The following is a 57168-nucleotide window of genomic DNA, read 5'->3' as shown; positions in this document are numbered from 1 at the left end:
CGGCACCGCGAGCAGGCTGTACTTGTTGCCGCGCTTGGCATCGAAGGTGACCGCACCGACGTCGAGCGAACCGGTCGATGTCTTCACCGACCAGGTCGCGTCGCCGGAATCGACGTCGAAGTACTTCGATGCGAACAGGTAGGGCACATCGGTCGCATCGGACTGTGCGTTGGCGCCGCGGAACAGCGTGACGTCCGGGCCGGCCGGAATGGCGTGGACGAATCGAACCTTCGGGTCGGCGATGTCGAGCCGGTCGTCGAGGTCGTCGTCGCCACCACCGCAGGCGGCGAGCAGGGCGATGGGCGCGAGCGCCAGCAGGAACTTCATGGAATGCTTCATCGGTCTTGCCTCTCGAAGGGTTGCTGAGTGATCGCCCGGGCCTGGCGGCCGGTGAGGCGAGTCCGTCTTGCGAACCCTTGAAAGGTAGGAGTGAAGCCTGCGGGCTTCTGTCGGCCGATGCGGCGCCTGCACGTAGGGCGCACCGCAAGAGAGTGTCGGACAACGCGCTTTGTCTTTTGACATGCTCCGCCAGCCCGCACGGCCGACGCAACGCTCGCGGTCAGGCGGCGGACACCGCGCCCTCAGTCGAGGAACACACTGCGCACGACACGCCACTCCTGGGGTCCCGTGCTGCTGCGGGAACACCCCAGGGCTTCGGGCTCGCCGGCGGGTGCGAGATCGCTGCGCGAGCGGTCGCCGGTCCCGGTGCCCATGTGGTATCGGTCCAGCCACACGCGCAGCCGGCGCGTGGGATGCGTGTTCCTGACGAGAATCTGCACACCGTTGCGCGCGACGCACTGCGCGGTGAAGTCCTCGACGAAGGCCACGTAGGCCCTCGCGTCTTCCTCCGCGCCCGCCGTGCCGGGCAGCACGGTGCCGCACAGCGCCAGCACGATGGCCCATCCTGCGGTGAGTCGCTGACGTCGCACGTTGCTGCTCCTGTATGGATGACCGGCCTTGATGTCGACCGCTGCAAATGATGACACGCGCCGCGCACTCAAGCGGACGCAGCGGATCAACGCTTCAGCTTGCGGTAGGCGCGGTCCGCTTCCGGCCCGCGATCGGTGTCCTTCAAACCGCGAGCCAGATCGCGATGGGCCTGCCGCATGCTCTCGCTGGGCTCGCCGCCGGTCATGTCGCTGGATTCGTCGCGTTCGTGTGGCAGCGATGGACGCGGGCTCGGCTTCGGCGCGGGCGGCCGGGACCGGGAGGAGGATGCGGCGCGTGTGCTCATGGGACTCTCCTTGCTCAAGGGGACGCCTTGCGCTCAGCCTGGCGCACGGCGATAGCGACGCGTCAGCTCGGTGCTGACGACGCAGACGGTCAGCCAGGCCAGGCCGGAAGCGAAGCCGGCCAGCACGTCGCTGGCGAAATGCACCTGCAGGAAGATGCGGCTGCATCCGGTGGTGAAGGCGATCGCGGTGGCCAGCAGCAGCGCCGGCAGATGCCACGCCGGCGGCAGGCGCCGCATCGCGATGTAGGCGAGCATGCCGTAAGCGACTACCGCACCGGAGCTGTGGCCACTGGGGAAGCTCCACCCCAGTTCGTGCACCAGGCCGTGTTCGTGCAGTGGCCGCACGCGCTCGAAGATGCCCTTCAGGGTGGTGTTCAGGACGCCGTTGCCGGCGATCGCGATCACCCAGGCCAGCGCCAGCCAGCGTTTGCGGACGACCCACAGCCACACCGCCACCACGGTGCAGAGCACGGTGAGCGTCGCCGTGTCGCCGAAGCGGGTCAGCAGCGAGAAGACCCGCAGGGTCGCGAGCGAGACGCTGTCCCGCAGCGTGTCGGAAAAGGCTGTGTCGAGCACCCCCAGTTCCTCGTCGATGCCGATCTCGTCAGCCGTGCCGGCGAAGATGGCGGCGGACACCACGACGATCACGAAGCCCAGGCCGAGGTTCAGCGCCAGGAAGCCGCTCGGCGGCAGCGGGCTCACCAGCCGCGGCAGCACATGGCGCCGTGTCAGCCACCAGGCCGAGGCGACGAACAACAGCAGGCAAGCCAGCGCAAGCACGAAGCTGGGGACGGCCCGCTCGCCCACCGCGGTGACCAGTGCGAGAACGCGGGCCTCATCCATCGCTGCCAACCTCGAAGCCGAGGCGGTGCATCGACACCGGTTCGAAACGCTGCGACGCCGCGCGGTAATCCCAGCGCTCGACCAGCGCCTCGCGACGCGGCCCCACACGGCCTCGCGAACGGACCAGGTTGACCGAGTTGCCGGCCTCGTCACGCACCCGCCGCGACACCGCAGTGCCTGCCTGCACCGCCCACAGCGGGCGCGCCAGCGCGTCGAAGCGTTCGTGCAGCGGCAGCACGAAGGGCAGATGGATGTGGCCGCCGAGCACCAGGTCCGCCCCGGCCCGCGACCAGGCGCGCGCCGCCTCGGCGCCGCGGTGCAACCGGTTCGGTTCGTCCTCCTCGCGCGTCACCGCCAGCGGCTGGTGCACGACCACCACCCGCACCTGGCCCGGTTGCGCGGCGTGCAGCTGCGCCGCCACGCGCGCCACCTGCGCGTCCGACACCTCGCCGTCCTTGTGGCGCCAGGGCCGGGTGGTGTTGACGGCGAGCAGCAGCAGGTCGGGCCAGGCCGCCATCGGCTCGAGCTCGGCACCGAAGGCCTGGCGGTGGTTGGCATACGGCGCGAACAGCCGGGCGACCGGGTTGAACAGCGGGATGTCGTGGTTGCCGGGGATCACCAGCGTGACCGGGGTGCCCAGGCGATCGACGAAGGCCCGCGCCGCACGGAACTGCGCGCGGCTGGCCCGCTGGGTGATGTCGCCCGACAGCACGGCCACGTCGGGCGCCTGCTCGCGCACCAGCTGCAGCAGCGCCTCGACCACCGCGGGCTGCTCGGTGCCGAAGTGCGGGTCGGAGATCTGAATCGCCAGGGTCATTGCGGCTCCGGCTTGAGCAACCACAGCGGCTGCGGAGCGACTCGGAACACCAGCGGCGTGGTCAGCCAGGCGATCTCGCCGTCGGTCGCCACCTTGATGCGCCGCCCCGCGCGCCCCCGCAGCGCCGGCTGCACCGTGATCCGTGCGAACGGGAAGCTCGACACCTTGTCGGCGTCCCCGAGCTGACCGAACGCCCCCCGCAGCAGCAGCCACAGCATCTCGAGCCGGCCCACCGGCCGCAGCGCGATCGCCGCGAGCCGGCCCTGTTCGAGCAGCGGCGCCTCGCGGATGCCGATCTGCTCGAGCTGCAGGCGGTTGTTGCCAATGAACAGCGTCGACGTTCGCAGCTCGCAGGCCTGCAGATCGCCGTCCTGCTCGAGATGCAGGCGCAACCGCCGGTGCCCGCGCAGCAGCGTCATGACGCCCGACCACAGCGCCACCAGGCGGCTGCGTCCGTACTGCTGCTTGTAGGCCTCGCGATCCTCGAGCAGCTTCGGGTAGAGCCCGAGGCTGGCGTTCACGAGAAACACGCGGTCGTTGACCAGTCCCACCTGCACCGGCTGCGCCTCAGCCGTCAGCAGCAGCCGGGTGCCCTCTTCCGTCGTGGCCGGCAGCCCGTGGGTGCGACTGAAGTAGTTGAAGGTGCCCTGCGGCAGCACCCCGAACGCGCAGCCGCTGCCCAGAACCGCCTGTGCCACCGCATTGATCGTGCCGTCGCCGCCGGCGGCGACCACGATGCCGCCGCGCGCCCGCGCGCGACCGACCACATTGCGCGCGATGTCGTGCAGCCGCGCCGGCTCGTCGACCACCGTCAGTTCGTGCTCCCGCCCCGCCTCGCTCAGCACACGCTCGATCGTCGCGCGCGTGGCGTTCGCGTCGTCGCTGCCGGAACCGACGTTGAGCACCACGAAGATCGGCGCGTCGGAGTCGGGCTCGGAAGGGTCGGTAGGCATGGTCGGTGGGCGTGCGGCACGAAGACCGCATCAGACCATGCCCCCCGGCCGCAAGCCATAGTCCGCGGACCGACCGCACGGTAGGAACTTGCCTACGCCCGCGCCCCGGACATCCACTCGGCGAGGCGGGCGCGCCGACGCCGGCGCGCAGGCCCTAGCGCCGGGCCTTGCCGGAACCGAACAGGCCGCGCAGCAGGCCGGGCTCCGAACGGGCGGCCGGGTTGGTGCGAGTGACCATCAGGCTGGAGGTCAGGTAGAGCGCATTGAGCAGGCGCGCGGCCCGCTCGACGTTCATGCCGGGGAAGCGCGCCACGTCGCGCATTGAGACCGACTCCTTGCGCAGTCGCTCGATGGCCGAGCCGAGGGCGCCCGGCGCATTCAGGTTCTCGATCGCCGAGCGATCGACCACGCGGTAGGCCGCCGTGCCGCCGATCTCGCTGAGCAGGGTGCGTCGCGGACCGTTCAGGGCCATGGTCCAGAGCAGCGGAGCCAGGGGGCGGTAGCAATCCGCCTGACCCACCCGCTCATGCATCCAGTGACCCGGTGGCCTCACGCCCGGCGGCTCGACGGTCAGCACGCGCAGCTCCGCCAAGCCTTCCGCAGACGCGCCGGTCATGTCGCGCGGCGAGTGGTAGAGGCGCTCGTCGGGAAACACGGTGATGGGCCACACCAGCTGCTCGTGCTGCAGGCAGAGCAATGCCGGCTCCCGGTGCCGTATGCAGGCGGCGATCACCTCGAGGATGTCGCCCTCCTGCAGGTCCTCCTCGATCTGCCGCAGGTCAGCCATCAGCGTGCTGGGCAGCAGCGTCGGCCCGCCCGCCAGACGCATGAAGCCGCTGGTGCCGGTTTCCGCCCGCACGCGCTCGAACGCACTGATGCGCCACAACGTGGACGCCGCAAAGTCACGCATCATTTCCCGCATCACTCTCTCCCTGAACTGCTGGCCGGTGGCCTATGGATACATCATGAACGACGATGGCGACAAGTCCTCGCTGCGGCAGACCCCGCGATCGAGGGGAATTGCGGTCCGGGGCAGCCCCACCGGCGGGCTCACGCCAACGCCTCGTCGGCGTCCTCTGCCTCTTCGCCCAGGAAGCCCCCACTCTGGTGCGCCCACAACCGCGCGTACAGCCCACCCCGCGCGAGCAGGCTGCGGTGGTCGCCCTGCTCGACGATGCGGCCGCGGTCCAGCACGACCAGCCGGTCCATCGCCGCGATCGTGCTGAGCCGGTGGGCGATGGCCACGACCGTCTTGCCCTCCATCAGCCGGTACAGGCTGGCCTGGATGGCCGCCTCGACCTCCGAATCGAGCGCGCTGGTGGCCTCGTCGAGCAGCAGGATCGGTGCGTCCTTCAGCATCACGCGCGCGATCGCGATGCGCTGCCGCTGACCGCCCGAGAGCTTGACGCCGCGTTCGCCCACGTGGGCGTCGTACCCGATTCGCTGCTTCGGGTCGGTCAGGCCCTGGATGAACTCGTGTGCCTCGGCCCGTCGGGCGGCGAGCACCATGTCGGCGTCGGTCGCGTCGGGCCGGCCGTAGAGGATGTTGTCCCGCACCGAGCGGTGCAGCAGCGAGGTGTCCTGCGTGACCATGCCGACCTGCTCGCGCAGGCTGTTCTGTGTCACCCCGGCGATGTCCTGGCCGTCGATCAGCACGCGGCCTCGTTCGATGTCGTAGAAGCGCAGCAGCAGGTTGATGAGGGTGGACTTGCCGGCACCGGACCGGCCGACGAGGCCGATCTTCTCGCCCGCCCGGATGTCCAGCGACAGGTTCTCCACCACCATCCGCTCGCCGCCGTAGCCGAAGCTCACGTCCTCGAAACGGATCTCGCCGCGGCTTACCTGCAGTGGCCGTGCGTCCGGCCGGTCGACCACCGCATGGGGTCGCGACAACGTGTTCATGCCGTCCTGAACCGTGCCGATGTGCTCGAACAGCGCCGCCATCTCCCACATCACCCAGTGCGAGATGCCGTTGAGCCGCAGCGACATCGCGGTCGCCGCCGCCAGCGCGCCCACCCCCACCTGCCCTTGCGTCCACAACCACAGCGTCGCACCGGCCGTGCTCAGGATCAGCAGCATGCTCAGTGCGTGGTTGACGATCTCGAAGCCGGTGACCAGCCGCATCTGCGCCTGCACGGTCTGCAGGAACTCCTGCATCGCGCCGCGTGCGTAGCCGGCCTCCCGCCCGGCATGCGAGAACAGCTTGACGGTAGCGATGTTCGTGTAGGCATCGGTGATGCGTCCGGTCATCAGCGAGCGCGCATCGGCCTGCGACTGCGCCACACGCGCCAGCCGGGGCACGAAATGCCGCAGGGCCAACGTGTAGAGCACCACCCAGCCCAGGAAGGGCAGCAGCAGCCACGCGTCGAAGCCGCCCAGCACCAGCAGCAGCGTGACGAAGTAGATCACCACGAACACCAGCAGCTCGGCCAGGATCATCCAGGTGTCGCGCACCGCCAGCGCCGTCTGCATCACCTTGGTGGCCACCCGGCCGGCGAACTCGTCCTGGTAGAAGCCCATGCTCTGGCCGAGCATCAGGCGGTGGAAGTTCCAGCGCAGCAGCATCGGGAAGTTGCCGGCCAGCGCCTGCTGCTTGATCAGCGACTGCAGCGCGATCAGCAGCGTGCTGCCCATCAGCACCGCCGCCAACAGCATCAGCGTGCCGCCCTGCTCGGCCCAAAGGCGCGCGGGCGCCACCGCGGCCAGCCAGTCGACGATGCGGCCGAGCATGCTGAACAGCAGCGCCTCGAATGCTCCGATGCCAGCCGTCAGCAAGGTCATCGCCAGCAGCCAGGGCCGCAGCCCGCGCGTGCCGTGCCACAGGAAAGGCAGCAGCCCCTTGGGCGGCGGCGTGGGCGCCGCGTCTGGGTAGGGATGGAGCAGCTTCTCGAACGCGCCGAACACGCAGGGTCTCCGTGGTGGATGGGGCCCGCACCGGAGCCAGGCGGCGAGATTAGCCGATGGCAATGGCCCTGCCCCCACGCCAGCGTCGACAGGCCCTAGCATGCGCGCTTCGCCCGCACGGCTCACCGCTTCGCCCACCGCCCCCGATGGATTCACTGACTCAGCTCGCACTCGGCGCCGCCGTCGGCATCGCCGTCATGGGCCGACGCACCGCCGCCTGGAAGGCCGCGCTGTGGGGCGGCGTGTGCGGCACCCTGCCCGACCTCGACGCCTTCATCGACCACGGTGACGCGATCAGCAACATGACGCTGCACCGCGCCGAGAGCCACGCGCTGTTCTTCCTGACGCTGGCGGCGCCGCTGCTCGCCGCAGCCATCGCTTGGCTGCACCGCGACCGCGTGCACTTCGGCCGCTGGTGGCTGGCTGTCTGGCTCGCCCTCGTCACCCACCCGCTGCTCGACCTGATGACGGTCTATGGCACGCAGTTGGCCCGGCCGTTCAGCGACTTTCCGTTCGCCGTCGGCAGCATCTTCATCATCGACCCGCTCTACACGCTGCCGCTGCTGGCAGGGGTGATCCTGGCGCTCGTTGCGTGGCCCGCCCGCGGCTTGCGCTGGAACGCCGCGGGCCTGCTGCTGAGCACCGGCTATCTCGTCTGGAGCGTGATCGCGCAGCAGCACGTGACGAGCCTCGCTCAGGCCTCGCTGCAGGCTCAGGGACTGGCCGCGCGCGACTTGCTGGTGACGCCAGCCCCGTTCAACACCGTGCTGTGGCGCGTGCTCGCTCTCACGCCGGACGGCCACGCCGAGGGCTTCTATTCGCTGCTGGACGACACCCCCCGCATCAGCTTCGAGCGCTTCCCTCACGACACCGGGCTCCTGCCCCGGCTTGCCGACAATCTTCCCGCGCAGCGCATCGCCGCGTTCAGCCACGGCTTCTTCAAGCTCGAGCAGCGCGACGGTCAGGTGCGCATCACCGACCTGCGCATGGGGCTCGAACCGAGCTACTTCTTCAGCTTCGTCGTCGCCGAGCAACGCGACGGGCGGTTCGAGGCGCGACCGCCACGGCCGGTCGGCGTGCGGCCGGACCTGCAGCGCACCGGCCCGTGGCTCTGGCGCCGCCTGCTCGGCGAACCGCTGCCATCGCCACGCTGACCAGCGCGACCTATTGCACCAGATCGAGCACTTCGATCTGCTCCTGCACGGTCTGGAAGGTACCGGCCCCCGAAGGCATCTGCATCAGCGGCCTCAAGTCGGCATCGAACAGCCAGACCGTCGGGTAGACCAGCAAGCGCGAGCGCTCGTCGCCGATGGAGCGCTGGAATTCTCCATAAGGCCAGACACTCCCTCCAACGCGGAAGTACAGGCGGCTGGCCGGCACCGACAGCGAACTCCGCAGGTCGACCACGATGTACTTCGCCGCGAAGCGCGGCACCAGCTCCCGCGCGTTCTTTTCCAGAAAGGCCTCGTACTGACGGCAATAGCGACAATCGCTGGCACCGAGGTAGACATAGAGCCTCTTGTTCTCCTGACGCGCCCGATCGCGCACGGTAGTCAGGTCGAACTCGGTCCGTTCCGGCCCGCCGCCGGGCGGCAACACCACCGCGCCATAGGCCGATGGCAGGCCGGCCGCGGAACTGAGGGACGCCAACGACGAGCCCAGCGCCAGCATCAGCACCCACGCGCCGGAGCGCCAGCGGTGCAGCCAGGGTGTCATGCGGGTCGACTCACTGCACGGCCAGGCGACCCGAGAACCGCCCGTCCTTCGAATCCTCGACCTCGGCCGACAGCTCGCCCCGGGCGTGCGGCACGAAGTTGAAGCGGAAGGTCGGGTTCTCGCTGACCGAGAAATCGAGCTCGGCGTCGAACAGCTTTCGCTGGTCGTAGCTCACCTTGATCGAGCGCACGAAGTGCGGCGGTATGAACATCACCGTCTGGTTGTTGAGCTCGAAGCCGGTGTCGTTGGGGTGCAGCACCGTCACGTCGGCCGACGTCACGGCGTTCATGCGGGCCGGCTCGGGCAGCTTGAACACCGTCTTGCCGACCAGATGCAGCGCGTCGCGGTTCGGCGGCGCCGAGCAGCCGCCGGAGGTCTTCACGTAGCGGGAATCCATGTGCAGCGAGCCGTCGGACAGTTCGCTGATGACCCGCACGTGGCTGTACTCGTCGACCCGCAACCGGGTCTCGAAATCGGCCTGGCCGAGTTCGGTCGTGAGGTCGAGCACCGCCGCCACGGGCGAGGGGTTCTTGTCCACCAGCACATACATCTTGCGGACATAGAGCTCGGCCGTCTGCGGCAGCTTCGAGACGATCTTCACCGGCACCGAGGCGCCGTAGGCGGCCCGCAGCGGCACGATCAGCTGCACCTTGCCGGAGTCGGTTTCGATGCGACGCGACGCGAACAGCCGTTGCCGCAGGTTCTCCCACTCGGGCGACGAGTCGGTGTGCGCCACGTTCGTCGGCAGGCCGCCGGGCGCGGCATGCACCGGCCACGCCACTGCCCATGCAGCGGCGAACAACAGTGCCACCAGCCACCCCGCAACGCCGCTCGACGGTCTCGACCGCTTGCTTTCCAGCATCGTGATCCTCCGGATGCCTGCCTCTTACCTGACCAACAGATCGCGCTCCATGCGCACGAAGACGATCGATGCGTTCCGCCGGTGGATCGTCTGATACTGATCCCAGTCCTTGAACTCGGGCAAACCCGCCGCATCCGGCACCTCGCTCAGCGCCGCGTCGGCCCGGGTCAGCTCGATCAGCCGGGATTCGAGTTGCGTCAGGTAGCGGTCCACGCCGTCGATCAGCGCGGCCGACGCGACCGGACCGTGCCCGGGAACCACCTGGCGGATCGGCAGCCCCCGCAGTGCCTGCAGGGCCTGGCGCCAGCCGTCGATCTCTCCGTCCTGCACGTCGGGGATGCGGCGCTGGTCGAGCAGGCCGCCGGCGAACAGCACGCCCGTGCGCCCGTCCAGCACCGCGATGTCGCCCGGCCCGCTCGAATGGCCGTAGTACAGCACCCGGACCGGCCGGCCGATCAGCCCGGACTCGTAGGACGCATCGAACTCGGTGTCCGGCTTGAACATCACGGTGCCTCGCATCGCCTCCTCGCCGAGCACGCGATTGAGCGTCTTCAGGCAGCCCTCGCAGCGCGCCGTCATCAGCCGCGAGGCCTTGCGCTGCATCTGCACCGGAATGCCACGCTCTCGGAAAGCCGCAGCGCCGAAGATGAACTCCTGGCGCGCATGCGTCAGCAGGAGCAGCTTCACGGGCTTGTCGGTCACCCTCGCGATCTCGGCCAGCAGCGCCTGGCCATGCCGGTAGGACGTGCCGCTGTCGATCGCGATGACACCGGCGTCCCCGACGATGAAGCCGGCGTTGCCCAGCCGGCCCTGGTTGGCCAGGTCCACCTCGCCGGAGCTTCCCTGCACCATGTACACGCCGGACGCCACTTCGATGGCCCTCGGCGCCGTCGGGTCCGCGTCGGGGGCCGCACGCGTGGCACAGCCGCTCGCCGCGGCCAGGCCGAGGGCGCCGACGAGCGACAGCAGGATCCTTCTGATGGCGAACTGCACCTTCTTCTTCCAGGGCTCGGGGCTGGAGCGATGCCGGCCCGCGGCCCGCTGCGCTCCCGTCTTGTCTCCCGCCGTCACTGTAGCGGGCCCACGGCACCGACTGCCGCGTGGGGTCGGTCTTCCTCGGCTCACGACCGACCTCGAAGGGCGCGGGCCGGCCGGCTCCCGACCCCGGCGCCGTCAGTGTCGAACGGCGCCGGTCCGGCCAGATGCCCCCCGATTCCCGACAATCGAGACCTTCCTCGATGCGGCCTTGCCGGCCCTCAGCCCATGCAACTCTCGGTCCTCGACCAGTCCATCGCACTCGCGGGTGTCGGCGAGGACGCCGCGATCCGCGACACCGTCGATCTCGCCGTGCACTGCGAGGCGCTCGGCTACCGACGCTTCTGGTTGAGCGAGCACCACAGCCTGCCGACCATCGTGGGCACCGCACCCGAGGTGCTGATGGCCGCGGTGGCCGCACGCACCCGCCGCATCCGCATCGGCAGTGCGGGCGTGATGCTGCCGCACTACGCGGCGCTGAAGGTGGCCGAACAGTTCCGCGTGCTCGACGCGCTGGCGCCCGGGCGCATCGACCTGGGCGTGGGCCGCGCGCCGGGCGGCGACATGCGCACCGCGCTCGCCCTCAACCCCCATGCCCACGGCGCGGCCGACCAGTTCCCGGAACAGATCCGCGACCTGCAGGCCTGGACCGCAGGACGGCAGCACCGCGGCATCGTGGCGCACCCCCGGCCGCCGGCGGACGCGCGCGACTTCGAGCGGGTACCCGCGCTCTGGGTGCTCGGCAGCTCCGACTACGGCGCCCGGCTCGCGGCGCACTTCGGCCTGCCCTATGCCTTCGCCTACTTCTTCATGGACGGCCAGGGCGTCGAGCAGGCCCTGTCGCTGTATCGCGCGCTGTACCAGCCGAGCGAACGGCACCCGACGCCGCAGGCCACGATCTGCGTCTGGGCACTCGCCGCCGACAGCGAGGCCGAGGCCCGGCACCACGCGCTGAGCCGCGACCGCTGGCGGATCGACCGCGCTCGCGGCCGTCTCGGCCCGCTGCTGTCGCCCGACGCAGTTGCCGAACGCGGCTTCAGCGCCGAGGAAGGAGCGGCCCTGGAGGCCCAGCAACGCAAGGCCTTCGTCGGCAGCGCCCCGCAGGTCGCCGCGCAGTTGAGGGAGCTGGCGACCGCGCTGGGGCTCGATGAACTGGTGGTCAACACCTGGGCGCACGACCCGGCCGTGCGCCGCCGCTCCTATGCGCTGCTGGCGCGCGAGTTCGGCCTGGCGCCGGGCCTTGCGACGACGCCCCTGGAGAACGCCGCATGAGCTTTCGCGCACTCGCACTGCCGCCCGGGGTCGCCGGTCGGGTGTGGCTGTCGCCGATGCCGGGCCGGCTGCAACCCTGGGAGCGGTTCGTCACCGAGGCGCGCGATGCCGGGCTGACGCGCATCGTCTGCTTGACACCCCCCGAGGAGATCGCCGAGCTGTCGCCCGACTACGCGGCGGCCATCGAATCGCACACCCTGCCGTGCCAGTGGCAGGCGCTGCCGATGCGCAACTACGGTGTCGCGCCGGACCTGCCGGCCTTCCAGGCCGGCGTGGAGGAGATGGCGCTCGCGCTGGGCCGCGGCGAGGCTCTGCTGCTGCATTGCGCGGCAGGCATCGGCCGCACCGGCACCGCCGCCGCCTGCCTGCTCAAGCGCCTGGGGCTGAGCACCGATGCGGCACTGCAGCAGGTGCGCGAAGCGGGGTCGAACCCCGAATCGGCGCGGCAGTCGGGCTGGATCGACACCTTCTGAGCGCAGGTGCCGACGACGTTCGGAACCAATTTGTCAGCTTTACGTCATACTTCCGTCAGGCGCCCCTCCACCGGTCGGCCGCCTGCAGACTCTGACAAGGAACCAGGACATGAAGCGTTGGTGGCTCGGTGTAGTGATGGCGGCGTCGCTGGCAGTGGGGCTCGCCCCGACGCTCGTGGAGGCCAAGCGCCTCGGCGGTGGCGGTTCGGCCGGCATGAAGCGCAGCCTGCCGCCGCGCAGCACCCCGGACGCGCCGCCGGCCAAGCCGGCCGCCACGCCGAACCAGGCCGCGCCGACGGCGCCGGCCGCGGCCGGCACGGCCGCCGCCGCAGCAGCGCCCAAGCGCTCCTGGATGGGGCCGATCGCCGGCCTGGCCGCCGGCCTGGGCATCGCGGCGCTGATGAGCCACCTGGGCCTGGGCGAGGCCTTCGGTAATTTCCTGATGCTCGCACTGCTGGCCGTTGCGGCGGTGTTCCTGATCCGCTTCGTGATGCGGCGCATGGCCGGCGGCTCGGGCGGCGCGCGACCGGCGCTGGCCGGTGCGGGAGCCGGCGGTCACGGCGGTGCCTCGCAACCTGCCTGGCCCGCGCCGGCCGAGCCGCTGCAGCGCCGCGTGGAGCCCTCGCCCGTCGCGGCGGTGACGCCGGCGGCCGCGGTGTCCGCGGGCAACGCGCTGCCGGCCGATTTCGACGCCGCCGGTTTCGAGCGGCTCGCCAAGCAGATCTTCATCCGCCTGCAGGCGGCCAACGACACGGCCGACCTGAACGACCTGCGTGCGTTCACGACGCCCGAGCTGTTCGCCTCGCTGCGCCTGGACCTGCAGGAGCGCGGCGAGACCTCGCAGCAGACCGACGTGCTCAAGATCGACGCCGAGGTCCTGGACCTGGCCCGTGAGGACGGCCGGCAAGTTGTCAGCGTGCGCTTCCACGGCCTGGTGCGCGAACTGAGCGACGCCGCCGCCACCGATTTCGACGAGGTCTGGCACCTCGTGAAGCCGGACGACGACAGCCGTCCCTGGGCCATCGCCGGTATCGAGCAGCGGCAGTGATCGCGTCGAGGTGCGTGGCTGCGGCTACGCTCCAGGGTGTCGACAAGGGGCTGCGGCCCCTTGTCCCGTTCTGGAACCCGAAGAATCCCCTGCACTGCCATGCCCCGCACGATCCTCCTCACCGCCTCGCTGCTCGCCGGCTTGCTGGTACTGCAGGCCTGTGGCACGCCATCGGCGCGCTCCCCGGCCGCCGGCACGCTGCTGCCGAACGAGAACCTCGTCGTGCAGGGCATTCCGGCCATCCCGGTGTCGCTGGTGCAGCAGGTCGAGCGTTACACGGACTTTCGCGGCCATGCCTTCGCCGACTGGCATCCGGCGCGCGACGAGATGCTGGTCTCGCACCGCCCGGCCGGCGCCAACACCGCGCAGCTGTTCCGCGTGCCCGGCCCGCTGGCGGCTCCCGTCGCGCTGACCGACTTCGCCGACCCGGTGACCGAGGCGAGCTACGAGCCAGGGCTGGGCCGCTACCTGGTGTTCTCGCGCAGCCCCGGCGGCAACGAGGCCGAACAGCTCTACCGGCTCGATGCCGGCAAGCGCCAGCCCACGCTGCTGACCGATCCCGACCAGCGCCACGATGCCATCGGCTGGCTGCACCAGAGCGCGCGGTTGCTTTACACCGCGGTACCGCTGGACCGCACCGCCGAGGGCGGCAGCCGCGCGGCACCCACCACCACGCTGTGGTCGATCGATCCGCTGCAGCCCTCGTCGCGCCGCCGCATCGCCGAGTTGCCCGGCACCGGCTGGTTCGGTGGCGAGATCTCGCGTGACGACAAGCAGCTGGCGATCACGCGCTACCGCTCGGCGACCGATTCACAGGTCTGGCTGATCGACCTCGCCGACGGCACGCCGACGCAGTTGCTGCCGGCCGCCGACCAATCGCTGCAAGCCACCCACTTTCCGGTCGGTTATTCGCCGGACGGCGCCTCGCTCTACGTGCTGAGCGACCGCGCCGGCGAATTCCGCGAGCTGATGCGCTACGACTTCGCCAGCCGGGGGCTGACGCGGCTCACGGCGGCGATTCCCTGGGACGTCGGCGCGGCCCAGCTCAGCGACGATGGCGCGCTGGCGGCGCTGAAGATGAACGTCGACGGGCGCGAGGAACTGCGCGTCGTCGACACCCGGACGCTGCGCGAACGCGCGCTCCCCGCGCTGCCGGCGGGCGGCGTGAACGCAGTGCGCTTCCAGCCGCGCACCCACCGGCTCGCGGTGGCGATCGACAGCGCCCAAGGGCCGGGCCGCCTGCTGGCGCTCGACGTCGACCGCGGCACGGTGCAACCGTGGACGCGGCCCCACGTGCCGCCGGGCCTGGACACCGCCAGCTTCCCCGACCAGCGCATCGTGCGCTGGACCAGCTTCGACGGCCTGGGCATGTCGGCCGTGCTCAGCCCGCCGCCAGCGCGCTTCAACGGCAGGCGGCCGGTCGTGGTGCTGGTGCACGGCGGCCCCGAAGCCCAGGCGACGATGGGCTTCCTGGGCCGCTGGAGCTATCTCGTCAACGAGCTCGGCGTGGCCATCGTCGAGCCCAACGTGCGCGGCTCCTCCGGCTACGGCAAGACCTTCCTCGCGCTCGACAACGGCATGAAGCGCGAGGACGCCGTCCGGGACCTCGGCACGCTGCTCGACTGGATCGCCACGCAGCCGGACCTCGACGCAGGCCGCGTGCTGGTGGTCGGCGGCAGCTACGGCGGCTACATGAGTCTGGCCGCGAGCGTGCACTTCGCCGACCGCATCGCCGGTGCGATCGACATCGTCGGCATCTCCAGCTTCGTGAGCTTCCTGAACAACACCGAGAGCTACCGGCGCGACCTGCGCCGCGTGGAATACGGCGACGAGCGCGATCCGGCGATGCGCGACTTCCTCGAACGCATCTCGCCGCTGAACAACGCACAGAAGATCCGCAAGCCGCTGTTCGTGATCCAGGGTCGCAATGACCCGAGGGTGCCGTGGACCGAGGCCGAACAGATCGTCGAACGCGTCCGGCAGACGGGCACGCCGGTCTGGTACCTGCTGGCCGAGAACGAAGGCCACGGCTTTCGCCGCAAGGAGAACGCCGACTACCAGTTCTACGCGATGCTGCTCTTCATGCAGGAGACGCTGCTGAAGCCGGCAGCCCCCGCCGCCGCAATCCCCGGCCGACGCCTCGCTGCGTCGGCCGGGCGCCAAGACTGACACGACTTCACCGGATTCAGCGACGCCGCAGGAACCGGCGGGCTCGGAACGCGGCCGGCGTGCGCTCTAATCCGGGCGAGTGCGCGCACTGATCCGGTGGCAAGCTGGTCCACCGTCGGTCTCGCTGCTGCCGTCCGACCGGAGGAGAAAGAATGGGACCCACGAGAATGCGCCGCTTCCTGGCCGCCTGTCTGCTGCTGGCTGCGCCCTGGGCCCAGGCCGGCCTGGTGTTCGCGGTCAACGAAGGCGTGACCTACCGCGTGCCGAGCGAACAGATCGCCGCCAAGTACGCCGCCATCGCGGCCGACCTGGGCAAGCTGCTGAAGCAGCCGGTGACCATCGAGCCCGTGGGCGACTACCCGACGCTGCGCAAGCGCCTGGCCGAGAAGGCCTACGACCTGGCGATGGTGCATCCGGCCCACCTGTCGATCGTCGCCATCAAGCAGTCGGGCTACAAGCTGGTGGTCGTGACCAAGGGCTACGAGCAGTACAGCGCCAACTTCCTCGTCAAGGCCGACTCGCCGCTGAAATCGCTGGCCGACATCAAGGGCCTGCGCCTCGGCGCACCCGACGAAGACTCGATCACCTCGTGGATGGTGCGCGCCTCGCTGCGCGACGCGATCGGCGATCCCAAGGGCGTGGCCTTCACCTACACCCGCTACCAGGACGCGGTGCCCTTCTTCGTCGAGAACAACCTCACCCACGTCGGCGCCACCGCAGCGTCGTCGGTCATCAAGGCCTGGCAGGCCAAGGGCGGCAAGGTGCTGTTCAAGTCCAAGCCGGTGCCGATCAAGCACGTGATCGCGAGCCCCTCGCTCAGCGCCGAACAGGTCGGCATCGTGCGTGATTACCTGCTGTCGCTCGATGGCAGCGAGGACGGCCGCAAGAAGCTCGAGCCGACCAAGTACCAGGGCTTCGCCACCTACGACGAAGCCGCGATGCTCGCCATCGGCACCTGGCTGGGTCTCTGACCCGCGCCCCGCAGGTGACGCCAGCCGACGACCCGTTGGTGGGGCCCGCACCGCCGGCGCTCTACTGCGACGAGGCCCTGCTGGTCGTCGACAAGCCATCCGGCCTGCTGGCCGTGCCCGGACGCGGCCCGCTGAAGCAGGATTGCCTGGCGGCCCGGCTGCAGCGCGCCTGGCCAGACGCCCGCGTGGTGCATCGGCTCGACGAGGCCACCTCCGGGCTCATGGTGTTCGCGCTGGGCGTCGAGATGCAGCGACGCCTGAGCCGGGCGTTCGAGCAGCGTGAAGTCGAGAAGCGCTACGTCGCCGTGGTCGCCGGCCATGTCGAGCCGGCCGCGGGCTGCGTCGACCTGCCGCTCGGCGCCGACTGGCCGAACCGACCGCGCCAGCAGGTCGATCGCGCGCGCGGCAAACCCGCGCGCACGCACTGGCGGGTGCTGTCCTACGATGCGAGCGGCGATTCGACCCGCCTCGAACTCACACCCGAAACCGGCCGCACGCACCAGTTGCGCGTGCACCTGATGGCCATCGGCCACGCCATCCTCGGCGACGCGCTGTACGCACCGCCATCGATGCGGGCTCGATCACCGCGCCTGCTGCTGCACGCCAGCGGCCTGGCCTTTGCGCACCCGATAGCCGGCCGGCCGGCGCTCGCCTTCGAGTCGCCGCCGCCGTTCTGAACGAGGCGTCGCCCGGAGCGGACCGCTCAGGCCTTCTTCGCGTAGGCGCTGCACCAGCCTGCTGCCGCCACCTGCTTGCCGGCGAACAGCGGGCAGTTGCCGGCGGCGTCGCCTGCCTTGCCCTGGAACAACTGGCAGTTGCCGCATTTCTGCCCGGCGGCGTAGGTCTTGAACTTGGCCTTGTCGGCCTTCGTCGCGTCTTCCACATAGCCCAGTGCCACGGCCTGCGGATCCTTCTCGCTGACCTTGGTCTGCGCTTGCGCATGGCGTCCTGCCCAGGCGGCCAGGCCGGCTGCGGGTATCCACTGGATGAACTGGCGTCTGGCTGTCATCGTCGTCTCCTGCTGAGGGTCGGGTTGCACGGATCGCCGGATGCGCAGGCATCCGATCGACGCTGCATGCTAGGCAGCCAAGGCTGACATCTCGGCGACGCGAGTGCAAAGCCCTGCGCGCGCAGCCGAACCGAGAATCGATCGCGTTCCCGAGCCTGACACGGTCAAGCGCTTCCCTCGCCTTCCGCGGCCAGCAGCCGCACCCGCGCGCCGCTCACGGCGACCACCTGACCGGCCCGCAGCTTGGCGCCGCGCCGCAGTTCCTCGCGGCCGTCGACCTGGACCTGGCCGGACTGGATCAGCTGCTTGGCGGCGCCGCCGCTGTCGGCCAGTCCCGTCGCCTTGAGCAGCGCGTCGAGCGTGATGAACTCGCCGCGCAGTGCGAAGTCGAGCTGCTGCAGCTTGCGCCCGCTCATGCGAACCGCACGCGCGCGGCGCCGGACTGCAGCCGACCGATGGATGCGGCCGCCGCGAAGCCGGCGCGCCAGAACGCGGCCAGCACCGCGTCGACGGCACCCGGCGCGCACGACACCAGCAGCCCGCCGCTCGTCTGCGGATCGCTGAGCAGCGCACGCTGCCAGGGCTCGACCTGCGGGCCGAGATCGACGTGGTCGCCGTAGCCGGCCCAGTTGCGTGCCGAGGCGCCGGTGACGATGCCTTCCTGCGCGAAGCCTCGCGCAATGTCGATCCACGGCACGCTCGCCAGGTCGACTTCGGCGGCCAGTCCGGAGCCGCGGCATACCTCCAGCAGGTGGCCCGCGAGGCCGAAACCGGTCACGTCGGTCATCGCGTGCACGCCGTCCAGCGCACCGAGTTCGCTGCCCACGCGATTGAGCTGCGTGGTAAGGCGCAGCATCTCGGCATAGCCGGGCGCGTCGAGACGGCCCTTCTTCAACGCTGCCGACAGCACCCCCACGCCGAGGGGCTTGCCGAGCACCAGCACGTCGCCCGGCCGGGCGTCGGCGTTGCGGCGCACGCGCTCGGGGTGCACCAGGCCCAGCGCGACCAGTCCGTAGATCGGCTCGAGCACGTCGATCGAGTGTCCGCCGGCGATCGGGATGCCGGCCTCGCGGCACACGCTCGCTCCGCCCCCCAGGATGCGGCCGATCACCGCGGGCGGCAGCTTGTCCAGCGGCATGCCAACCAGGGCCAGGGCCAGGATCGGCGTGCCGCCCATCGCGTAGACGTCGGAGATCGCGTTGGTGGCCGCGATGCGGCCGAAGTCGTAGGGCTCGTCGACAATCGGCGTGAAGAAATCGGTGGTGGCCACCAGCGCCTGGTGGTCGTTGAGGCGGTAGACCGCCGCGTCATCGGCCGTCTCGGTGCCGACCAGCAGGTCGGGCGGGATCAGCCCGGCCGGGGCACGCGACAGGAGGTCGGCCAGCACGCCGGGCGCAATCTTGCAGCCGCAGCCGCCGCCGTGCGAGAAAGAAGTGAGACGGATGGATTCCATGACGCAAGTGTCGATCAAACCGAAGCGGGCGGCCCGGCGGTGAGCCATCGCCCGACCACCGTCGACGACCTCGCCGGCTTCGACACCGTGATCGACGTGCGCTCGCCGGCCGAGTTCGCGCTCGACCACATCCCGGGCGCGATCAACTGCCCGGTGCTCGACGACGAGGAGCGCCGCGTCGTCGGCACGCTCTACGTCCAGGTGTCGGCCTTCGAAGCACGCAAGCTCGGCGGCGCGATGGTCGCACGCAACATCGCCCGCCATCTGGACACGGCATTCCACGACCGACCGAAGGGCTGGCGACCGCTGCTCTACTGCTGGCGCGGCGGCATGCGCAGCGGCAGCTTCGTGACCTGGATGCGCTTGGTGGGCTGGGATGCCCAGCAACTGCAGGGCGGCTACAAGGCCTGGCGTGCGCATGTCATCGCGCGCATCGCGGCGCTGGCGCCGCGCCTGCCGCTGCGCGTGCTGTGCGGGCCGACCGGCAGCGCCAAGACACGTGTGCTGCAGGCGCTGGGTGCGCTGGGCGAACAGGTGCTCGACCTCGAGGCGCTGGCCGCACACCGCGGCTCGGTGTTCGGCGCACTGCCCGGCATGGAGCAGCCGTCGCAGAAGGCCTTCGAGACGCAGCTCGCGACGGCCATGAAGGGCTTCGACCTGACGCGCACGGTCTGGGTCGAGGCCGAGAGCCGCAGGATCGGCCGCATCAGCCTGCCCGACGCTCTGCTCGAACGCCTGCGCGTCAGCCCGGTCGTGCAGATCGATGCCACGCCCGACGCCCGCCTGGCCTACCTGCTGCGCGACTACGCCTGGCTCGGCGACGACCCGCAACGCCTTGCCGACAAGCTCGGCCTGCTCCAGGGCATGCTCGCCAACGAGACGCTGGCGCAGTGGCAGGGCTGGGCGATGGAGCGCAATCTGCCGCCGCTGTTCACGGCACTGATGGCACAGCACTACGACCCGCTCTACGCCCGCTCGCAAGGCCGCCACTTCGAGAAGCTGAGCGGAGGGCGGCGCGTCGAGACGGACGATCTCTCCGAGGCCGGCATCGAAGCGCTCGCGCGGCGCATCGCCGCCGGCTGACTCAGGGCTCCAGATCGACCAGCGGCAGTTGCTCGAGAAAGGACGCGATCGCGTCCTCTCCACCCAGCGCGTCGAAACGCGTCAGATCCCGGCCATCGTCGAGCATCAGGTAGCCCAGGCGCCAACGCGCGAACCGCCGTTCACCCGGCAGCGGAGCGTGGTACAGCACCTTCAGCTCCTCATGACGCGGGTCGACCCTCAGGCGCTCGATCAGCGCATCGATCGTGCCCGCCTCGCCCTCCACGTACTGGCAGACCTGGGCCCCGTCGAACACCAGCACGCCGGTGATCGACTGTTCGGCATTCAGCTGCCGCGCCTCGGCCACCACCACGGCGATCGTCTCGAAGGGCTTGTCGCCGCGGACCTGACTGAGATACAAGAACTGCGACAGTGTCGTCATGGAGGAGAGATTCCGGTTCAGGTGGAAGTGAGGCGCGCAGCACGATAGAACACACCATCAGCCTTCACAATGTCAATTGACACCCGCCGGAGTTCCCTTGCCGCCCTTGCCCACCACACCGATCGCCACCCGCCCGCCGCCGGCCGCCTGCGCCCAGTGCCCGCTGCGGGCACTGCCGGCGTTCTCTCCGGTCAGCGCGAAGGAATTGGCCTATATCCAGAGCTTCCGCCATGGCAGCGCGGCTTTCGCCGCCGGCCAGGACGTGCTGGCCGAGCATGCGACGAGCGAGTGGCTCTACACGGTGTTCTCGGGCTGGGCCTTCCGCTTCAAGACCCTCAGCGACGGGCGCCGCCAGATCCTCAATTTCCTGCTGCCCGGCGACTTCATCGGCTTGCAGGAGCAGTTCGCCGACGGTGCGCCACACGGCGCAGAGGCCCTGACCGAACTGCAGTTGTGCCGCTTCCCGAAAGCTGAGCTGTGGTCTCTGTACCGTGAGTTCCCGAGCCTCGGCTACGACCTGACCTGGCTGGCTGCGCGCGAGGAAAACCTGACCGACGAGACGCTTCTGTCGGTGGGCCAGCGCAGCGCGGCCGAGCGGATCGCGATGCTGTTGATCCATCTGTACCGGCGCGCCGAGCGGGTGGGCCTCGTCGAGGGTGACGCCGTGGTCTTCCCCGTCACGCAGCAGCACATCGCCGACGCGCTGGGCTTGTCGCTGGTGCACACCAACAAGACGCTGCGCCGCCTGCACCGGCTCGGCCTGCACGAAATCGCCGACGGCCGGTTGCGGCTGCTGAACCGCCACGCCCTGCAGCGCCTGGCCGACTATGCCGAACGGCCGATGCGAACGATCCCTCTGATCTGACCGCGGGCGCATGCCGGTCGTCAGCGCAGGGTTCGCCGGTGTGGCATCGGTGAAACGGATCGAGGCTCCCGCGTCCAGATGGGAAACGATCAGCTACACTCCCGCTCGTAGATATACACAAGATCGCGGTTCTTAGGTGTTTGCTCAATCCGGTCGATGGTTCTCGTCGGCTGTCTGGTTTGTCTCCCCCAGGTAACGTTTCTTGAGTGTCTCTGCATGAGCACGGCATGTTGCCGTGCCGTACTTTTTGATCGACAGGAACGTATATGAGCGTGCAAACCGGCACCGTGAAGTGGTTCAACGAAGCCAAGGGCTTTGGATTCATCGCCCAGGACGGCGGTGGCGCCGACGTCTTCGCGCACTTCCGCGACATCCAGGGCAACGGCTTCAAGACGCTGCAGGAAAACCAGCGCGTCGAGTTCGAAGTGAAGCAAGGCCAGAAGGGCCCGCAAGCTGCGAACATCCGCCCGCTGTAATCAGCGAGTTCGGTGCTCCACTGAAAACGCGGCTCCGGCCGCGTTTTTTGTTGTCCGCCCGCGTCGGCACCCTAGAATCGCGCCCCCTTGCCAGACGCCACCATGCCCGGACCGACCCTTCCCTACTGCGCGATCGACTTCGGCACCTCGAACTCGGCCATCGCCATTCCTGCCGGTCACGGCAGCAGCCGCCTGGTCGAACTGGAGGCCGGCGAATCCACCATGCCGACGGCGGTGTTCTATTTCGCCGAGCACGAGCCGCTCGCGCCCGGTGCCGAGCCTCCGCGCGCCTTCGGCCGCGCCGCGATCTCGGCCTACGTGGACGGCTACGAAGGCCGCCTGATGCGCTCGATGAAGAGCATCCTCGGCTCCAGCCTGGTCGAGCAGAGCACCGATGTCGGCGGTGGTCATGCGGTGAAGTTCCTCGACGTCATCACCGGTTATCTGCGCCACCTGCGGCACGCCGCCGAAACCGCCCTCGGCGCACCGATCACGCAGGCCGTTCTGGGGCGGCCGGTGTTCTTCGTCGACGGGGACGCGCAGCGCGATGCGCAGGCGCAGGCTTCGCTCGAAGCCGCCGCGCGCGCGGTCGGCCTGCGCGACGTGGTGTTCCAGTACGAGCCGATCGCGGCCGCCTTCGACTTCGAGCAGCAGTCGACGCGCGAACAATGCGTGCTGGTGGCCGACATCGGCGGCGGCACCTCGGACTTCTCGGTCGTGCGCGTCGGCCCCGACCGCCGCGACCGGATCGATCGCAAGGACGACATCCTCGCCAGCCACGGGGTGCACATCGCCGGCACCGACTTCGACCGGCGCATCGAGCTCGCCGGCATCCTGCGCGAGCTCGGCTACGGCGCCTTCGGACCGGCACGCGGCGAGCAGCCGCCGCGCGAGGTACCGAGCGCGGTGTACTTCGACCTCGCGACCTGGCACCTGATCAACACCGTCTACCAACCGGGACGCGTGGCCGAGCTCAAGAACATGGCAGCGTTCTACGCCGACCCACGCCACCACCGGCGCCTGTTGCGCACGGTGAGCGAACGGCTCGGGCATGAGTTGCTGGCGCGTGCCGAGGCGGCGAAGATCGCGGTCGCCGACGGTGCCGACACGGAGATCGACCTGGACCTGGTCGAACGTGCGCTGAGGGTCCCGCTCGGCGCGCCGCAGGCGGCCGAGGCGATCGACGGCGATGTGGAGCGCATCGTCGAGGCCGCGCGGCAGACCGTGGTGCAGGCCGGGCTGACGGCGGCCTCGGTGGACGCGCTCTACTTCACCGGCGGGTCCACCGGCCTGCGGCTCCTGACCGAGCGCCTGGCCGCGAGCTTCCCGGCCGCGCGCGCGGTACGCGGCGACCGGCTCGCCAGCGTCGCCACCGGACTGGGCCTGCACGCGCAACGCTGGTTCGCCGCGGCCCGCTGAGGTCCCGCGCCACCACTACCATCGACCGCATGCAGTCCGACGACCCGTCCCCCCTGGCCCGGCCCGCCTCCTGCACCGAACTCTTCACCGCCTTCACCGGCCTCGCGCTCCAGGGCTTCGGTGGTGTGCTGGCGGTGGCTCAGCGCGTGCTGTGCGACGACAAGCGCTGGCTGAGCAAGGGTGAGTTCCTCGAGGCCCTCGCGCTCGCGCAGGTGCTGCCCGGGCCGAACGTCTGCAACCTCTCGCTGATGGTGGGGGACCGCTACTTCGGAACGCGTGGCGCCTTCGCCGCGCTGGCCGGGATGATGGCGGTGCCGCTGCTGATCGTGCTGGCAGCCACGATGCTCTACGCGCAATTCGCCACCCATCCCCTGGTGGCCGGTGCCCTGCGCGGCATGGGGGCCATCGCGGCGGGCATGATCATCGGGACAGCCCTGAAGCTGGCCGCACCGCTGCGCAGCAGCCCGCTCGGCCTGCCAACGCTGGCGGCGTTGGCCACCGCCTGCTTCGTGGCCGTGGCGCTGCTGCGCTGGCCGCTGGTCTGGGTGCTGCCGGCGCTGGGCCTGCTGGCCTGCACGCTGGCATGGCGGCGCCTGAGGACCTCGGAGACGCCGGCATGACGCTGCCCGAAGGCTCGACGCTGCTGGCGCTGTTCGGCCACTTCCTGCTGCTGTCGCTGCTGTCGGTCGGTGGCGCCATCACGGTGGCACCGGACATGCACCGCTGGATGGTCGTCGAACAGCAGATGCTGAGCGATCCGCAGTTCACGTCGTCGATCGCGATCGCCCAGGCCGCGCCGGGCCCCAACGTGCTGTTCGTGGCGCTGCTCGGCTACCAGGCCGCCGGGCTGCTGGGGGCCGCGGCCACGCTGCTGGGCATCATGCTGCCGTCGGTCACGCTGGCGCTGCTGGTCACCCGCTGGGGACACGCGCGGCAGGACTGGCGTTCGGTGCGCGCCTTCAAGGTCGGCATGGCGCCGATCACGCTGGCGCTGATCGCCGCCACCGGCTGGCTGCTGGCCGCGCCGCCGAGCGAGTGGCGCTCCCTGCTGGCGACCGCCGTCGCCGCGCTGCTGGTCTGGCGCACGCGGCTGCACCTGCTGTGGATGATCGCCGCCGGCGCGCTGCTCGGCCTGCTGGGCTGGATCTGACCCCCGGCCCGCACGAACGACGTGCCGCGTGCACACTGTCCGCACTCCCCGCCCTGCCGCCGCCTCATGATCACTGTCCTCCACAACCCGGCCGCCACGCGCTTCGAAGCCAGCGTCGACGGCCTGCTCTCGGTCGCCGACTACGCCCTGCGCGGCCGCGTGATGACCCTGCACCACACCTTCGTGCCGACCGCGCTGCGCGGCCGCGGCGTGGCCGCCGCGCTGGTGCAGGAAGCTCTGGCGCATGCCCGAGCGCAGGGGCTCAAGGTGGAGCCGTCGTGCTCCTACGTGGCGAGCTACATGCGGCGCCATCCGGAGACGCAGGACCTGCATGCCTGAGTGCTGCGCCGCACCACGAAAACCGGGCCCGGCATTCGGCAGCTCGACGCGACTTCTGACCGGAATGAGGGGGGCGCATCCCCCAATCACGGCATATGCCTGTCATCTTCGCTGCCGACAATCAGAACCGTTCGATGGCGATGGAGGGCAACGCCCCGTTGACTCTCCGCGGCCACCGGACAAAGGGTCGAGCTTCCGGGCCCCGGGTCCCCTGCGGGGGACCCACCAACAGGAGCACCAACAACGAAGCCCCTGCCCCGCGGCAGGGGCTTTTCCTTCGAGGGCGACGCACCGGAGCGGGCGTTAGCATGGCCATGAAGCCCCTCGACCGGAGCCGCACGATGCGCCTGCGTGACGCCCTGCTTGCCGCCACGATCACCGCCCACGCCGGCGTTTACGCGCTACCGTGCCCCGGCGACACGGTGCCACGCGACGCCGAGGTGCTGCTGACGACCCATGTGGCCGACGGCAGCGCGCGCGGCCTCAAGCGCAGCGACCTCGAGTCGCTGCCGCCGCGCCAAGTCCGCCTTCGCCGCACGGTCGAGCGCGACGGTGCTCGCGACGATCAGATCCTGAGCTACGGCGGCTGGCTGCTGCGCGACGTGCTCACGCTTGCCGGCTTCGACGACGCCGGCCGTCGCGACACGCGCACCTGGGTCGTCGAGGCCATGGCCACCGACGGCTACCGCGCGGTGTTCTCCTGGGGCGAGCTCTACAACAGCGCGCTCGGCGAGCAGGTCTACGTGATCGGCTCGCAGGACGGTCGCGCGCTCGACGTCACCGCCGGCCCGCTGGCGCTGCGCTCGCTCGCCGACCAGCGCCCCGGGCCACGCCACGTGCGCAACCTGTGCGCGCTCGCGGTGCGGCCGTTGCCCGCACGCTGACCCGCCCATGCGCACCGCGTTGCGGCTCGAGCCCGGCGACGACCTGCGGCGCCGTCTCGAGGCGCTGACGGTCGAGCGCGGCTGGCCGGCCGCCTTCGTGATCGCCGGCATCGGCAGCCTGCGCATCACCGCACTGCGGTTGGCCGACGCGACCGAGCCGCTGCAGTTGCGGACGCCGGTCGAGATCCTGAGCCTGTGCGGCTCGCTGTCGCCCGCGGGCGCCCACCTGCACATGACCATCGCCGACGCCCAGGGCGGCGTGCTCGGCGGTCATGTGGCGGCCGGCTGCGAGGTGCGCACGACGGTCGAGCTGCTGGTCGAGGTGCTCGAAGACCTGCGCTTCGAACGCATGGCGGACGCCCGCACCGGCTATCCGGAGCTGCGAATCACGCCGCGCTGAACCCGTCCTGCATTGCGCTGTCGCCTTGGCGACAGCGCACCATTCAGCCTGCTTTCAGCTCGGCGACCTCCAGACCTGCGATCTTCTCGCCGCAGCCCGTGACGACGCCACGGGCCTTCCGCGTCCGGTGCGGTGACTGATTGGAGTTCGCGATGGTCTGGCAGCAGGTCTACAACCCCTTCGACAGCATGCTCGTCTCGACGCTGCTGGCCGCCGTGCCGGTGGCAGTGATGCTGATCGGCCTCGGCTTTCTGCACCTCAAGGCCCACATCGCCGCGGCGGCCGGCCTCGCCAGCGCGCTGGCGATCGCGATCCTCGCCTTCGGCATGCCAGCCGGCATGGCCGGTCGTGCGGCGCTGCTCGGGGGGCTGACCGGCCTGCTGCCGATCGGCTGGATCGTGCTGAACATCATCTTCCTGCACCAGCTGACCGAGCAGAACGGCAGCTTCAAGGTGCTGCAGGACTCGATCGCCGGCATCACCGAGGACCGCCGCCTGCAGTTGCTGCTGATCGCCTTCGCCTTCGGTGCCTTCTTCGAGGGCGCCGCCGGCTTCGGCACGCCGGTCGCGGTGACCGCCGCGATCCTGATCGGCCTGGGCTTCTCGCCGCTCGCGGCTTCTGGCCTGTCGCTGATCGCGAACACCGCGCCGGTGGCCTACGGCGCGCTCGGCACGCCAGTCATCACGCTGGCCAAGGTGCACGGCTACGACGTGCTGGCGGTGTCGGCGATGATCGGCCGGCAGCTGCCGTTCTTCTCGCTGCTGGTGCCGTTCTGGTTGATCTGGGCCTTCGCCGGCTGGCGCGGCATGAAGCAGATCTGGCCGGCGGTGCTGGTCACCGGCGTGAGCTTCGCGGTGCCGCAGTTCCTGGTGTCCAACTACATGGGCCCGGAACTGGTCGACGTGATCGCCGCGATCTGCTCGATGACCGCGCTGGTGTTGTTCCTGCGCGTCTGGCAGCCGTCCGAGATCTGGACCTCGGTGTCGCTGAAGGGTCACGAAAAGGACGGCGGCGAAGCGCGCGCCGCCACCGCGCCGACCCGCCATGCGCGAGCGGACGTCGTGAAGGCGTGGACGCCCTGGGTCATCCTGACGGCCTTCGTGTTCGTCTGGGGTCTGCCGGCCACCAAGGCCTGGCTGAACGGCATCTTCGCGCCCAAGTTCCCGATCGAGGGCCTGCACAAGCTGATCGAGAAGATGCCGCCGGTGGTGCCCAAGCCGACCGCCGAATCGGCGGAGTACGTGCTGGGCCTGCTGTCGGCGACCGGCTCGGGCATCCTGCTGGCCGCCGTGGTGGGCGGCCTGGTGATGGGCTATGGGCTCCCGGCGCTGGTCCAGGCCTACGGCCGGACGATCTGGCTGGTGAAATACTCGTTGCTCACCATCGTGCTGATGCTCGCGCTCGGCACGCTCACCCGCTACTCCGGTCTCGACACCACGCTGGGCCTGGCCTTCGCGTCGACCGGCGTGTTCTATCCGTTCTTCGGCACGCTGATGGGCTGGCTGGGCGTGGCGCTGACCGGTTCGGACACTGCCTCGAACGTGCTGTTCGGCGGCATGCAGAAGGTCGCGGCCGAGCAGCTGGGCCTGAGCCCGAACCTGATGGGTGCGGCCAACAGCTCCGGCGGCGTGATGGGCAAGATGATCGACGCGCAGTCCATCGTCGTCGCCTCGACCGCGACACGCTGGTTCGATCACGAAGGCGACATCCTGCGCTACGTGTTCTTCCATTCCATCGCGCTCGCGAGCCTGGTCGGCATCCTGGTGACGCTGCAGGCCTACGTGTACCCGTTCACGCTGATGGTCGTGAAGTGACGTGCCGCCGCGGACGCGGCCGGTGCAGGCCGTGACCCGGCTCGCGACTTGCATGCGGCGCACGCGTGCTGATCCCACCCCGTCCGTTCGAGCCTGCGGCGCCGACGATCCTCGACATCGAGGCCTCGGGCTTCGGCCGCGGCAGCTACCCGATCGAAGTCGGCTTCGTGCTGCCCGACGGTCGCGCGTGGTGCTCGCTGATCCGGCCCGAGCCGGACTGGCTGCACTGGGATCCGCAGGCCCAGGCCCTGCATCACATCCCGCGAGAGCTCGCGCAGCGACACGGCCGCAGCGCGGCCGAGGTCGCCGGCTCGTTGAACCAGCGCCTGAACGGCAGCGTCGCCTACTGCGACGGCTGGGCGCACGACTACCCCTGGCTGGCACGCCTGTACGACGCCGCCGAACTGACGCCGAGCTTCCGACTGGAACACCTGTTGAGCCTGCTCGACGAAGACCAGGCCCGACGCTTCGATGCCCTGAAGCGCCAGGTCATCGCCGAGTCCGGACTGCAGCGCCACCGCGCCAGCACCGACGCCCGCATGCTGCAGCTGGCACTGCGCCGACTGCGGCCCGCATCGCTGCGCCGGCGTTGAGCTGAAAGCCGTGTCGGGCTCGCCCCAGGCCGACTCGTCGGGCAGCCCCGCAGGCCCTAGCATGCCGGTCATGGAGACTCCCGAACCTGCCTGGCGCGCACGGCTCCGCACCTGGTCCGCCAGCAGCCGCCTGCTGGTGTCGGCCACGCTGGGCGGCGGGGTCGCAGCCACGTGCCGGATCGCGGATTTGCCGTGGGTGGAGTCCCTGCTGGTCGGCTGGTGCGGCTTCGCCCTCCTCTCCCTGTTGTTGTCGGGGCTGACGCTGGGCCTGCACGGCGACATCCCCCGGCCCGACGAGGTGGCCCGCAACGACCAGAGCAGCACCGCGATGCTGGTGGTCGTGCTGCTCGGCTGTGCGGCCAGCATCACCGCGATCGGCGCGCTGCTGCTGACCAGCCGGGACCTGCCGGCCGGCGAGCGCTGGCCGCATGGGCTGCTGGCGGTGGTGGCGATCGTGCTGTCGTGGCTGCTGATCCACGTGCGCTTCGCCTTTCACTACGCCCACCGCGATCTCGAGGCACGCCCCGCGTCGAAGGGCCGGGCCGCGCTCGACTTCCCGGGCACGCCCGAGCCCGACTACCTGGACTACCTGTACTTCTCGTTCGTGATCGGCATGACCTCGCAGGTTTCCGACGTGACGGTGCACACGCGGGCGATGCGTCGCCTGGTGCTGTGGCACGGCCTGCTGTCCTTCGGCTTCAACCTGCTCATCCTGGCGCTGGCCGTCAACACACTGGCCGCACTGTTCCAGTAGCAGCCCTTGCGGCTATGCTGCGACCCTGTTTTCAAAGGAAGCGATCATGAACACCACTCCCTCGGGCCTGAAGTACGAAGACCCGCTGATCGGCAACGGCCCGACCGCCACCGTGGGCAAGAACGTCCGTGTGCACTACACCGGCTGGCTCTACAACGACGGCAGCGCCGGGCGAAAGTTCGATTCCAGCAAGGATCGCGGCGATCCGTTCGAGTTCCCGCTCGGCGGCGGCATGGTGATCCGCGGCTGGGACGAAGGCGTGGCCGGCATGCAGGTCGGCGGTACGCGGCGCCTGGTGATCCCGCCAGCGCTCGGCTACGGCGCACGCGGCGCCGGCGGCGTGATTCCGCCGAACGCGACGTTGCTGTTCGAGGTCGAGCTGCTCGCCGTCATCGGCTGAGCCGTCGCAGCGGGGCAGTGCCCGGGCGGCTCAAGTCCGGCGATGCGCTGCCGAAATCGCCGTGTCGTGGACCGTCCCCTGCGGGCGTGTCCCGACGCGACCTCGATGAACGAAAATTCCTCCGCCCGCTCGCCCCTCACGTCACCGGTCACGCTCCACAGCGCGCTGCTGGCGGCGGCCGTGCTGCTGCTCGCCGTGCTCGGCGTCGTGACGCAGCTGAGTCTCGACACGGCCAACCGCAACGAGGTGCAGCGCGCACTGCGCGATACCGAGCGCAACACGCAGAAGCTGGCCGTGCGCGTCGGCGAAGTGCTCGACCGCGTCGACCAGACCACGCTGCTGGTCAAGTCGCTGCACGAGACCGGCAACCCGATGAGCCTGTCCGGACTGCGCGCCGCCGGACTCGTGACGCTGGACACGACCCGCGCCCTGCTCATCACCGATCGCCGTGGCGTCGTGCAGGAAAGCACCTCGCCCGACGTTGCGCTGAACCTCGCCGACGAAGACGATTTCAAGCGCCACCTCCACGATCCCGCCCTCGGTCTGAGCATCGGCGCGCCTCAGCCCGATCATCTGAATGGCGGTTGGATGCTGCCGGTGATGCGCCGTCTCACCCACGACGGCCAGTTCGACGGCGTCGTCGTCGCGATGCTCGATCCCGGCTCTCTGACCAAGGGCTTCGATCACGGCGAGGCGCCGGGCACCGTCATCACGGTGATCGGCCTCGACAACATCAACCGCTCACGGCGTCTGGACGGCAGCATCAGCTTCGGCGAGAAGGTCGACGCCCAGAAGGTGCTGCAGCGCTCGCGCGAGATCCGCGAGACGCTCCAGCCCTTCTACAGCCAAGTCGACGGCACGGCCCGCTTCTTCACGGCGCTGCCGATCGATCGCTATCCGATGGTTGCCGTCGTGGCCGTCTCGGCCGACGCCGTGACGGCCGGCTACCAGCAAACGCGGCTTCGTCTCCTCGGCTGGTCCGCGGCCGTCGCACTGCTGATCGTGTTCGGGACGCTGGTGCTGTGGCGGCAGGCCCGCGGGCTCGACAGCAGCCGGCGCGAGGCCCGCCGGGCCAAGGCGCTTTACGTCGCCACACTCGACGGCAGCCTGGATGCACTGTGGCTGATGCGTGCCGAGCGGGATGCGTCGGGACAGGCACACGATTTCGTGATCACCGACGCCAACCGCCGTGCGGGCGCCATGCTCGGGCTGGACCCCGCTGCGATGATCGGGCGTCGCGCAACCGAGTTGGTGCCGTCGATCCGCGAAGATGGCCTGCTGGACCTGCTGCTCACGGTACTGCAACGGCAGAAGCCGATGGATGTCGAGGCCCAGGCCGTCGCGACCTCGATGCGCGGGCGCTGGATGCACTTCCAGGTCGTCCCGGTCGAGGAGGGCGTGGCGCTGATCACGCGCGACATCGACGACCGCAAGCGCGCCGAAGGGCAGCTCGCCGACATCGCACGCCGGGATGCCTTGACGCAGTTGCCGAACCGCCGTCATTTCGAGGAACAGCTCGAACTGGCCGCGGCCCGCGCTCAACGCAGCGGTCGGCCGATGGCCCTCGTCTACCTCGATCTCGACGGCTTCAAGCGCGTCAACGACACGCTCGGTCACGAAGCGGGGGATCGGTTGCTGATCTCGGTCGCGCTGCGCCTGACGGCCTGCGTGCGCGTGACCGATCTCGTCAGCCGGCTCGGGGGCGACGAATTCACCGTGATCCTGGAAGAGTCGGGAACGGCCGAGGATCGTCTTCAGCTGTGTGAGCGCATCCTCGCCCAGCTGTCCGAACCGCACCTGCTGGCCGGCCAGGCGACCGTGTCGACGCCGAGCCTGGGCATGGCCGTCTACCTGCCGGGTGAATCGCTCGACAGCCTGCGCAAGCGTGCCGACGGCGCCATGTACGACGCCAAGCGAGCCGGCAAGGCCTGCCTGCGGATTGCAGCCTCTGCCAGCGCGGTGGGTTGAGCAACGCCGGGGCGCCGTCGCGCGGGGCCCTTCGCCCGATCTAGGACCAGGTCAGGTCGCCGCAGATCACCTGCAGTTCCCCGCCCTGACTGGCAGGGGCCCGGAAGGCGGTGGAGACCGTCACGCACAGGTGCGAGCCGTGCAAGGTGCGGTATGGCCGGGTGACCTGCACCTTGCCGACCGCCGCGACGGCGCGGCGGAAATAGGGCCGACGCGCCCAGCGCGCACCGCGCGTGTCGCGAAACGGCTCGAACGCCGTGCCGTTGCCCGCGGCGGGGCTGCGGCCCCACTGGTTCACGCCCACCTGCCGGCCGTCCTGGCCGAGCAGATAGCAGAGTTCGGTGCCCGGCAAGGCCAGGAAGGACTGCGTCGCCTCCTCGAGCGGACGCCCGCCGGCCAGCAGCGCCGACGCGTAGCCGATGGCGTTGAAATACGGCGCGATGCGCTCGCGATAGCCCGCGTCCTCTTCGCGCCAGCGCTCGCCGAAGCCGCTCCAGATCGCGTTCAGGGCCTCGCTGGCGTGATCCGGCCGGACCAGCGCCGCCTGCGGCCGCGCGAAGAAATAGCCCTGCACCAGGTCGGCGTCGGCTTCCAGCGCGACGAAGGCCTCGGCCTCCGTTTCCACGCCTTCCATCAGCACCAGCGCGCCGCATTCGTGCAGCAGCGAGGTCATCTGGATCACGACACGGCGCGCACGCAGGTCGAGCGCCGCGCGCTCGACCAGGCTGCGGTCGAGCTTGACGATCTCGGGGCGCAGGCGCCACACGCGATCGAAGTTGGAATGCCCGGCGCCGAAGTCGTCGAGCGCGATCAGGCCCCCTTGGGAACGGATGGTCGCGACGGCGGCATCGAAGTTCGCGTCGTCGCGCACCGCGTCCTCGAGCACCTCGACGACGATCTGCTTGGGTTGCAACCGCAGGTCGGCGGGCATCGCTTCGCTGCAGGCATCGAAGGTCGTCTGCGGCGACTGCAGGAAGACCTGCGGGTGCAGGTTCAGGAACAGCCACTGGGACTGCGGCGCCGCCTTGGCGTAGTTCGCCATGTGCATGGTGCGCACCAGCTGGTCGCGCCACAGCAGTTCGTCGAAGTCGTATCCGTCGAAGAACCGCGGCGGCGGCAGTCCGGCGCCGGTCACGTCGCTGGCACGCAGCAAGGCCTCGTGACCGACCACACGGCCATGCGACAGGCTGAAGATCGGCTGGAAATGACTGGCGAGCCGGAGACCGGCATGGTGGCCTGTGACCGATTGGCCGGCCGGGCCGCCAAGACCACTCAGGCAGGCCAGCGCTGCTTCGAAACTCGGGGTCAGGGGCGGGACAGCGGACATCGGTCGTTGCACAAGCAGAGAACGCGCCCGGCAAGGCGCCACTCCCGGGTATCGGTCACGAAACGCGCGACTGAAGCACTATTTCGCCGCCCGAGTCTCTTCGCCCGTCGCCGGATCGAGTCGCCCGCACCGGGCGTTCCCCGGTGGATCGGATGCGCCCAGCATGTGACCCCGCACACGCTGGACGAGAATGCGACCTCCGTTCGCCCCGCCCCGACTGCTCCAATGCCCCGCCTGCCTTCCCTGCGTCACACCTTGCTGAGCAGCCGCGACCTGCTGATGACCGCCGGCCCGTTCGTGCTGCTGACGGTGGCGCTCCTGGCGCTGGCCTACTGGGCACTCGACCCGAGCCCGCCGAAGAAGCTGGTGCTGGCCACCGGGCCGGAACAGGGGGCGTACGCCGAGTTCGGCAAACGCTACCAGGCGGCGCTGGCCAAGCACCGCATCCAGGTCGAACTGCGCACGACCCAGGGTGCGGCGGAGAACCTGAAGCTGCTCGAGGACCCGGACTCGGGCGTCGACTTCGGCTTCGTGCAGGGCGGTGCCGGTCGCCTGCGGGGCGGCGACGAAGCGCCTCCACCGGATCTGGTGTCGCTGGGCAGCCTGTTCTACGAGCCGATCTGGCTGTTCTATCGCGAGGACAGCGCCAGGCGGCTGATCGGCAGCGAGCGGCTCGACTCGGTGGCGAAGCTCAAGGGCTGGCGCGTCAACATCGGGGCCCAGGGCAGCGGCATCACCAACCTGATGCGACGGCTGCTCGACACCAACGGCCTCGGGCCCGAGGACATCGTCGCCCAGCGGCTGACGCAGACACCGGCCGTCGTGAGCCTGCTCGATGGCAACACCGACGCGCTGGCGCTGGTCTCCGCGCCCGAGGCCCCGATGGTGCAGTTGCTGCTGCTGACGCCCGGCATCCGCCTGATGAGCTTCGACCAGGCCGAGGCGTACGCGCGCCGCCTGCCGATGCTGACGCCGGTGAGCCTGCCGCGCGGCGTGGTGAAGCTGGCCGAGGACGTACCGCCTGAGGACATCGAGCTGCTGGCCCCCACGGCCGCGCTGGTTGCGCGCGCATCGTCCCATCCGGCCCTGCAGCAGCTGTTCGTGCAGGCCGCCAACGCGATCCACAGCGAAGCGGGCTGGTTCCAGCGCCGCGGCGAGTTTCCGAACCGGCGCGCGGTGGAACTGCCGATGTCGAAGGAGGCCGACCGCTTCTTCGAGACCGGTCCGCCCTGGCTGCAGCGCTACCTGCCGTTCTGGGTCGCGAACCTGATCGACCGGATGTGGGTGGTGCTGGCCTCGATCATCGTGGTGCTGATCCCGCTGTCGCGCGTGGTGCCGCCGCTGTACGAACTGCGCATCCGCTCGCGGGTGTTCCGCTGGTACGGCCGGCTGCGCCAGATCGAGGAAAGCCTGGCCGACGCCCCGGACGGGCCGGCCGATGCCCAACCGCTGATGGACGAGCTCGACGCGCTCGATGCCCGCGTCAAGCAGTTGCAGGTCCCGCTGTCGCATGCCGACGAGCTGTATGCGCTGCGCAGCCACATCGACCTGGTGCGCAAGAAGCTGCGCGCACTGGGCGCCCAGACCCCGGCAGCCACCCCATGACGGTGGGCTGCCTTCCGCGTGGCCGACGCCGGCCCGACACGTCCGCCCCATCCGCCGACGCTCCCCACGACGACATTCCCCGCCAGGCGCTCGGAGGCGCCTCGTCATGAACGCTCCCTCCCCTTCCCGCGCCGACGGCGCGCCGCGCCCTCGCGTGGTCATCATCGGCTGTGGTTTTGGCGGCATCGAAGCCGTCCGCTCGCTGTCCAGGGCCGACGTCGAGATCATGCTGATCGACCGCACCAACCACCATCTGTTCCAGCCGCTGCTCTACCAGGTGGCGACCGCCAACCTCTCGGCGCCCGCGATCTCGGGCCCGATCCGCCACATCCTGCGCCGCGAGATGCAGCGCGGCAACCTGACCATCCTGCTCGGCGAGGTGACCGGCATCGACACGGCCACGCGCAGCGTCACGCTCGACGGCCGCGAACGCATCGCCTACGACCACCTCATCGTCGCCGCCGGTGCCACCCACAGCTACTTCGGCCACGACGACTGGGCCGCCCATGCGCCGGGCCTGAAGACCCTGGCCGACGCCTTCACGATCCGGCGCCGCGTGCTGATGGCCTTCGAGCATGCCGAGCGAGAAACCGACCCCGCGAAGCGCGAAGCGTGGCTCACGTTCGCGGTGGTCGGCGCCGGGCCGACCGGCGTGGAGCTGGCCGGGCAGCTGGCCGAGATCGCGCACCACACGCTGCACGACGAATTCCGCCGCATCGACTCGCGCCGCTCGCGCGTGGTGCTGGTCGAGGGCGGTCCGCGCGTGCTGGGCGCCTTCAGCGAGCAGCTGTCGCAGCGTGCGCTCGAGCAACTGCAGTCGCTCGGCGTGGAGGTCCGCACCGGCGCCAGCGTCACCGCGATCGACGCCGAGGGACTGAGCTACGCCGGTGCCGACGGCCCGCAGCGCATCGCGGCGCAGACCGTGGTCTGGGCCGCCGGCGTGGCCGCCTCGAAGCTGGGGCGGGCCCTCGCCGAGCTCACCGGCTGCACACTGGACCGCGCCGGCCGCGTGGTGGTGGAGCCCGACCTCAGCCTGGCCGGCCACCCCGAGATCCACGTCGTCGGCGATCTCGCAGCGGCGCAGAGCCACCCGAAGCGCGGCGCGCCGACGCCGGTGCCCGGCGTCAGCCCGGCGGCCAAGCAGATGGGGCGCACCGCCGCGACCAACCTGCTGCGCAGCCTGCGCGGTGAACCGACGGCAGCGTTCCGCTACAACGACTATGGCGCACTGGCGACCATCGGCCGCCGCGCCGCGATCGCGATGGTCGACCTGCCGGTGTTCGGGCGTGTGCACTTCAGCGGCATGCCCGCCTGGCTGTTCTGGCTGTTCGTGCACATCTATTTCCTGATCGGTTTCCGCAACCGCCTGGTGGTACTCAGCGACTGGGCCTGGGCCTACTTCAGCTTCGAACGCCAGGCTCGCGTGGTGGCCGAGGCGGAGGCCGATGCCCACCGGCCGGCGGCCGGCTAGGCGAGGTTCTAAGATCGAGGCCACCGGGGCGGTGCGGTCGCCAGCCTCGATCAGGACCCGCATGGACACACGCACTTCCTCGATCCGGCTGCGCCTGGAGCGCCTGCGCGCCACGATGGCCGCGCGGCAGACCGATGCCGTGCTGCTGCCGTCCAGCGATCCGCACCTGTCGGAGTACCTGCCCGGGCACTGGCAGGGCCGCGCGTGGTTTTCCGGTTTCACCGGCTCGATGGCCACGCTGGTGGTGCTGGCCGATCGCGCCGCGCTGTTCGCCGACAGCCGCTACTGGGTGCAGGCCGAGGCCCAGCTCGCCGGCACCGGCATCGAGCTGGTGAAGATCGCCACCGGCACCGCGGCCACGCACATCGAATGGATCGCCACCGCGCTGCGCCCCGGCCAGACGCTCGCCGTCGACGGCGCGGTGCTGGGCCTTGCGGCCGCGAAGCAGTTGCGCGAGGTGATGGACGCCGCCGGCATCGTGCTGCGCACCGATACCGATCCGCTCGCAGCCGCGTGGCCGGAGCGCCCGACGCTGCCCGCCGTGCCGGTCTACGAGCATCGTGCGCCGCACGCGCCGCTGTCGCGCGGCGAGAAGCTGTCGCAGCTGCGCGCGGCCATGGCGAACCGCGGCGCGAGCCACCACCTCGTCTCCACGCTGGACGACCTGGCCTGGCTGTTCAACCTGCGTGGCGCCGACGTCGACTACAACCCGGTGTTCCTGGCGCACGCGCTGGTGTCCACAGAGGCCGCGCTGCTGTTCATCGGCGAGGGCAAGGTCGAGGCCGCTCTGGCCGCCGCACTGGCCGCCGACGGCGTGCAGTTGCACCCCTACGCGCAGGCGCGGGCCGCCCTCGCGGCGCTCCCCGGCGATGCGCGCCTGCTGGTCGATCCGCGTCGCGTGACGCTGGGGCTGCGCGAAGCCGTGCCGTCCTCGGTGCGGCTCATCGAGGCCGTGAACCCGTCCACGCTCGCCAAGAGCCGCAAGTCCGCACCCGAGGCCGCCTTCATCCGCGAAGCGATGGCGCGCGACGGCGCGGCGATGTGCGCGTTCTATGCGTGGTTCGAGAACGCGCTCGGTCGCGAGCCGATCACCGAACTGACCATCGACGAGCGCCTGAGCGCCGAACGCGCGCGCCAGCCCGACTACGTATCGCTGAGCTTCCCGGTGATCGCCGGCTTCAATGCCAACGGCGCGATGCCGCACTACCGGGCCACGCCGGAAGCCCATGCGGTGATCTCCAGCGCCGCCGGTGTCGCTGCCGACGGGCTGCTGCTGATCGACTCCGGCGCGCAGTACCTGGGCGGCACGACCGACATCACGCGCGTCTGGCCGATCGGCAAGCCGACCGAGGCGATGAAGCACGACTGCACGCGGGTGCTGAAGGGCACGATCGCGCTGAGCCAGGCGCGCTTCCCGCGCGGCACGGCGAGCCCGATGCTCGACGCGATCGCACGGGCACCGCTGTGGGCCGCATCGCTCGACTACGGGCACGGCACCGGCCACGGCGTGGGCTATTTCCTCAACGTGCACGAAGGCCCGCAGTCGATCAGCAAGGCCGTGCCGACGCCCGACATGGCGATGGAGCCGGGCATGGTCACCAGCATCGAGCCCGGTCTGTACCGGCCGGGCCGCTGGGGCGTGCGCATCGAGAACCTGGTGCTCAACGTGCCGGCACCGGGCGACGAGTTCGGCGACTTCCTCGCGTTCGAGACCCTGACGCTGTGCCCCATCGACACGCGCTGCCTAGAGCGTTCACTGCTGCGCGCCGACGAGATCGACTGGCTGAACCGCTACCACGCCACGGTGCGCGAGCGGCTCGCGCCGCTCGTCAGTGGCGCGGCGCGGGCCTGGCTGCTGGCGCGCACGCAGCCGGTCTGATGCGGCGGCGCTCGGCCGCCTGCCCGCGCGCTATTCCTCGTCGCCGCCCAGCACCGCCCCCAGCAAGCCCCCGGCGCCGAAGCCGCCGAGCACCGAGCCCTCCTCGCGCGAACCGCCCCGCTGCGGCGCCGCGGCGAACACCCGCGACGCGAGCCGCGAGAACGGCAGGCTCTGCAGCCACACCGTGCCCGGACCGGTCAGCTTGGCGAAGAACAGGCCCTCGCCACCGAACAGTGCCGTCTTGACCTTGCCGACGTACTGGATCTCGAAGTCCACGTTCTGCGTGTAGGCCACGACGCAACCGGTGTCGACCAGCAGCGTCTGACCGGGCTGCAGTTCGCGCTTGAGCACGGTGCCGCCGGCATGCACGAAGGCCAGGCCGTCGCCATCGAGCTTCTGCATGATGAAGCCCTCGCCGCCGAAGAAGCCGACCGACAGCTTGCGCTGGAAGGCAATGCCCAGGCTCACGCCGCGCGCGGCACACAGGAAGGCGTCCTTCTGGCAGATCAGCGTGCCGCCCAGGGTCCGCAGGTCCATCGGCAGGATCTTGCCGGGGTACGGGGCCGCGAACGCCACGCGCTGCTTGCTGCCGACGTTGTTGGTGTAGACCGTCGTGAACAGCGATTCGCCGGTCACCAGGCGCTTGCCGGCCCCCAGCAGCTTGCCGAAGAAGCCGCCCTGTTGCGCCGATGCGTCGCCGAACACCGTGTCCATGCCGATGCCGGCGTCCATGAACATCATGCTGCCGGCTTCGCCGATGGCGGCCTCGCCGGGGTCGAGTTCCACCTCGACGAACTGCATCTCTGCGCCTTTGATCTCGTAATCGATCACGTCCATCGCCATGCTCGGTCTCCGTCAGTGCGTTTGCGCACAATCTTGCGGGGCACGATGGTAGCGAAGTGCCGTGAACTCCTGCCGGTCCGCGAACGGCCTCCTGCGCCGGCGCCGCTTGGGACCTGACGCGCACCCCCTTTTGGGGGAGCCATCACCCACGCCTCGACTCCCAGAATCGCGGGTTACCCCTTGCAGAAACCGCCCGTGACCTCCGATTTCACGATCCACCTGCCGACGCTGATGCTGCTGGCCGTCGTCGTGATGGGGGCGACCGCAGCGATCATGTCGGTGTTCGGCCTGAGCCAGCGCGTCTACCGCGGCTACTGGTGGTGGGTGGGCGCCATGTGGCTGGCCACGCTGGGCGCGGTGCTGCACGGCCTGCGCGGCGTGTGGCCCGCGGCCGTGGTCCCGGCCTGCCTGCTGGTGCTGGCCTGGCCGGTGCTGGTCACCACCGGGCTGCGGCGCTTCTTCTCGCGTGACCGGCAGTTCTCTTCGACGCGGGTCGACGTGGCGCTGTACGCCGCCTGCTACCTCACCTGGCTCGCGTGCTGGCTGGCCGGCACGCGGCAGGAGATCCGTTCGCTGGCCTACGGCGCCGGGTCGATGATCCTGCTGCTGTACGCCGCCGTCTTCATCGGCAAGCTCGACGACTTCCGCCGCAGTCCGGCCCTCAAGCTGCTGATGGCGGTGATGATCGTTCAGGCCGCCGTCCCCATGCTGCGCCTGGCCAGCATGTTCTCCCAGGGCGCCGGCGCGCTGCCCGCTCAATCGCTGGTGGTCACCGGCGTGGTGCTGCCGTTGCTCCTGAGCATGCTGTTCACGGTCTACCTCTGCCTGGTGCTCACGCACGAGCGCACCGTGCGCGACCTGCGCGAGACCCAGCGCCAGCTGCGCGTGCTGGCCGACATCGACATGCTCACCCAGGTGCCGAACCGCCGTCACTTCGAGGAATTGGCCACCGCGATCGTCGGCAACGGCGCCGCGCCGCCGTCGGTGCTGATGCTGTTCGACATCGACCACTTCAAGCACGTCAACGACAACCACGGCCATGCCGTCGGCGATGCGGCGCTGCGGCTGGTGGCCCGCTGCACGCGCGACACGCTGCGCACACGCGACGTGATGGGCCGTGTCGGGGGTGACGAGTTCATGCTGCTGCTGCCGGGCGCCAGCGTCGACGACGCGCTGCACGTGGCAGACCGCATCACGCGCAACCTCGACCAGGCGAGCAAGAACTTCCCGCTGCCACTGAGCCTGAGCTTCGGGCTGGTGCAGATCCACACCGGCGAATCGCTCGCCGCGGCACAGCACCGCGCCGACCTCGCGCTCTACGAAGCCAAGCGCCAGGGCCGACGCCGCGCCGTACCGGCCCGGCAGGACGGCCCCGATACGGTGTTCGGCGAGAGCCGGTCGCTGGGGCTCGATCCGCTCTGAGCGGTGGGCGGGGCGCCAGCGCACACGCACCGCCGACCTGCCCACCTCCCGCTCCCCGGCCGCCGTGGGCCCCAGCGCGGCTGCATTCACCCGTTCCAGTTCGCGGCGATCACCGGGGCCAGCGCCGTCTGGTAGCTGGGCGGCAGCGTGGTCTGGCCCGCAGCTGGCGGCGCGAAGCCCGCCATCGCGCTGACCAGGTTCTGCACCTTTGAGTCCAGCAGGGTCTTGCCGTCCGAGGTCTTGAATTGCTCCACGTGATAGGCATTGCTCAAGTACCAGTTGGTGAGCGTGGCCTTGTCGGACGTGCCGATGATGCTGACCTCGAGGTTGTTCGACACCTGGCGCAGCCAGATCTGATCGGTGGACACTCCGCTCAGGAACTGAAGAACGTCGACGTTCCCGGCGGTGGCATCGTTCTCCTGCAGCGTGTCGGCACCATGGCCGCGGCCGAGCACATAGCTGTCGTTGCCGGTGCCACCCGCCAGCGTGTCCGTGCCCGCGCCGCCGTCCAGGGTGTCGTTGCCGGCGTTGCCGGTAAGCGTGTTGTTGGCAGAGTTGCCGGTCAGCACGTTGTTGAGCGTGTTGCCGGTGCCGTTGACGGCGCTGCTGCCGGTGAGCGTGAGGTTCTCGAGGTTGGTGCCCAGGGTCCAGGTGATGGCTGACGAGACGGTGTCGGTCCCCGCACTGGCGGCTTCAGTCACGGTGTCGCCCGTCCCGACGACGTAGGTGTCGTTGCCGGCGCCGCCGGTCAGCACGTTGGCGGCGCTGTTGCCGGTCAGCAGGTTGTCCAGCGTGTTGCCGGTGCCGTTGATGGCACTGCTGCCGGTGAGCGTGAGGTTCTCGAGGTTGTTGCCCAAGGTCCAGGTGATGGACGACTGGACCGTGTCGGCTCCTGCACCGGCAGCTTCGGTCACGGTGTCTCCGGTGCCGACGACGTAGGTGTCGTTGCCAGTCCCCCCGCTCAGTACATTGGCGGCGCTGTTGCCGGCGAGGACGTTGTCCGAAGCGTTGCCGGTGCCGTTGATCACCGTGGAGCCGGTGAGCGTGAGGTTCTCGACGTTGGCGCTGAGCGTGTACGTCACGCTGCTGCTGACCCCGTCAGTCCCTCCGGCTGTGAGTTCGGTGACCACGTCGGCGGTGTTGTCCACCACATAACTGTCGTTGCCGGCGCCACCGACCAGGGTGTCGGCGCCGGTGCCACCATCGAGCGTGTTGGCAGCGGTGTTGCCGGCGAGAACGTTGGCCAGTGTGTTGCCTGTGCCGTTGATCGTGCTGGTTCCCGTCAAGGTGAGGTTCTCAAGGTTGCTCCCGAGTGTCCACGTAATGGACGACTGCACCGTGTCGGTTCCTGAGCTGGCGGCTTCGGTCACGGCGTCTCCGGTGCCGACGACGTAAGTGTCGTTGCCGGTGCCACCGGTGAGCACGTTGGCAGCGCTGTTGCCGGTCAGCACGTTGTCGAGCGCATTGCCGGTCCCGTTGACCGCCGACGTGCCCGTGAGCGTCAGGTTTTCTAGATTACTGCCCAAGATCCAGGTGATCGACGAAGACACCGTATCGGTCCCTGCGCTGACGGCTTCGGTCACGGTGTCTCCGGTGCCGACAACGTAGGTGTCGTTGCCGGTGCTGCCGGTCAGCACGTTGGCCGCGCTGTTGCCCGTCAGTACGTTATCCAGCGCATTGCCTGTCCCGTTAATGGCTGTCGGGCCAGTGAGCGTGAGGTTCTCGACGTTGGCAGCAAGCGTATAGGTCACAATGCTGCTGACAAGGTCAGTCCCTTCGCTGGCCAACTCGGTGACCACGTCGGCCGTGTTGTCTACAACGTAGCGGTCGTTCCCGGCCCCGCCGATCAGGGTGTCGGCGCCACTGCTGCCGTCGAGTGTGTTGGCGGCGCCGTTGCCGGTGAGCACATTGACCAATGTGTTGCCGGTCCCGTTGATGGCGGTCGAGCCAGTGAGCATGAGGTTCTCGAGGTTGTTCCCGAGCGTCCAGGTGATCGACGAGGACACCGTGTCTGTGCCCGCGCTGGCGGATTCGGTCACCGTATCGCCTGTACCGACAAAGTAGGTGTCGTTGCCAGCGCCGCCCGTCAGCACGTTGGCCGCGCTGTTGCCCGTCAGCACGTTGTCCAGCGCGTTGCCGGTTCCGTTGACGGCAGACGTGCCGGTGAGCGTCAGGTTCTCGACGTTGGCGGAGATCGTGTAGGTGATGCTGCTGCTGACGCCATCGGTGCCTTCGTTGGCCAGCTCGGTGACGACGTCGGCCGTGGTGTCCACGACGTAGCCGTCGTTGCCGGCCCCGCCGATCAGTGTGTCGGCGCCGCCACCACCGTTGAGCACATTGTCGGCACCGTTTCCCGTCAGTCGGTTGCTGAGCGTGTTGCCGGTCCCGTTGATGGCCAACGCCCCGACCAGCGTCAGGTTCTCAATATTGCTTCCCAACGTCCACGAGACCGAAGATTCGATCGAATCGACCCCGGCGCCAGCCAACTCGGAAACGCTATCGGCGGCGTCGCTGACAACATAGGTGTCATCGCCGGATCCACCGGCCATCGAGTCTGCGCCGCCTCCCCCGTCAAGACGATTACTGCCAACATTCCCGATCAGCGTATTGTCCAGCGAGTTACCGACGGCGTTGATGCTGGCGTTGCCCGTCAGAGTTAAGTTCTCCATCTCGGCCAAGAGCGAAAAACTCACGGAAGTCTCGATGGAGTCCGTTCCCCCAGCGGCCAATTCCACTACGACATCACCACTCTCGTCGATGACGTAGGTGTCATTTCCCGTTCCCCCGGTCATGGTGTCTGCACCGGCCCCACCGTCGAGACGGTCATCCCCTGAATCGCCCTGCAGGACATCATTCCCGTCGAGCCCACGAAGCACGTCGTTGCCCGCAGCACCGATGATCTGATCGGCCGCACCGGTTCCAACCAGAACGTCATTGCCGTCGGTGCCACGAATGGCCGGGCCAAGACGCAGATCTTCGGCGGTCCATACCGCGCCGTTCGTGAATTGAACCGATTCGATCGTTCCGGCCCCACCTTCGACGGCTGCGCCGACCAACCGAAGCGGTTGATCCGTGTAGGCACCGATGGTCAGCAGAACATCATCTCCGTCGACGCTCACGCTCACATCGGAAGGTAGCACCTCTTCCTCAGGATAACGCCGCAGGAAGACGATGCTGTCGTCGCCATCCGTGTCCTCGATGCGATCAGCGCCGTCGCCGTAACACACTAGATAAACATCGTCGCCCAAGCCGCCCAACAGCGTGTCTGGGTTCATTCCGTATCCATTGAGGGTGTCATTGCCGGCACCACCTGAAATCGTGTCGGACATGAAACTGCCGGACAGAAAGTCGTCGCCGGACGTTCCAGACAGCAGGCGGCTGCGAATCTCCTCACTGTTCCAGACCGTTCCATCGGCGAACCGAAAGTACTGGAGTGGCACGCGCGCAGGATCGTCAGAGTAAGTCATCATGTCGACGATGGTCACGCTGTCTGACGCGTTCCGGAAGCCGACCACGAATTGGTAGGCCAGCGGCAAGCCAATAAAAGGATTCCCCTGACCTGTAGGAGCCTGACGCAGAACCAAGTCGTCCGTTGTGATGCCCGTGCCGAAGCTCAGTGTGTCCATGCGATCGGGTCGATCGTCGTACACACTAGGGGTGATGAGATCATTGCCGTCCCCGGCATTGAAGATGAACACGTCATCGCCCACGTCGCCAATCAAATAGTCGTTACCAAGCCCGCCTATCAGCGTGTCATTCCCCCCACGTCCGATCAGACCATCGTTTCCATCATTGCCCATCAGCACGTCGTTGCCACCGAGCCATCCGTCGAGGAAATCGTTTCCGGCACCGCCGCTCACAGTGTCATCACCCATCGATCCGAAGATCGTGTCGTCTCCCGCCGTACCTGCGAAAAGCTTCGCCACGATCGCATCACGGTCAAGGGCGGAGCCATCGGCGAACTGAAGCTCCATGACTGCACGGGTAGCGAACGGCTGTCCCTCAAAGTAGAAAAACCGAGACAAGGTTAGCTTGTCAGTCGTGCCAGCGATGCTGACCTCCAATGCGGAAGGTCGGCCTGTGCTGAGTTCATCAACTTGCCTGAACGACAGATCACTCGCCGTGACACCGGGCTTGAACTTCACGACGTTTTCGCTACCTGAAACCGTGTCGCTTCCATCACCACGACCAAACATAACAATGCTGTTCGAGCCGACAATTTTGTCGTTTCCTACGCCACCTGCCAGCGTGTCACCCGTGCCACCAATCAAGGTGTCATTGCCGGCCCCTCCGTTGATGGTCTCCACATCCACCGTCCCGGTGAGGTTGTCGTCGCCGGCCGTGCCGGCGAACAAGGCAGCCCGGATTGCCGCAAGGTTCCAGTTCGTGCCATCGTCGAAGCACAACTGCTGCACGGGACTGTAGGCACCTGGGTTGTCGAACGCGAACGCGCCAGTCAATGTGAGTTTGTCGGCGGTGCCGGCAATGCCGATCTCGAGGCCGGAGTTGGAGGCCGTGCTGCTTTCATAAACCTGCTTGAACACAAGGTCTGCAGTCGCAACGCCAGACATGAGCTGCACGGCATTGCCGGCACCTTGATTTCCGCCGTTGATGCGATCCTGCCCATCGCCCCGCCCAAACAGGATCGTGTCGTTGCCGAGACCACCATCGAGCATGTCGTTGCCCGCTCCACCGCGCAGAACGTCGTCACCTGCGCCGCCATAGAGGGCGTCATCGCCGTCATCGCCAGCCAACACGTCACTTCCGTTACCGCCGACCAATGTGTCATTGCCGCCGCCGCCGTAGAGCGCATCGTTCCCCGTCAGCGCGCTGTTGGCCGAACTGCTCGACTGGTCCTCCCCGGCCAGCCAGTCGTTCCCTTCTCCGCCAAAGAGCGCATCGTCGCCCCCATCGCCCCACAGCTGGTCGTTGCCGCTCCCTCCCTCCAGCGTATCGGCTCCGTGGAGATTGGCTGCCAGGTCGAGGCGATCTCCCGAGATCACATCGGAGCCTTCACCGCCTCGCAGGACGTCGTTGCCGCCACTGCCTCGCAAGGTGTCGTCGCCATCACCTCCATCGAGATCGTCATCGCCGTGAAAGGCTGCGCCGAGGTCCGCAACGGCGGCATCGCCGTCCAGGTAGTCCACCCCCGTACCGCCGATCAGGATGTCGTCTCCGCCAAAGCCCCACAACCTGTCGTCTCCAGCCTCGCCATCCAGGTAGTCGATGCCATGGAACTGCCCGGCCAGAAGGCTCCCATCGGCGTCACCGTGCAACTCATCATTGCCCACGCCGCCATAGAGGATGTCGCGCCCCCCTCGGCCGATCAACACATCGGCACCACTTCCACCGCTCAGGTAGTCGTCGCCATGGTGTTGCCCTGCAACTTGTTCGATATCGCCATCGCCATCCAGCCAGTCATCGCCCGCCCCGCCATCCAGCATATCGCTCCCTCCGTGACCAAGGAGCATGTCGTTGCCGTCTTCCCCGTAGAGAGAGTCCTCGCCGTGTGAACTGCCAGCTATTGCTGCTTCATCATCGTCGCCGATGAGCGTGTCGTTGCCCACGCCGCCATACAAGACGTCCGCACCGCCTTCTCCCTGCAGGTAGTCGTCACCGCTGCCACCGTCGAGCCAATCGTTGCCATGAATGCTGAGCGGCGTATTGGCAAGGTTGAAGTCGTCACCGTACAGCCGGTCGTCGTCGTCGCCACCCGACAACAAGTCACTGCCGCCCTGCCCGCGCAACTGGTCGTCACCGGCTCCGCCTACCAAGACATCGTCGCCGTGCTCGGCAAAGGGTGTATTCCATCCTTCGCTTTGCGGGCCGTCGCCGTCAATGTGGTCCTCGCCTGCATCGCCGTACAGCACATCACCCCGGCCCATGCCGACGATGAGGTCACCGCCCTCTCCGCCATGCACGATGTCGGTACCACTGCCCGCGCCGATGCGGTCGTTGCCCGCCCCACCGTCGATCAGATTGCCGGTGCTCTCACCGTTGGGATGGATGCCCGCGCCTGTCGTGCCGCTCACGAGGTAATCGACCTGGCCCGTCGGGGTGTAGATCACCCAGCTGAAGCCTCGAGATAGTTCGGGGCCGCCGCCGCCTGGCGGTGTGAAGTTGGTGCTGACAGGACGGTCAATCCAACCGGCTGCGCTGCCGAGGATCTCGTCGTTTCCCTCGCCGCCGTTGATCGTGTCAGCCCCTGCGCCGCCCAGCAGCAGGTCGTCGCCCGCACCGCCTTCAATCAGGTCGTCGCCTGCCCCTCCGGCAATGCCGTCATTGCCGCCCAGGCCAAGAATGGCGTCTGCTGCAGCCGAGCCATTCAAGACATCGGCTGCATTGACCTGCACGCCATCGCTGAGGTAGTTGCCGTCGCCGCCGATCCGGTACTGGGTGCCTTCGGTATTGGTGGCCTTGATGTAGTCGCCTGTCAGGACGTTGGTCGTCGTCGGTTGGGTAGCGGTTCCAGCCAGCGTGATTCCAAACCGGCCATCGACCCATCCATTGATTCGGATCGCACCGTTGCTGGCTGTACCAACCACGGTAATGATCAGGCACTCAGCCTGTCCGGCAGGCTGGATCAGGCTGCACGTGACCGAGCGGTCTTCCGTCTGCCAGTCGGTCGAAGAGATCTTCTTGAGCGTCAAGTTGCGCAGGTCACCCAAGCCAGCGACCGAGATGCTGCCATCGGCTCCCGCATCATCGATGGTGTCGATGCCGAAGCTGCCGCTGAAGCTGTAGGTGTCGCTGCCGGCGCCTCCCTTGAGTTGATCGTTGCCCAGGCCGCCGTTCAGCGTGTCGGCTCCGGAGCCGCCGAGCAAGGTGTCGGTGCCATCTCCGCCGTTCAATACATCATCGCCCGCGTTGCCTTCAAGATGGTCGGCTCCGCCCAAACCGGTCAGTTCGTCGTCGCCAGCGCCGCCGTAGAGGTGGTCTTCTTTGGCCGCTCCGGCAAGCATGTTCGCTACTTGATCACCAAAGCTCAGGTAGTGATTGACGAAGGGTCCAGGGCCGACGGGCTGCCGTGCAATCAAGATGTTGCTGGCTTTGTCTTCATAGACCCAAACGTCCTTGGCTGCAAGGTCATTGTAGAAGGTCTCATCGTTCTGGTTGGCGCGCACCAGCGTGTCGAGCATGGCGCTCCGATCGGCGATCCAGCGGTCAGTGAAGATCCCTTGGTCGGCCTCTCTCTCGGCTTGGCTCATGGCCTTGTCGGCTTGCCAGTCGGCGTAGGCCTGGCCCCACGCGCCTTGCAGCACGGTATCGAGAAGGGATTGATTCGCCGTATCGGTAGCGGTGAGCACCAACGGACTGAGGGTGAGCAGGCTCGCCATCGCGCTGAAGTCGTTGCGCGCCTTGGCACGCAGGTCGGCACTGCTGGGATCGATCCGGACCTTGCCGGCAATGGACTGGAAGGCGCTGGTGTCAGTGAGGGCTTTAAGGTTGGTTTGAAATGCAACCCTTTGCGTAGGCATGACGCTCTGGGCCCAATCCCCGCCGTCATCGATGGCCGGTGTGCTTGAAACCGCCAGCCCTTGAAGTTGTCGTCGCAAGCCGTCCAGCAAGTTCTCTAGCGACGACACTTGCGCATTGCTACTGGCTTCGGCAAGGGAGTTCAGTTGCGCAATGCTGAGGCCTGGCATCAACTTCTCCAGCGCGACACCCAGGGCTAACAAGTCTGTCTGCTTGTAGAGGAAGTGATTGTTCAATGGATTGGTGCTTTGCTCGTTGGCCAACCCGATGCGCACGCCCAGTTGCGTGAAGGTCACGTCGTTGGTTGTAAGACTGAGGCCATTGGTTGCAAAGAAGTTGTCTTGCTTGGCGCCGGCGGCGGCAAGCTGCGGAGTGACCCCGAGCAATTGACCAAGTCGCGAAAGCGATGAGTCCGTGCCGAACAACCAGTTGCGCAGAGCATTGGTCCAGCCCGCTACGCCAATCTTGCTTCCAGTCGAGAATAGGCCCGCGCCATTGAAGGTGGAGGAGTGAGATACCTGAGGCGCAAACAGGCTGGAAAACACCGTGGTCAGGTGACCACCGAGAGAATGGCCGACCACGCGAACCTTGCCGCCCGCTTCTGCGAGCGCTTGAGCTACCTCACCCGTCGGTTGCACCGAACTGGCAGTGACGAATATCGGTCCAGCCACGCCGACTTGCGTCACCGGCGTGGTACCGGAATGAGAGATTTGCGCCCACCAGTTGACCATCGAGGCGGCTTGCTTCGCAGCGACACCGGATCCCAGCGCCAGATCAAGATCGGCATCGAGGATGTCGATCAGGCTCTCCGTGCCACGATTGGCTACGTAGAGCTCCTTGGTGATCTTGTCTCGGAACACCACACCTTGGTAGTCGCTCGCTGGATCGCTTTTGACGGCAAGGATCTCAAATCGCGCAGCGACTTCCTGGGCAAGAGGGACTGTGATTCGTTTTGCAGCTTCCGCCGAAAATTGGGCCTCAGACATACCCTCGCTCAAGGTACCAAGGTATGACAGATCGGCGAGAACGCATTCGAAGAATGCTTGTTCAATGGTTGTCATTGTCTTTAATCCTGAATTAGTACTTGATCCAATTCCACTCTTGCGGCCAATTTCCGCTATTCGGACACTGATAGGTGGCGTGACTACTCCATCCAGTAAGTCGCTTGATCCAACCACCAGGCGAGGTACGCCAGTACGAAACGAGCACCACTTTCTTGGTGCTTTCATGTAAATATGTGAGTCGCTCTTCAAGAACAGGTATAGGCCAAACCTGAATGAGATGTGTCTCTTGTGATGACTTGAACTCCAGCTGCCAAGCCTCTTGGAATCGTCGGCCTTCCGCGTACGCTACTTTGATGTCGCTCTTGGGAAACGGACTCTTCCCTTCCTCAATCTCGCGCTGCGCCCACAGTTTCCGTTGGCCTCGTTCGTCAAAGAACCAACCTGACCCTACCGCGATCGGCCCGTAAAATTTCATCGCTGGCGTCTCGTCGCATAGCCGCTTGAACTCTCGCGCACCGAGAATTTCGTCAGCAACCGGTCCGACAAACCACAGCAAGACCAGGCCAACAGTCGCGACGTAGAGCGCGACAGCGCCTCGAACCCTTGGACGCACGAGACATTTCCACAGTACAAAACCAAGGGTTGCCCACACGGCCACAACCACCAGGAGGATCAGCCCGCTCATGCGAGACCTCCCGCAACGTGGCAGGCACTAACGTTTCTCGCTGCTCGATCTGAGCTGTCGCCACCGAACTGCGTCTGGCGCTTCTCGATCGCAGGATTGGACATGCCGAGGTCGAATTCGGTGCCCGACGCCACGTCCTTGAAATGCATGCCTTGTACGCCAGGGCCGGCGCCGAGCGGTTCGGTCGCACCGATGTCGAGCTGGTTGCGTGTGACCATCCACCCCAGCATGGCGGAGCGATCAGCGAGGTACTTGTCGGAATAGATCGCCTTTCCCGCGTCGCGCTCGGCTTGTGTCAGGTTCTTGTCGGCCAGCCAGTCGATGTAAATGCCGTTGTGAGAATTCGCCAGTACCGTCTCGACAGCTGACTCGTTGCCGACTGTGGCCTTGAGCGTGATTGATGAAAGCGTGATCAGACTCAGCAATGCGGCAAAGTCGTTGCGCGCAACGCTGCTCAAACTGGTGCTTGAAGTGGAGATATTGACCTTGCCGGTCAGCGCATTGAAAGCGTCACTGTCGGTCAACGCTTCAAGGTTGGCATAGAAGCCTTCCCGCATGGCAATGTCACCGAAACCGCCTGCGCCGTCCTTGAAATCGGTCTTTTGGACAGCGGGCCCGACGATAGCGTGACGCAGCGCATCCAGCACGCTCTCCAGCGCGTCGGCTTCATAGTTCGCAGCTGCGCCGTTTACCGGCTTCCTGTTGCTGGCGCTGGGGAGGATGGAGGTGGTGAACCGGTCGATCGCGAAGCTGGAATCCAGATCATGCATTGCACGCTGCAAGGCCAGCGAATCTGCAATGAGCGTGATCGAATGGCCGCTGCCGAAATCACCTACGGTATCGAAGAAGCCACCCGTTCCTTCAAGAAGGGGCTGCGATTCAATACCCACTCGTAGCGTCGGCCCGTGGATACCGGAGTTGGCTGTGAAGTTGGTGTTGTTAATGGTCTCGTAGCCAAAGACTTGTGTGATCAGTGCGTCGGCGCTCGTGCCAGTACGTGATTCGCTGGTCAACGGCTGGAACGTCAGGCCGAACTTTGTCTGCGTGGCCGTCACTGCCCACGCATAGCGCTCGTCGTTGTAGAGGGTCTTGGCGTCGAACGCCGTTCCCAGCTTGGCAATCGCAGCGCCGCGTTGGCTGGACGGAATGCCGCCGCCCGGGTCCGGGGCCAACCGCGGGTCGTTGAGGACGGCGTGGTAGTAGTCGATCATGTCCCTGAGCGAGCCAGCCGCCTCATTGAAACTGCCTCGGCCTGCGCCGTTGAAGGTCACGGTCTCACCGAACTGAATGTCGGCGTCGGACTTGTGGATCTCGGTGAAGACCGTCGCAAGATTGCCGCCCAGGCTATAGCCGGTGACGTTAAGCCTGGCGCCCGTTGGCAATTGACCGTTCTGCTTGAGCCAGGTGTAGTAACGCTCCAGGGCATCTTGCTGAGCCAGCGCGAAGCCATTGAAGGCGATGCTGGTGATGTCGGCACCGGCTTTGTCGCGCTCACCGTCGCCCCCCTTGCTCCAATCACGAAACTCCGTGGAGCGGATGGCGAGCGTGTATTCGGTCGAAGCGGAGCCGTCGGGGTTCTTCTTGCGGATCAGCGTCGCCGACAGGCCAGTGTTGGCGAGGATCTCGTCGTTGAGCTGATCGAACGATGGGTCGCCGTCCGGTGGCAAACGTGAACCGGTCGGCGTCGGGTTGTCGGACCACTGATGAACGACGCTGTACTTGCTCAGGAATTCATCAGCCTGCACGCTCGTCATGCGCGTGTAGCCGGGGTAGCCTTCGTTGAGGGAGGAATTTTCTGGTCCTGCTCCAAGCGGATAGCCAACGCGATTAGTCCCTAGTCGCAACCGAGCCTTCAAGTCATCGTTCGTCGCCGTTGAAAGATTCAGGCCCTCGAAGTACGACTCCGCAGCCATTTGCTCAAGCGTGTAGTCGTAGAGCGCACGAACATCGGCATTTGACATGATTCACTTCCTCCCGAATGAAGATGGTTCCGTCGTGTTTAGAACGCGTCCTGCGAACTCAGCGATGGTGTCGAAGCGCAGGTCGTCGAAGGTGTCAGCGCAAGTTAGCGCAAGAAGCCAAAGTGCATCGCCTGGTCCACGTGGGTTCTTTCCGGTGACTTGAAATGTTCGGCGTGCAGCTAGAACTTCTTTGGTTTGAATGTCGTAGATGATCAGCTCACCGCCTGCGATCCCGTACTCTCGATCCTTGACTCGTCGGAGTCCGCGCCACGTGTAGCCGTATTGAGCTGTCAGCTTGGCAATGCCATCAACTCGCATAGGAGTCATTTCTCGATACGAGTACCAGTTGCTTTGGTCGTAGGCTTTTCCGTACACGCCTGGTACGGGGATAGCTTCCCGCGTGTACCCATGAAGTCGGATGTATGGCTCCCGAATGGCGGCCTGCCAGTTCACATCCCGGCGACGCGGTTGTTCAACGAAGCGGTAGTTGCGACTCGGCGGACTCACGAACTGTTGTCCGTCGCTATCAAGGCTCCCGCCCCTTAGTTGATAGTGCCGCTGCACCCAAGGGGCTTCGGGTCCATAGGGATCCTTCAGCAGATCGTCCGAAGGCATGTCCTGCGGCCTCGCGAAGTACAGCCCTTCGACGTTCTTGATCTTCTTGACGATCCACTCGCCAGCCTCGGCCCTGCACAAGTGATCGAAGTACTTCACTGCGATCTTGCGATCGCTGGTGAACACCGCACCTGCGCCGGCAGCCTTGAAGTCGAACGGCACCGGCTTGGGCACCACGTCGGGCAGTTTGAGGTTGTGTGCGATACGCGCTTCGTCGGTGTCGAGCCATTGCTCGGGCACCGGCAGCGGCTGGCCTTCGACCGGAACGAACTTTGCCCACTTGACGGGCACATAGGGCTCGCAAGTCGCCACGCCCTGGACGATCAGCGCACTGAGAAGGGTTACAAACCATCGTGTTCGATGCGATTTCAGGCAGCCTCCGCGAACTGTTCGTCATTTGCCGAAGTTTGGCCAACTGCTCCTGCCAGCGCGCCGTTGCCGGCTTCAACAGTACCTTCACCGCCGCGTCCTTCTGCGAACTGCGCCTTCTGTTTCTCCGACGGACCGCAGGCCGAAAGAAGCGTTGCGGCGAGGAGCCGCATGCAATCCGTTGCCTTCTTCATGCCTGCTCCCCTCAAATCCGCCCCCTTCGCACGGTCTCTTGTCTTTCTACAAGTAGTCATTCGCTCACCTCTCCTTCATGCTTTCCGCGACGTGCCGCTGCACCGGGCTCAACAGGTACTCGATCACCCTCCTCCTGCCCGTCTTGATCTCCGCCGTGAGGTTCATCCCCGGGCTGAGCGCGATGCGCTTGCCGTCGATGTCGATACTTGATTGGTTCAAGCTCAGCGTTGCCGGGAAGATCGCTCCGCGCTTCTCGTCGCTCACTGCATCGGCCGTCACGCTCTTCACGGTCGCTTCCACCGTGCCGTAGCGGGTGAAGGGGAAGGTCTCCAGCTTGATGGCCGCCGCCTGCCCGGCATTCACGAAGCCGATGTCCTTGTTGTCGATCACCACCTCGGCCGTCACCTCGGCGTCCTTGGGCACGATCACCATCAGCACCTGCGCCGGCGTGACCACGCCGCCTTCGGTGTGCACGGCCACCTGCTGCACGGTGCCGGCCACAGGCGCGCTGAGCTGGGTGAGCCGGCTGCGCTGCTCGGTCTTGCTGCGCTCCTGGGTCAACTGCTCGCGCTTGAGTGCGGCCTGAGCCTGGCGTTCGCTGAGCGCGCGCTGTGTCTCGGCCAGGTAGGCGGCGCGTGCCTGCTCGGCTTCCTGCAAAGCGGCCTTTGCTTCGGTCAGCCGCGCACGCTGGGTGACCAGATCGCCTTCCTGCTCGACGCGCTCACGCGTGCGGTCCTGGCTAGCGTGGCTGGAGACGAAGCCCTGCTCGGTGAGGCGCCGGAAGTCGGCCTCGCGTTGCTGGGCGATGGGCAGCGTGGCCTCGAGTTTGGCGATGAGCGCACGCACGGTGGCCAGTTCGGCCTCGCGGCGGGCCCGTTCGGCGGCCAGCTTGGCGAGGCGGGCGGTGATGTCTTGCCATTCGGCGTGGAGCTGGGTTGTGATGCTCGTTTGCTTGGGAAGGATCCCACCCTCACCCCTGCCCTCTCCCGCCGGGGCGGGAGAGGGAGGCAAGGTGGGGGCGCGGTTTGTGTGCAGCGCGCTCAGCAGCGCTATGGTGCGGAGCTCCTCGGAGGCGGCCGAGGCCCACTGTTCCTGCACGCTGGCCTGGTCGGCTGCGGCGTTGGTGGCGTCCAGTTCCACCAGCACCTGGCTGGCCTGCACGGTATCGCCGTCCTTCACCAGCACACGCTTGACCACGCCGGCCTCCAGCGGCTGCAGGGTCTTGGTGCGTTCGCCGACGACGATACGCCCGGGCGCCACGGCCACGATGTCGACCTGCCCCAACACGGACCAGGCGAGCGCGATGACGAACAGCGCGCAGACCGCAATGACCAGCCGCCGCGGCGCCGGGTGGGCGGGGGTTTCCTGCAGGCTCAGCGCCGCGGGCAGGAAGGCGGCTTCGCCGGCCAGGCGCTTCGGGCCGGCCAGTTCGTGGCGTCGTTCCCAGGCGGCACGGAACATGGCCCGGTAATGCTCCAACAGTTCCAGCGCCGGGTGGCGCAGCAGCGCGGTGCCTTCTTCCGTGCTCATGCCGGCGCTCCAGTGCCGGCCTGCATGGCCCACAGGTGGGCGTACAGGCCCTGAGGCCTGGCCGCCAGCTCGTCATGCCGCCCCGCCTCGACGATGCGCCCTTGGTCCATCACGATGATGCGGTGGGCCTGGCGCACCGAGCTCAGGCGGTGGGCGATGACGATGACGGTGCGGCCCCGGCAGATGGCGGCCATGTTGCGCTGCAGGATGGCCTCGCTCTCGTAGTCGAGCGCGCTGGTGGCTTCGTCGAGGATGAGGATGCGCGGGTTGGTGAACAGCGCCCGGGCGATGGCGATGCGCTGGCGCTGGCCGCCGCTGAGGCCGCTGCCCTGCTCGCCGACGAGGCTGTCGTAGCCCTCGGGCAGCTCGCTGACGAACTCGTGCGCTCCGGCCAGTTGTGCCGCCTGCATCACCTGCTCGATGGGCGCCGCCGGGTCGGCAATGGCAATGTTCTCGCGCACGCTGCGGTTGAACAGCAGGTTCTCCTGCAGCACCACGCCGATCTGGCGGCGCAGCTGGGCGGCGTCGATCAGGCTGATGTCGATGCCGTCCACCAGCACGCGGCCCTGCTCCGGGGTGTAGAGCCGCTGCACGAGCTTGGTGAGCGTGCTCTTGCCCGAGCCGCTTCGGCCCACGATGCCGATCACTTCGCCCGGGCGCACGTCCAGGCTCAGGCCGTGCAGCACCGGCGGCGCCTCGGGCCGGTAGCGGAAGGACACCTGGTCGAACTGGATGCGGCCCTTCAGCGGCGGCAACTGGGCCGCGGCCTGCGGCGGCACTTCGGTGCGGGTGTTGAGGATGTCGCCCAGTCGCGCCATCGAGAGGCCGGTCTGCTGGAAGTCGGTCCACAGCTCGGCCATGCGCATGATGGGCTGGGCCACGCGCTGGGCAAACATGTTGAAGGCGACGAACTGGCCCACGGTGAGCTGCTGGTCCATCACCAGCCGGGCGCCGTACCACAGGGTGGCGGCACCCACCAGCTTGCCGATCAGGCCGATGCCTTCGTGGCCGTAGCTGGCCAGGGTGCTGGTCTTGAAGCTGGCCGAGACGTAGGCGGCGAGCTGGTCGTCCCAGCGCCGGGCAATGGCCGGCTCCAGCGCGCCGGCCTTGACGGTCTGGATGCCGGTGAGGCTCTCCACCAGCAGGGCCTGGTTCTCGGCGCCGCGGGCAAACTTCTCGTTGAGGCGGGCGCGCAGCACCGGCATGAGCAGCAGGCTCAAGAGCACATAGAGCGGCAGGCTCGCCAGCACGATGAGCGTGAGCGGCACGCTGTAGAACAGCATCACCGCGATGAAGAGCACCGAGAACAGCACGTCGAGCAACAGCGTGAGGGCGTTGCCGGTGAGGAAGCTGCGGATGTTCTCCAACTCGCGCACACGGGCCACCGAGTCGCCGACACGGCGCGCCTGGAACCATGCCAACGGCAGCGCGAGCAGGTGGCGGAACAGCCGGGCACCGAGTTCCACGTCGATGCGGCTGGTGGTGTGGCTGAAGACGTAGGTGCGCAGCGCAGTGAGCACGCTCTCGAACACCACCACGACCAGCAGGCCGATGACCAGCACGTCCAGGGTGGTCAGGCCGTGGTGCACCAGCACCTTGTCCATCACGACCTGGAAGAACAAGGGACTGATCAGCGCGAACAGCTGCAGGAACAGGCTGATGACCAGCACCTCGCCGAACAGCTTGCGGTACTTGACGAGGCTGGGGATGAACCAGCTGAAGTCGAACTTCGCGAGCTCACCGGCGACGCTGGCGCGGCTGATGACGAGGATGAGTTCGCCGGTCCACTGTTCGGCGAACACGGCGATGGGCTCGATGACCGGGCGGCCGCCCTGGAGCTGACCGCTCGGGTCCTGCAACAGCACGCGCTGGCCGTCGCACTGGGCCAGCACGACGGTGCGGCCGTCGCGCAGCAGGGCCAGCGCGGGAAGCGGGGTCAGGCTCAGGCGGTCGGGGCTCGTGCGGCTGAGCTTGCCCTTGAGGCCCAGGTGTTTGGCGGCGAAGAGCAGGTCGTCCGTGGACCAAGGTTCGCTGGGGGTCTTGCCGAGCTGGTGCATGAGCGCGGCGGGCTCGGCGGCCACCCTGTGCAGCCGGGCCAGCATGCACAGTGCGGCCAGCCCGGCAGGCGCCGAAGCCGCCTCTTCTTTTGCGTCGGCCGCTGCAGCGCGCGAGCCCTCATCGGCGGTGCGCCCCCCTGTGGCGACCGCCCCTCCTCCTGTTGCATTCGACAAGCCGCCTTCTCCCTGACGCGACGTTGAATATTTGCGCCGGAGGCTACGTGGGGGCGGCTGAAATCCGTCCCCCTACAAGGAGGGAGGCTGTAAGACATTACAGGGTCGGTATCGGTTGCTCGATGGGCCGGAGATGTCACGAATGAATGGACGGACCACGCAACGCTACCGCGGCGCGAGTCCGTGCTCCATCAGGACCGCCTGCCCTTCCGGCGCCAGCAGCAGATCGACGAAATTCTTCGCAGCGCTGTCGTCGGTGTCCAGCAGCACAACACCATAGTCGGCCGTCACGTCCACGTCTGCCGGCAAGTCGATACGCTGAAGCCCCGGCACTTCCTGGATCGCCTGCCGAGCATTGCTGCGGTAGGTGACGAACACGTCGGCCTGGCCCGAGGTCAGCAGCGAGCCATAGACGCTGCGACCGGGCTCCGGTGGCGGAGAGGTCGGCCCGCCGGTGAGCTTCAGCGCCTTGCGGTCCAGCGTCTCGTAGGCCGCGGCCAGGGGGCCACCGCGTCGGGCAATGCGGCGGAAGAATTCCCAGGCGTAGTCGCCCGAGGGGTCGGCGCCCGGCGTGGACGTGCCCACGCGCACGGTCGGGTCCAGCAGGCGGTCGAGGACGTTGAGAGCGGTCACGTCGACTTCGGGTCGCGCCAGCACGCACAGGCGGTTGCGCGCGAAGCGCCGCACGACTGCACCGCGGCCGGCGGCATCGGCCAGTGCCTGCGGGTGCCCCAGGTTGGCGGAGGCGAAGACCTGCGCCGCCTCGCCTGCAGCGATGCGATCCCTCAGCAAGCCGGAGGCCCCGAACACGAGGCGCAAGCGCAAGCTCGGCCAGCGCCGCTCCGCACGGCGGCCGATCTCGCTCAACGGCGCACGCAGGCTGCCGGCGGCGAAGACCGCCAGTCCGGTCACTTGGTCGCGGCGTTCGGGAAGAACAGCTGCTGCCCCCCGATCTGGTAGCTGGCGATCGTGGCCTGGCCGTCGGCCGAGACCACCCAGTCGGCGAAGGCCTGCGCCAGCGCGGTCTTGGTGTGCGGGTGCTTGGCCGGATCGACGACGATCACGCCGTACTGGTTGAACAGGCGCTTGTCGCCCTCCACCAGGACGGCCAGATCGGCGCGGTTCTTGAACGACAGCCAGGTACCACGGTCCGCCAGCACGTAGGCGTTGCTGGACGCGGCGATGTTGAGTGCCGGGCCCATGCCGCAGCCGCACTCCTGGTAGCCGGCGTAGGTGGCCTTCGGGGCCTCG

At 68.1% G+C, this 57168-nt stretch carries 51 protein-coding genes (2 of these 51 only partly in view); 25 read left to right on the top strand and 26 right to left on the bottom strand.

What is annotated here, in order from left to right:
* The 8 genes from C1M51_RS16900 to C1M51_RS16865 form a co-directional block, all read right to left on the bottom strand.
* Positions 1–339 carry the start of a DUF4397 domain-containing protein gene (locus C1M51_RS16900; RefSeq protein ID WP_129451619.1) on the bottom strand. The gene continues 423 nt to the left of window position 1, outside the view, so 339 of the gene's 762 nt are visible here — the first part of the coding sequence; the start codon lies at positions 337–339; the stop codon falls past the left edge of the window.
* A gap of 242 nt (positions 340–581) precedes the next feature.
* Positions 582–929, bottom strand: coding sequence for a hypothetical protein (locus C1M51_RS16895; protein ID WP_129451617.1), 348 nt, complete (start codon positions 927–929; stop codon positions 582–584).
* 86 nt (positions 930–1015) lie between these two features.
* Entirely contained in the window at positions 1016–1234 is a 219-nt protein-coding gene (locus C1M51_RS16890) for a hypothetical protein (RefSeq protein ID WP_129451615.1), read from the bottom strand.
* A 33-nt stretch (positions 1235–1267) separates the two neighbouring features.
* Positions 1268–2077 (bottom strand): phosphatase PAP2 family protein, encoded by an 810-nt coding sequence (locus C1M51_RS16885; RefSeq protein ID WP_207207767.1) that lies wholly within the window; start codon positions 2075–2077, stop codon positions 1268–1270.
* Positions 2070–2894 (bottom strand): metallophosphoesterase, encoded by an 825-nt coding sequence (locus tag C1M51_RS16880; protein ID WP_129451614.1) that lies wholly within the window; start codon positions 2892–2894, stop codon positions 2070–2072. The genes C1M51_RS16885 and C1M51_RS16880 overlap by 8 nt, the downstream gene beginning before the upstream one ends.
* Complete coding sequence (locus C1M51_RS16875) at positions 2891–3847, bottom strand: diacylglycerol kinase family protein (RefSeq protein ID WP_129451612.1); 957 nt, start codon at positions 3845–3847, stop codon at positions 2891–2893. Before C1M51_RS16875 ends, C1M51_RS16880 begins: the two co-directional genes overlap by 4 nt.
* Before the next feature lie 154 nt (positions 3848–4001).
* Positions 4002–4760 carry a hypothetical protein gene (locus C1M51_RS16870; protein ID WP_242499805.1) on the bottom strand — a complete coding sequence of 253 codons (759 nt, stop codon included), beginning with the start codon at positions 4758–4760 and terminating at the stop codon, positions 4002–4004.
* Between the two features lie 137 nt (positions 4761–4897).
* Entirely contained in the window at positions 4898–6751 is a 1854-nt protein-coding gene (locus tag C1M51_RS16865; RefSeq protein WP_129451608.1) for an ABC transporter ATP-binding protein, read from the bottom strand.
* Between the two features lie 146 nt (positions 6752–6897).
* On the opposite strand from C1M51_RS16865, the gene C1M51_RS16860 reads away from it, so the two are divergent.
* A complete protein-coding gene (locus C1M51_RS16860) occupies positions 6898–7905 on the top strand; it encodes a metal-dependent hydrolase (protein ID WP_129451606.1) in 1008 nt (335 codons plus the stop codon).
* A 10-nt stretch (positions 7906–7915) separates the two neighbouring features.
* Here the strand turns inward: C1M51_RS16860 and C1M51_RS16855 are convergent, their stop codons facing one another.
* Genes C1M51_RS16855 through C1M51_RS16845 form a run of 3 tightly spaced genes read right to left on the bottom strand, consistent with a single transcriptional unit; the run spans position 7916 to position 10322 of the window.
* A complete protein-coding gene (locus C1M51_RS16855) occupies positions 7916–8467 on the bottom strand; it encodes a thioredoxin family protein (RefSeq protein ID WP_129451604.1) in 552 nt (183 codons plus the stop codon).
* 10 nt (positions 8468–8477) lie between these two features.
* Positions 8478–9329 (bottom strand): quinoprotein dehydrogenase-associated SoxYZ-like carrier, encoded by an 852-nt coding sequence (locus C1M51_RS16850; protein ID WP_129451602.1) that lies wholly within the window; start codon positions 9327–9329, stop codon positions 8478–8480.
* Between the two features lie 24 nt (positions 9330–9353).
* Positions 9354–10322, bottom strand: coding sequence for an MBL fold metallo-hydrolase (locus C1M51_RS16845; RefSeq protein WP_129451600.1), 969 nt, complete (start codon positions 10320–10322; stop codon positions 9354–9356).
* A 270-nt stretch (positions 10323–10592) separates the two neighbouring features.
* Here C1M51_RS16845 and C1M51_RS16840 point away from each other — a divergent pair, with 270 nt between their 5' ends.
* From C1M51_RS16840 to C1M51_RS16815, 6 genes are all read left to right on the top strand, one after another.
* The gene (locus C1M51_RS16840) at positions 10593–11636 is read left to right on the top strand and encodes an LLM class flavin-dependent oxidoreductase (protein WP_129451598.1); all 1044 of its coding nucleotides are present in this window, start codon (positions 10593–10595) and stop codon (positions 11634–11636) included.
* Complete coding sequence (locus C1M51_RS16835; protein WP_129451596.1) at positions 11633–12109, top strand: tyrosine-protein phosphatase; 477 nt, start codon at positions 11633–11635, stop codon at positions 12107–12109. Before C1M51_RS16840 ends, C1M51_RS16835 begins: the two co-directional genes overlap by 4 nt.
* Positions 12110–12218: 109 nt before the next feature.
* Positions 12219–13157, top strand: a complete 939-nt coding sequence (locus C1M51_RS16830; protein WP_129451594.1) for a Tim44 domain-containing protein — start codon at positions 12219–12221, stop codon at positions 13155–13157.
* A gap of 99 nt (positions 13158–13256) precedes the next feature.
* Positions 13257–15326: a prolyl oligopeptidase family serine peptidase gene (locus tag C1M51_RS16825; RefSeq protein ID WP_242499804.1), complete on the top strand. Its 2070-nt coding sequence runs from the start codon at positions 13257–13259 to the stop codon at positions 15324–15326.
* Between the two features lie 152 nt (positions 15327–15478).
* Positions 15479–16297, top strand: a complete 819-nt coding sequence (locus tag C1M51_RS16820; RefSeq protein WP_011829787.1) for a phosphate/phosphite/phosphonate ABC transporter substrate-binding protein — start codon at positions 15479–15481, stop codon at positions 16295–16297.
* A gap of 14 nt (positions 16298–16311) precedes the next feature.
* On the top strand, positions 16312–16974 hold the full coding sequence (locus C1M51_RS16815; protein WP_242499803.1) for an RluA family pseudouridine synthase: 663 nt from the start codon (positions 16312–16314) through the stop codon (positions 16972–16974).
* Positions 16975–17000: 26 nt separating this feature from the next.
* Here C1M51_RS16815 and C1M51_RS16810 read toward each other — a convergent pair whose 3' ends face one another.
* The 3 genes from C1M51_RS16810 to selD all read right to left on the bottom strand — a co-directional run bounded on the left by C1M51_RS16810 (position 17001) and on the right by selD (position 18759).
* Positions 17001–17306 (bottom strand): high-potential iron-sulfur protein, encoded by a 306-nt coding sequence (locus C1M51_RS16810; RefSeq protein WP_011829789.1) that lies wholly within the window; start codon positions 17304–17306, stop codon positions 17001–17003.
* A gap of 164 nt (positions 17307–17470) precedes the next feature.
* Positions 17471–17722, bottom strand: a complete 252-nt coding sequence (locus C1M51_RS16805) for an RNA-binding S4 domain-containing protein (RefSeq protein ID WP_207207766.1) — start codon at positions 17720–17722, stop codon at positions 17471–17473.
* Positions 17719–18759, bottom strand: a complete 1041-nt coding sequence (selD, locus tag C1M51_RS16800; protein ID WP_129451592.1) for a selenide, water dikinase SelD — start codon at positions 18757–18759, stop codon at positions 17719–17721. Before selD ends, C1M51_RS16805 begins: the two co-directional genes overlap by 4 nt.
* A gap of 39 nt (positions 18760–18798) precedes the next feature.
* Here selD and mnmH point away from each other — a divergent pair, with 39 nt between their 5' ends.
* Positions 18799–19842: a tRNA 2-selenouridine(34) synthase MnmH gene (mnmH, locus tag C1M51_RS16795; protein ID WP_129451590.1), complete on the top strand. Its 1044-nt coding sequence runs from the start codon at positions 18799–18801 to the stop codon at positions 19840–19842.
* A 1-nt stretch (position 19843) separates the two neighbouring features.
* Here the strand turns inward: mnmH and C1M51_RS16790 are convergent, their stop codons facing one another.
* Positions 19844–20242, bottom strand: coding sequence for a BLUF domain-containing protein (locus tag C1M51_RS16790; RefSeq protein ID WP_129451588.1), 399 nt, complete (start codon positions 20240–20242; stop codon positions 19844–19846).
* Between the two features lie 106 nt (positions 20243–20348).
* Between C1M51_RS16790 and C1M51_RS16785 the strand changes: the two genes are divergently transcribed.
* The 13 genes from C1M51_RS16785 (at position 20349) to C1M51_RS16725 (ending at position 31304) form a co-directional block, all read left to right on the top strand.
* Positions 20349–21107, top strand: coding sequence for a Crp/Fnr family transcriptional regulator (locus C1M51_RS16785; RefSeq protein WP_409072635.1), 759 nt, complete (start codon positions 20349–20351; stop codon positions 21105–21107).
* A 266-nt stretch (positions 21108–21373) separates the two neighbouring features.
* Positions 21374–21583, top strand: coding sequence for a cold-shock protein (locus tag C1M51_RS16780; protein ID WP_011829795.1), 210 nt, complete (start codon positions 21374–21376; stop codon positions 21581–21583).
* Between the two features lie 102 nt (positions 21584–21685).
* Positions 21686–23002 (top strand): Hsp70 family protein, encoded by a 1317-nt coding sequence (locus C1M51_RS16775; protein WP_129451586.1) that lies wholly within the window; start codon positions 21686–21688, stop codon positions 23000–23002.
* A 29-nt stretch (positions 23003–23031) separates the two neighbouring features.
* Positions 23032–23622: a chromate transporter gene (locus C1M51_RS16770; RefSeq protein WP_129451584.1), complete on the top strand. Its 591-nt coding sequence runs from the start codon at positions 23032–23034 to the stop codon at positions 23620–23622.
* Positions 23619–24152, top strand: coding sequence for a chromate transporter (locus C1M51_RS16765; RefSeq protein ID WP_129451582.1), 534 nt, complete (start codon positions 23619–23621; stop codon positions 24150–24152). The genes C1M51_RS16770 and C1M51_RS16765 overlap by 4 nt, the downstream gene beginning before the upstream one ends.
* A gap of 66 nt (positions 24153–24218) precedes the next feature.
* Positions 24219–24491, top strand: a complete 273-nt coding sequence (locus C1M51_RS16760) for a GNAT family N-acetyltransferase (protein WP_129451580.1) — start codon at positions 24219–24221, stop codon at positions 24489–24491.
* Between the two features lie 308 nt (positions 24492–24799).
* The gene (locus C1M51_RS16755; protein ID WP_129451578.1) at positions 24800–25375 is read left to right on the top strand and encodes an oxidoreductase; all 576 of its coding nucleotides are present in this window, start codon (positions 24800–24802) and stop codon (positions 25373–25375) included.
* Between the two features lie 7 nt (positions 25376–25382).
* Positions 25383–25775, top strand: coding sequence for a PPC domain-containing DNA-binding protein (locus C1M51_RS16750; protein ID WP_129451576.1), 393 nt, complete (start codon positions 25383–25385; stop codon positions 25773–25775).
* 152 nt (positions 25776–25927) lie between these two features.
* Entirely contained in the window at positions 25928–27589 is a 1662-nt protein-coding gene (locus C1M51_RS16745; RefSeq protein WP_129451574.1) for an L-lactate permease, read from the top strand.
* A 65-nt stretch (positions 27590–27654) separates the two neighbouring features.
* Positions 27655–28182 (top strand): hypothetical protein, encoded by a 528-nt coding sequence (locus tag C1M51_RS16740; RefSeq protein WP_129451572.1) that lies wholly within the window; start codon positions 27655–27657, stop codon positions 28180–28182.
* A 70-nt stretch (positions 28183–28252) separates the two neighbouring features.
* Positions 28253–28936: a DUF1345 domain-containing protein gene (locus C1M51_RS16735; protein ID WP_165349714.1), complete on the top strand. Its 684-nt coding sequence runs from the start codon at positions 28253–28255 to the stop codon at positions 28934–28936.
* Positions 28937–28982: 46 nt separating this feature from the next.
* Positions 28983–29336, top strand: coding sequence for an FKBP-type peptidyl-prolyl cis-trans isomerase (locus tag C1M51_RS16730; protein WP_011829805.1), 354 nt, complete (start codon positions 28983–28985; stop codon positions 29334–29336).
* 105 nt (positions 29337–29441) lie between these two features.
* A complete protein-coding gene (locus tag C1M51_RS16725; protein WP_165349713.1) occupies positions 29442–31304 on the top strand; it encodes a diguanylate cyclase domain-containing protein in 1863 nt (620 codons plus the stop codon).
* A 40-nt stretch (positions 31305–31344) separates the two neighbouring features.
* Here C1M51_RS16725 and C1M51_RS16720 read toward each other — a convergent pair whose 3' ends face one another.
* On the bottom strand, positions 31345–32631 hold the full coding sequence (locus C1M51_RS16720) for an EAL domain-containing protein (protein ID WP_129451566.1): 1287 nt from the start codon (positions 32629–32631) through the stop codon (positions 31345–31347).
* A 225-nt stretch (positions 32632–32856) separates the two neighbouring features.
* On the opposite strand from C1M51_RS16720, the gene C1M51_RS16715 reads away from it, so the two are divergent.
* The 3 genes from C1M51_RS16715 to C1M51_RS16705 all read left to right on the top strand — a co-directional run bounded on the left by C1M51_RS16715 (position 32857) and on the right by C1M51_RS16705 (position 37586).
* Positions 32857–34236: a TAXI family TRAP transporter solute-binding subunit gene (locus C1M51_RS16715; RefSeq protein WP_129451564.1), complete on the top strand. Its 1380-nt coding sequence runs from the start codon at positions 32857–32859 to the stop codon at positions 34234–34236.
* A 106-nt stretch (positions 34237–34342) separates the two neighbouring features.
* Positions 34343–35707, top strand: a complete 1365-nt coding sequence (locus C1M51_RS16710) for an NAD(P)/FAD-dependent oxidoreductase (RefSeq protein WP_129451562.1) — start codon at positions 34343–34345, stop codon at positions 35705–35707.
* Between the two features lie 61 nt (positions 35708–35768).
* Positions 35769–37586: an aminopeptidase P family protein gene (locus C1M51_RS16705; RefSeq protein WP_129451560.1), complete on the top strand. Its 1818-nt coding sequence runs from the start codon at positions 35769–35771 to the stop codon at positions 37584–37586.
* 30 nt (positions 37587–37616) lie between these two features.
* Here C1M51_RS16705 and C1M51_RS16700 read toward each other — a convergent pair whose 3' ends face one another.
* Complete coding sequence (locus C1M51_RS16700) at positions 37617–38429, bottom strand: TIGR00266 family protein (protein WP_129451558.1); 813 nt, start codon at positions 38427–38429, stop codon at positions 37617–37619.
* A gap of 195 nt (positions 38430–38624) precedes the next feature.
* Here C1M51_RS16700 and C1M51_RS16695 point away from each other — a divergent pair, with 195 nt between their 5' ends.
* A complete protein-coding gene (locus C1M51_RS16695; protein WP_129451556.1) occupies positions 38625–39851 on the top strand; it encodes a GGDEF domain-containing protein in 1227 nt (408 codons plus the stop codon).
* Positions 39852–39937: 86 nt separating this feature from the next.
* Here the strand turns inward: C1M51_RS16695 and C1M51_RS19305 are convergent, their stop codons facing one another.
* From C1M51_RS19305 to C1M51_RS16655, 9 genes are all read right to left on the bottom strand, one after another.
* The gene (locus C1M51_RS19305) at positions 39938–48388 is read right to left on the bottom strand and encodes a calcium-binding protein (RefSeq protein ID WP_165349712.1); all 8451 of its coding nucleotides are present in this window, start codon (positions 48386–48388) and stop codon (positions 39938–39940) included.
* A gap of 16 nt (positions 48389–48404) precedes the next feature.
* Positions 48405–49016, bottom strand: a complete 612-nt coding sequence (locus tag C1M51_RS19300) for a hypothetical protein (RefSeq protein WP_165349711.1) — start codon at positions 49014–49016, stop codon at positions 48405–48407.
* Positions 49013–50977 (bottom strand): hypothetical protein, encoded by a 1965-nt coding sequence (locus C1M51_RS16685; RefSeq protein WP_129451552.1) that lies wholly within the window; start codon positions 50975–50977, stop codon positions 49013–49015. The genes C1M51_RS19300 and C1M51_RS16685 overlap by 4 nt, the downstream gene beginning before the upstream one ends.
* A gap of 3 nt (positions 50978–50980) precedes the next feature.
* Positions 50981–51883, bottom strand: a complete 903-nt coding sequence (locus C1M51_RS16680; protein ID WP_129451550.1) for a hypothetical protein — start codon at positions 51881–51883, stop codon at positions 50981–50983.
* 77 nt (positions 51884–51960) lie between these two features.
* Entirely contained in the window at positions 51961–52155 is a 195-nt protein-coding gene (locus C1M51_RS16675; protein ID WP_129451548.1) for a hypothetical protein, read from the bottom strand.
* A 64-nt stretch (positions 52156–52219) separates the two neighbouring features.
* Positions 52220–53686, bottom strand: a complete 1467-nt coding sequence (locus C1M51_RS16670; RefSeq protein WP_129451546.1) for an HlyD family type I secretion periplasmic adaptor subunit — start codon at positions 53684–53686, stop codon at positions 52220–52222.
* Positions 53683–55917, bottom strand: a complete 2235-nt coding sequence (locus tag C1M51_RS16665) for a type I secretion system permease/ATPase (RefSeq protein ID WP_129451545.1) — start codon at positions 55915–55917, stop codon at positions 53683–53685. The genes C1M51_RS16670 and C1M51_RS16665 overlap by 4 nt, the downstream gene beginning before the upstream one ends.
* Positions 55918–56082: 165 nt before the next feature.
* Positions 56083–56829, bottom strand: a complete 747-nt coding sequence (locus tag C1M51_RS16660; RefSeq protein WP_129451543.1) for a substrate-binding domain-containing protein — start codon at positions 56827–56829, stop codon at positions 56083–56085.
* On the bottom strand, positions 56826–57168 hold the end of the coding sequence (locus C1M51_RS16655; RefSeq protein WP_242500059.1) for an extracellular solute-binding protein. The gene runs 452 nt beyond the window's last position; only the last 343 of its 795 coding nucleotides appear in the window; its start codon lies beyond the right edge, outside the window; its stop codon occupies positions 56826–56828. The genes C1M51_RS16660 and C1M51_RS16655 overlap by 4 nt, the downstream gene beginning before the upstream one ends.

Source organism: Methylibium sp. Pch-M (assembly GCF_004136295.1).
GTDB classification, from domain to species: domain Bacteria; phylum Pseudomonadota; class Gammaproteobacteria; order Burkholderiales; family Burkholderiaceae_C; genus Methylibium; species Methylibium petroleiphilum.
The sequence above is the reverse complement of the archived record's forward strand: the minus strand, read 5'-3'. Positions and strand labels throughout refer to the sequence as shown.

What these genes read in the sequence shown, in the direction of transcription:
- C1M51_RS16675 (WP_129451548.1), bottom strand. Translation starts at nt 52,155, where the DNA reads ATGAAGAAGGCAACGGATTGCATGCGGCTCCTCGCCGCAACGCTTCTT.
- C1M51_RS16850 (WP_129451602.1), bottom strand. Translation starts at nt 9,329, where the DNA reads ATGCTGGAAAGCAAGCGGTCGAGACCGTCGAGCGGCGTTGCGGGGTGG.
- C1M51_RS16890 (WP_129451615.1), bottom strand. Translation starts at nt 1,234, where the DNA reads ATGAGCACACGCGCCGCATCCTCCTCCCGGTCCCGGCCGCCCGCGCCG.
- C1M51_RS19300 (WP_165349711.1), bottom strand. Translation starts at nt 49,016, where the DNA reads ATGAGCGGGCTGATCCTCCTGGTGGTTGTGGCCGTGTGGGCAACCCTT.
- C1M51_RS16790 (WP_129451588.1), bottom strand. Translation starts at nt 20,242, where the DNA reads ATGACGACACTGTCGCAGTTCTTGTATCTCAGTCAGGTCCGCGGCGAC.
- C1M51_RS16710 (WP_129451562.1), top strand. Translation starts at nt 34,343, where the DNA reads ATGAACGCTCCCTCCCCTTCCCGCGCCGACGGCGCGCCGCGCCCTCGC.
- C1M51_RS16835 (WP_129451596.1), top strand. Translation starts at nt 11,633, where the DNA reads ATGAGCTTTCGCGCACTCGCACTGCCGCCCGGGGTCGCCGGTCGGGTG.
- C1M51_RS16870 (WP_242499805.1), bottom strand. Translation starts at nt 4,760, where the DNA reads ATGATGCGTGACTTTGCGGCGTCCACGTTGTGGCGCATCAGTGCGTTC.
- selD (WP_129451592.1), bottom strand. Translation starts at nt 18,759, where the DNA reads ATGGAATCCATCCGTCTCACTTCTTTCTCGCACGGCGGCGGCTGCGGC.
- C1M51_RS16735 (WP_165349714.1), top strand. Translation starts at nt 28,253, where the DNA reads ATGGAGACTCCCGAACCTGCCTGGCGCGCACGGCTCCGCACCTGGTCC.
- C1M51_RS16885 (WP_207207767.1), bottom strand. Translation starts at nt 2,077, where the DNA reads ATGGATGAGGCCCGCGTTCTCGCACTGGTCACCGCGGTGGGCGAGCGG.
- C1M51_RS16855 (WP_129451604.1), bottom strand. Translation starts at nt 8,467, where the DNA reads ATGACACCCTGGCTGCACCGCTGGCGCTCCGGCGCGTGGGTGCTGATG.
- C1M51_RS19305 (WP_165349712.1), bottom strand. Translation starts at nt 48,388, where the DNA reads ATGACAACCATTGAACAAGCATTCTTCGAATGCGTTCTCGCCGATCTG.
- C1M51_RS16875 (WP_129451612.1), bottom strand. Translation starts at nt 3,847, where the DNA reads ATGCCTACCGACCCTTCCGAGCCCGACTCCGACGCGCCGATCTTCGTG.
- C1M51_RS16700 (WP_129451558.1), bottom strand. Translation starts at nt 38,429, where the DNA reads ATGGCGATGGACGTGATCGATTACGAGATCAAAGGCGCAGAGATGCAG.
- C1M51_RS16770 (WP_129451584.1), top strand. Translation starts at nt 23,032, where the DNA reads ATGCAGTCCGACGACCCGTCCCCCCTGGCCCGGCCCGCCTCCTGCACC.
- C1M51_RS16810 (WP_011829789.1), bottom strand. Translation starts at nt 17,306, where the DNA reads ATGACAGCCAGACGCCAGTTCATCCAGTGGATACCCGCAGCCGGCCTG.
- C1M51_RS16765 (WP_129451582.1), top strand. Translation starts at nt 23,619, where the DNA reads ATGACGCTGCCCGAAGGCTCGACGCTGCTGGCGCTGTTCGGCCACTTC.
- C1M51_RS16685 (WP_129451552.1), bottom strand. Translation starts at nt 50,977, where the DNA reads ATGTCAAATGCCGATGTTCGTGCGCTCTACGACTACACGCTTGAGCAA.
- C1M51_RS16880 (WP_129451614.1), bottom strand. Translation starts at nt 2,894, where the DNA reads ATGACCCTGGCGATTCAGATCTCCGACCCGCACTTCGGCACCGAGCAG.
- C1M51_RS16840 (WP_129451598.1), top strand. Translation starts at nt 10,593, where the DNA reads ATGCAACTCTCGGTCCTCGACCAGTCCATCGCACTCGCGGGTGTCGGC.
- C1M51_RS16805 (WP_207207766.1), bottom strand. Translation starts at nt 17,722, where the DNA reads ATGAGCGGGCGCAAGCTGCAGCAGCTCGACTTCGCACTGCGCGGCGAG.
- C1M51_RS16745 (WP_129451574.1), top strand. Translation starts at nt 25,928, where the DNA reads ATGGTCTGGCAGCAGGTCTACAACCCCTTCGACAGCATGCTCGTCTCG.
- C1M51_RS16720 (WP_129451566.1), bottom strand. Translation starts at nt 32,631, where the DNA reads ATGTCCGCTGTCCCGCCCCTGACCCCGAGTTTCGAAGCAGCGCTGGCC.
- C1M51_RS16755 (WP_129451578.1), top strand. Translation starts at nt 24,800, where the DNA reads ATGGCCATGAAGCCCCTCGACCGGAGCCGCACGATGCGCCTGCGTGAC.
- C1M51_RS16750 (WP_129451576.1), top strand. Translation starts at nt 25,383, where the DNA reads ATGCGCACCGCGTTGCGGCTCGAGCCCGGCGACGACCTGCGGCGCCGT.
- C1M51_RS16705 (WP_129451560.1), top strand. Translation starts at nt 35,769, where the DNA reads ATGGACACACGCACTTCCTCGATCCGGCTGCGCCTGGAGCGCCTGCGC.
- C1M51_RS16780 (WP_011829795.1), top strand. Translation starts at nt 21,374, where the DNA reads ATGAGCGTGCAAACCGGCACCGTGAAGTGGTTCAACGAAGCCAAGGGC.
- C1M51_RS16725 (WP_165349713.1), top strand. Translation starts at nt 29,442, where the DNA reads ATGAACGAAAATTCCTCCGCCCGCTCGCCCCTCACGTCACCGGTCACG.
- C1M51_RS16830 (WP_129451594.1), top strand. Translation starts at nt 12,219, where the DNA reads ATGAAGCGTTGGTGGCTCGGTGTAGTGATGGCGGCGTCGCTGGCAGTG.
- C1M51_RS16860 (WP_129451606.1), top strand. Translation starts at nt 6,898, where the DNA reads ATGGATTCACTGACTCAGCTCGCACTCGGCGCCGCCGTCGGCATCGCC.
- C1M51_RS16715 (WP_129451564.1), top strand. Translation starts at nt 32,857, where the DNA reads ATGCCCCGCCTGCCTTCCCTGCGTCACACCTTGCTGAGCAGCCGCGAC.
- C1M51_RS16820 (WP_011829787.1), top strand. Translation starts at nt 15,479, where the DNA reads ATGGGACCCACGAGAATGCGCCGCTTCCTGGCCGCCTGTCTGCTGCTG.
- C1M51_RS16825 (WP_242499804.1), top strand. Translation starts at nt 13,257, where the DNA reads ATGCCCCGCACGATCCTCCTCACCGCCTCGCTGCTCGCCGGCTTGCTG.
- C1M51_RS16760 (WP_129451580.1), top strand. Translation starts at nt 24,219, where the DNA reads ATGATCACTGTCCTCCACAACCCGGCCGCCACGCGCTTCGAAGCCAGC.
- C1M51_RS16670 (WP_129451546.1), bottom strand. Translation starts at nt 53,686, where the DNA reads ATGAGCACGGAAGAAGGCACCGCGCTGCTGCGCCACCCGGCGCTGGAA.
- C1M51_RS16775 (WP_129451586.1), top strand. Translation starts at nt 21,686, where the DNA reads ATGCCCGGACCGACCCTTCCCTACTGCGCGATCGACTTCGGCACCTCG.
- C1M51_RS16730 (WP_011829805.1), top strand. Translation starts at nt 28,983, where the DNA reads ATGAACACCACTCCCTCGGGCCTGAAGTACGAAGACCCGCTGATCGGC.